The 57,671-nt window shown below is 64.9% G+C and carries 48 protein-coding genes and 1 pseudogene (1 of these 49 only partly in view); 23 read left to right on the plus strand and 26 right to left on the minus strand.

The window, feature by feature from the left end; translation table 11 throughout:
- Positions 1–570 carry the 3' portion of a helix-turn-helix transcriptional regulator gene (locus IVB45_RS01100; RefSeq protein WP_247358146.1) on the plus strand. It extends 54 nt beyond the left edge of the window, so only the last 570 of its 624 coding nucleotides appear in the window; its start codon lies beyond the left edge, outside the window; its stop codon occupies positions 568–570.
- Positions 571–653: 83 nt separating this feature from the next.
- Here the strand turns inward: IVB45_RS01100 and IVB45_RS01105 are convergent, their stop codons facing one another.
- The 3 genes from IVB45_RS01105 to IVB45_RS01115 all read right to left on the minus strand — a co-directional run bounded on the left by IVB45_RS01105 (position 654) and on the right by IVB45_RS01115 (position 2,260).
- Complete coding sequence (locus IVB45_RS01105; RefSeq protein WP_027566442.1) at positions 654–902, minus strand: hypothetical protein; 249 nt, start codon at positions 900–902, stop codon at positions 654–656.
- Positions 903–1,025: 123 nt separating this feature from the next.
- The gene (locus IVB45_RS01110) at positions 1,026–1,403 is read right to left on the minus strand and encodes an Hpt domain-containing protein (RefSeq protein ID WP_247358145.1); all 378 of its coding nucleotides are present in this window, start codon (positions 1,401–1,403) and stop codon (positions 1,026–1,028) included.
- 158 nt (positions 1,404–1,561) lie between these two features.
- Positions 1,562–2,260: a Crp/Fnr family transcriptional regulator gene (locus tag IVB45_RS01115; protein WP_197031102.1), complete on the minus strand. Its 699-nt coding sequence runs from the start codon at positions 2,258–2,260 to the stop codon at positions 1,562–1,564.
- Positions 2,261–2,937: 677 nt separating this feature from the next.
- Between IVB45_RS01115 and IVB45_RS01120 the strand changes: the two genes are divergently transcribed.
- The 7 genes from IVB45_RS01120 (at position 2,938) to IVB45_RS01150 (ending at position 9,483) form a co-directional block, all read left to right on the plus strand.
- Positions 2,938–3,420, plus strand: coding sequence for a response regulator (locus IVB45_RS01120; RefSeq protein ID WP_247358144.1), 483 nt, complete (start codon positions 2,938–2,940; stop codon positions 3,418–3,420).
- Between the two features lie 424 nt (positions 3,421–3,844).
- Entirely contained in the window at positions 3,845–6,658 is a 2,814-nt protein-coding gene (locus tag IVB45_RS01125; protein WP_247363328.1) for a hybrid sensor histidine kinase/response regulator, read from the plus strand.
- A gap of 30 nt (positions 6,659–6,688) precedes the next feature.
- Positions 6,689–7,162, plus strand: coding sequence for a chemotaxis protein CheW (locus IVB45_RS01130; protein WP_247807541.1), 474 nt, complete (start codon positions 6,689–6,691; stop codon positions 7,160–7,162).
- Positions 7,163–7,193: 31 nt separating this feature from the next.
- Positions 7,194–7,580, plus strand: coding sequence for a response regulator (locus IVB45_RS01135; RefSeq protein ID WP_027568377.1), 387 nt, complete (start codon positions 7,194–7,196; stop codon positions 7,578–7,580).
- Between the two features lie 60 nt (positions 7,581–7,640).
- Complete coding sequence (locus tag IVB45_RS01140) at positions 7,641–8,522, plus strand: protein-glutamate O-methyltransferase CheR (protein WP_247363184.1); 882 nt, start codon at positions 7,641–7,643, stop codon at positions 8,520–8,522.
- 2 nt (positions 8,523–8,524) lie between these two features.
- A complete protein-coding gene (locus IVB45_RS01145) occupies positions 8,525–8,839 on the plus strand; it encodes a hypothetical protein (RefSeq protein WP_027568375.1) in 315 nt (104 codons plus the stop codon).
- 140 nt (positions 8,840–8,979) lie between these two features.
- Complete coding sequence (locus IVB45_RS01150; RefSeq protein WP_027568374.1) at positions 8,980–9,483, plus strand: response regulator; 504 nt, start codon at positions 8,980–8,982, stop codon at positions 9,481–9,483.
- Positions 9,484–9,532: 49 nt separating this feature from the next.
- On the opposite strand, the pseudogene IVB45_RS01155 reads toward IVB45_RS01150, so the two are convergent.
- A pseudogene (locus IVB45_RS01155) lies at positions 9,533–9,786 on the minus strand (hypothetical protein).
- Positions 9,787–9,971: 185 nt separating this feature from the next.
- On the opposite strand from IVB45_RS01155, the gene IVB45_RS01160 reads away from it, so the two are divergent.
- Positions 9,972–10,607 (plus strand): response regulator, encoded by a 636-nt coding sequence (locus IVB45_RS01160; RefSeq protein ID WP_007604420.1) that lies wholly within the window; start codon positions 9,972–9,974, stop codon positions 10,605–10,607.
- Positions 10,608–10,729: 122 nt separating this feature from the next.
- Here IVB45_RS01160 and IVB45_RS01165 read toward each other — a convergent pair whose 3' ends face one another.
- The 3 genes from IVB45_RS01165 to IVB45_RS01175 form a co-directional block, all read right to left on the minus strand.
- Complete coding sequence (locus tag IVB45_RS01165) at positions 10,730–14,326, minus strand: PAS domain S-box protein (RefSeq protein WP_247363183.1); 3,597 nt, start codon at positions 14,324–14,326, stop codon at positions 10,730–10,732.
- Positions 14,304–14,732: a response regulator gene (locus tag IVB45_RS01170; protein WP_247363182.1), complete on the minus strand. Its 429-nt coding sequence runs from the start codon at positions 14,730–14,732 to the stop codon at positions 14,304–14,306. The genes IVB45_RS01165 and IVB45_RS01170 overlap by 23 nt, the downstream gene beginning before the upstream one ends.
- Before the next feature lie 191 nt (positions 14,733–14,923).
- Positions 14,924–15,640 carry a GntR family transcriptional regulator gene (locus tag IVB45_RS01175; protein WP_247284743.1) on the minus strand — a complete coding sequence of 239 codons (717 nt, stop codon included), beginning with the start codon at positions 15,638–15,640 and terminating at the stop codon, positions 14,924–14,926.
- 95 nt (positions 15,641–15,735) lie between these two features.
- Between IVB45_RS01175 and IVB45_RS01180 the strand changes: the two genes are divergently transcribed.
- The 6 genes from IVB45_RS01180 to IVB45_RS01205 all read left to right on the plus strand — a co-directional run bounded on the left by IVB45_RS01180 (position 15,736) and on the right by IVB45_RS01205 (position 22,026).
- Positions 15,736–16,755 carry an ABC transporter substrate-binding protein gene (locus IVB45_RS01180; RefSeq protein WP_247363181.1) on the plus strand — a complete coding sequence of 340 codons (1,020 nt, stop codon included), beginning with the start codon at positions 15,736–15,738 and terminating at the stop codon, positions 16,753–16,755.
- Positions 16,755–17,516: an ABC transporter ATP-binding protein gene (locus IVB45_RS01185; RefSeq protein ID WP_027568369.1), complete on the plus strand. Its 762-nt coding sequence runs from the start codon at positions 16,755–16,757 to the stop codon at positions 17,514–17,516. The genes IVB45_RS01180 and IVB45_RS01185 overlap by 1 nt, the downstream gene beginning before the upstream one ends.
- An 11-nt stretch (positions 17,517–17,527) precedes the next feature.
- Entirely contained in the window at positions 17,528–18,385 is an 858-nt protein-coding gene (locus tag IVB45_RS01190; RefSeq protein ID WP_027568368.1) for an ABC transporter permease, read from the plus strand.
- Entirely contained in the window at positions 18,382–20,121 is a 1,740-nt protein-coding gene (gene araD, locus IVB45_RS01195) for an L-arabinonate dehydratase (protein ID WP_247363180.1), read from the plus strand. The genes IVB45_RS01190 and araD overlap by 4 nt, the downstream gene beginning before the upstream one ends.
- 10 nt (positions 20,122–20,131) lie before the next feature.
- Entirely contained in the window at positions 20,132–20,851 is a 720-nt protein-coding gene (locus IVB45_RS01200) for a ribonuclease activity regulator RraA (RefSeq protein ID WP_247363179.1), read from the plus strand.
- 83 nt (positions 20,852–20,934) lie between these two features.
- Positions 20,935–22,026 carry an SMP-30/gluconolactonase/LRE family protein gene (locus tag IVB45_RS01205; RefSeq protein ID WP_247284748.1) on the plus strand — a complete coding sequence of 364 codons (1,092 nt, stop codon included), beginning with the start codon at positions 20,935–20,937 and terminating at the stop codon, positions 22,024–22,026.
- 181 nt (positions 22,027–22,207) lie between these two features.
- Here the strand turns inward: IVB45_RS01205 and IVB45_RS01210 are convergent, their stop codons facing one another.
- Entirely contained in the window at positions 22,208–24,313 is a 2,106-nt protein-coding gene (locus IVB45_RS01210; RefSeq protein ID WP_247363177.1) for a S9 family peptidase, read from the minus strand.
- 151 nt (positions 24,314–24,464) lie between these two features.
- On the opposite strand from IVB45_RS01210, the gene IVB45_RS01215 reads away from it, so the two are divergent.
- Together IVB45_RS01215 and IVB45_RS01220 are read left to right on the plus strand one after the other, a co-directional pair.
- Complete coding sequence (locus tag IVB45_RS01215; protein ID WP_247363176.1) at positions 24,465–25,901, plus strand: MBOAT family O-acyltransferase; 1,437 nt, start codon at positions 24,465–24,467, stop codon at positions 25,899–25,901.
- The gene (locus tag IVB45_RS01220) at positions 25,901–27,007 is read left to right on the plus strand and encodes a hypothetical protein (protein ID WP_247363175.1); all 1,107 of its coding nucleotides are present in this window, start codon (positions 25,901–25,903) and stop codon (positions 27,005–27,007) included. Before IVB45_RS01215 ends, IVB45_RS01220 begins: the two co-directional genes overlap by 1 nt.
- 211 nt (positions 27,008–27,218) lie before the next feature.
- Here IVB45_RS01220 and IVB45_RS01225 read toward each other — a convergent pair whose 3' ends face one another.
- From IVB45_RS01225 to IVB45_RS01235, 3 genes are all read right to left on the minus strand, one after another.
- Complete coding sequence (locus IVB45_RS01225; RefSeq protein ID WP_027568361.1) at positions 27,219–28,406, minus strand: aminotransferase class V-fold PLP-dependent enzyme; 1,188 nt, start codon at positions 28,404–28,406, stop codon at positions 27,219–27,221.
- A 107-nt stretch (positions 28,407–28,513) separates the two neighbouring features.
- Positions 28,514–29,254, minus strand: coding sequence for a thermonuclease family protein (locus IVB45_RS01230; protein WP_247363174.1), 741 nt, complete (start codon positions 29,252–29,254; stop codon positions 28,514–28,516).
- 212 nt (positions 29,255–29,466) lie between these two features.
- Positions 29,467–31,194: a hypothetical protein gene (locus tag IVB45_RS01235; RefSeq protein WP_247363173.1), complete on the minus strand. Its 1,728-nt coding sequence runs from the start codon at positions 31,192–31,194 to the stop codon at positions 29,467–29,469.
- Positions 31,195–31,618: 424 nt separating this feature from the next.
- Here IVB45_RS01235 and IVB45_RS01240 point away from each other — a divergent pair, with 424 nt between their 5' ends.
- Positions 31,619–32,467 (plus strand): caspase family protein, encoded by an 849-nt coding sequence (locus IVB45_RS01240; RefSeq protein WP_247284754.1) that lies wholly within the window; start codon positions 31,619–31,621, stop codon positions 32,465–32,467.
- Between the two features lie 202 nt (positions 32,468–32,669).
- Here IVB45_RS01240 and IVB45_RS01245 read toward each other — a convergent pair whose 3' ends face one another.
- The 3 genes from IVB45_RS01245 to IVB45_RS38830 all read right to left on the minus strand — a co-directional run bounded on the left by IVB45_RS01245 (position 32,670) and on the right by IVB45_RS38830 (position 35,260).
- A complete protein-coding gene (locus IVB45_RS01245; protein ID WP_247363172.1) occupies positions 32,670–33,557 on the minus strand; it encodes an HlyD family efflux transporter periplasmic adaptor subunit in 888 nt (295 codons plus the stop codon).
- Between the two features lie 323 nt (positions 33,558–33,880).
- Entirely contained in the window at positions 33,881–35,005 is a 1,125-nt protein-coding gene (locus IVB45_RS01250; protein WP_247363171.1) for a beta-propeller fold lactonase family protein, read from the minus strand.
- Between the two features lie 123 nt (positions 35,006–35,128).
- The gene (locus tag IVB45_RS38830; protein ID WP_256379024.1) at positions 35,129–35,260 is read right to left on the minus strand and encodes a hypothetical protein; all 132 of its coding nucleotides are present in this window, start codon (positions 35,258–35,260) and stop codon (positions 35,129–35,131) included.
- A gap of 138 nt (positions 35,261–35,398) precedes the next feature.
- Here IVB45_RS38830 and IVB45_RS01255 point away from each other — a divergent pair, with 138 nt between their 5' ends.
- Both IVB45_RS01255 and IVB45_RS38835 read left to right on the plus strand, forming a co-directional pair.
- Entirely contained in the window at positions 35,399–35,575 is a 177-nt protein-coding gene (locus IVB45_RS01255) for a hypothetical protein (RefSeq protein WP_155809827.1), read from the plus strand.
- 96 nt (positions 35,576–35,671) lie between these two features.
- Positions 35,672–35,794, plus strand: a complete 123-nt coding sequence (locus IVB45_RS38835; RefSeq protein ID WP_256379023.1) for a hypothetical protein — start codon at positions 35,672–35,674, stop codon at positions 35,792–35,794.
- A 69-nt stretch (positions 35,795–35,863) separates the two neighbouring features.
- Here IVB45_RS38835 and IVB45_RS01260 read toward each other — a convergent pair whose 3' ends face one another.
- From IVB45_RS01260 to IVB45_RS01290, 7 genes are all read right to left on the minus strand, one after another.
- Positions 35,864–36,202 (minus strand): hypothetical protein, encoded by a 339-nt coding sequence (locus IVB45_RS01260; RefSeq protein ID WP_247363170.1) that lies wholly within the window; start codon positions 36,200–36,202, stop codon positions 35,864–35,866.
- A gap of 223 nt (positions 36,203–36,425) precedes the next feature.
- Entirely contained in the window at positions 36,426–37,343 is a 918-nt protein-coding gene (locus IVB45_RS01265) for an MBL fold metallo-hydrolase (RefSeq protein ID WP_247363169.1), read from the minus strand.
- 92 nt (positions 37,344–37,435) lie between these two features.
- Positions 37,436–38,641: an FAD-dependent oxidoreductase gene (locus IVB45_RS01270; RefSeq protein WP_247363167.1), complete on the minus strand. Its 1,206-nt coding sequence runs from the start codon at positions 38,639–38,641 to the stop codon at positions 37,436–37,438.
- A gap of 101 nt (positions 38,642–38,742) precedes the next feature.
- Entirely contained in the window at positions 38,743–39,033 is a 291-nt protein-coding gene (locus IVB45_RS01275; RefSeq protein ID WP_247363166.1) for a hypothetical protein, read from the minus strand.
- Between the two features lie 98 nt (positions 39,034–39,131).
- Entirely contained in the window at positions 39,132–40,091 is a 960-nt protein-coding gene (locus IVB45_RS01280) for an AraC family transcriptional regulator (RefSeq protein ID WP_247363165.1), read from the minus strand.
- A 342-nt stretch (positions 40,092–40,433) separates the two neighbouring features.
- Positions 40,434–43,097 carry an EAL domain-containing protein gene (locus IVB45_RS01285; RefSeq protein WP_247363164.1) on the minus strand — a complete coding sequence of 888 codons (2,664 nt, stop codon included), beginning with the start codon at positions 43,095–43,097 and terminating at the stop codon, positions 40,434–40,436.
- Between the two features lie 138 nt (positions 43,098–43,235).
- The gene (locus tag IVB45_RS01290) at positions 43,236–43,952 is read right to left on the minus strand and encodes a hypothetical protein (protein WP_247363163.1); all 717 of its coding nucleotides are present in this window, start codon (positions 43,950–43,952) and stop codon (positions 43,236–43,238) included.
- A gap of 185 nt (positions 43,953–44,137) precedes the next feature.
- On the opposite strand from IVB45_RS01290, the gene IVB45_RS01295 reads away from it, so the two are divergent.
- Positions 44,138–45,157, plus strand: coding sequence for a LysM peptidoglycan-binding domain-containing protein (locus IVB45_RS01295; RefSeq protein ID WP_247363162.1), 1,020 nt, complete (start codon positions 44,138–44,140; stop codon positions 45,155–45,157).
- 143 nt (positions 45,158–45,300) lie between these two features.
- The gene (locus IVB45_RS01300) at positions 45,301–46,590 is read left to right on the plus strand and encodes a Spy/CpxP family protein refolding chaperone (protein ID WP_247363161.1); all 1,290 of its coding nucleotides are present in this window, start codon (positions 45,301–45,303) and stop codon (positions 46,588–46,590) included.
- Here the strand turns inward: IVB45_RS01300 and IVB45_RS01305 are convergent, their stop codons facing one another.
- The 3 genes from IVB45_RS01305 to IVB45_RS01315 form a co-directional block, all read right to left on the minus strand.
- Positions 46,591–47,418 carry a hypothetical protein gene (locus tag IVB45_RS01305; protein ID WP_247363160.1) on the minus strand — a complete coding sequence of 276 codons (828 nt, stop codon included), beginning with the start codon at positions 47,416–47,418 and terminating at the stop codon, positions 46,591–46,593.
- 249 nt (positions 47,419–47,667) lie between these two features.
- Positions 47,668–50,115 carry an adenylate/guanylate cyclase domain-containing protein gene (locus IVB45_RS01310; protein ID WP_247363159.1) on the minus strand — a complete coding sequence of 816 codons (2,448 nt, stop codon included), beginning with the start codon at positions 50,113–50,115 and terminating at the stop codon, positions 47,668–47,670.
- Positions 50,116–50,385: 270 nt separating this feature from the next.
- The gene (locus IVB45_RS01315) at positions 50,386–52,464 is read right to left on the minus strand and encodes an AsmA family protein (protein WP_247363158.1); all 2,079 of its coding nucleotides are present in this window, start codon (positions 52,462–52,464) and stop codon (positions 50,386–50,388) included.
- A gap of 235 nt (positions 52,465–52,699) precedes the next feature.
- Between IVB45_RS01315 and IVB45_RS01320 the strand changes: the two genes are divergently transcribed.
- The gene (locus IVB45_RS01320) at positions 52,700–53,374 is read left to right on the plus strand and encodes a Crp/Fnr family transcriptional regulator (protein ID WP_027568341.1); all 675 of its coding nucleotides are present in this window, start codon (positions 52,700–52,702) and stop codon (positions 53,372–53,374) included.
- A 204-nt stretch (positions 53,375–53,578) separates the two neighbouring features.
- Here the strand turns inward: IVB45_RS01320 and IVB45_RS01325 are convergent, their stop codons facing one another.
- Together IVB45_RS01325 and IVB45_RS01330 are read right to left on the minus strand one after the other, a co-directional pair.
- Positions 53,579–56,728 (minus strand): efflux RND transporter permease subunit, encoded by a 3,150-nt coding sequence (locus tag IVB45_RS01325; protein ID WP_027568340.1) that lies wholly within the window; start codon positions 56,726–56,728, stop codon positions 53,579–53,581.
- Complete coding sequence (locus tag IVB45_RS01330; protein WP_027515083.1) at positions 56,728–57,657, minus strand: efflux RND transporter periplasmic adaptor subunit; 930 nt, start codon at positions 57,655–57,657, stop codon at positions 56,728–56,730. Before IVB45_RS01330 ends, IVB45_RS01325 begins: the two co-directional genes overlap by 1 nt.
- Positions 57,658–57,671: the final 14 nt, after the last annotated feature.

Raw genomic sequence — 57,671 nt, forward strand, 5'->3', positions numbered from 1 at the left:
AGCAACGCCGCTCCGACTGAAGAGCTCGATGTCGTCCGCCTGAACGCCGCCCGCGCCAAGGCCGCCGACGAAATGGCCGCCGCCATCGCTCGCGAGCTCAACGGTCCCCTCACGGCGCTCCTGCTCTACATGGGCGAGATCAAGCATCACAGCGATCAGCTCGCGCCGGTGACAGGCGACCGTGCCTATTTGCAGCGGGTCGTGGAGAATGCGCTGGTGCAGACCGAGCGGGTTTGTGGCCTCGTCAAACAGCTTGCCGGTTCTCACACGGGTGGCCTGCCGATCGCGTCCATGGCCGAGGACGCCGAATCGAAGCTCGCGCGCGCACCACAGCCGCAGCGCCTGCCGAGCGCCGAAATGCTCGGCCTGTCAGGCCAGAAGCGGCTGACCAAGCGCGAGCGCGAGGTGCTGAGGCTGATCAGCGAGGGATATTCGAACAAGCAGGGTGCGCTTCGGATGCAGATCAGCCCGCGCACCTTCGAGAGCCATCGCGCCGAGGCGATGCGCAAGCTCGGCGCGCGCAACACGGCGGACCTCGTCCGTGCGGCGCTGCTGCATTCGATCGACTGAAGGCTCTTGCCTCGGCCAGCCCGCCAGCGGCGAGGGCCACGCGTGAGAGATTTCTCGAGAAAAACCCGCGGCTCCGATCGTGCTCAGAAATAATCTTCGGCGAAGGGACGCGTGCGCGACGAGGGCCGCAGCGGCTTGAGCTCTTCCTTCGGCGCGTTGGGAATGATCGTGATGGTCCAGCGGGGCGGCATGCTCGATTCCTGCTCCAGCACCGAGCGCACGAAGCCGGTCACCGTCTCCTCGCCAGCGGCCACCGTTGCCATCCGGCCGTTGAACTGTGCGATGCGGAAGCGACGAACTTCTTTCTGATCCGCGGTCTCGTAGGTGAACATGGAAACCCTCCTGGTTTCCGGCGACTATCGCTGCCTATGATTAGCCATCTGTGAAAATCCCAAGCCGTAGAAGTACGGCGGACATGCACGCGTGAGTGGTTACGGCGTTTTCGAGCGAGCGCGTCAGCCCTCCGGCTCCTGCGCGCGCCCAGCGGCATAGGCCGCGTCCATCAGGTCCAGGAGGTCGCGAAATCCGGCGTCGCCAAGGCTCTCCGCGGTCTTCTCCAGCCGCAGCGCGAGCGCCGCGAGCCGGACATAGCCGAACGTCCCGGCCGCGCTCTTCAGCGAATGCGCTTCGCGCGCGATCCTGCCGTGATGCTGCGCGAGCGCGAGCGTGCGGAACAATTGCAGGCGCGCGCAGGTGTCGCTCCAGAACACGTCGCGCACTTCGCAAGCACCGTCCTCGCCGATCTCGCGCACCAGCGCCTGATATGCGCCCGGCTCGCGCGCGGGCTCGGCATCAAGCGCTGTCTGCGCCGGCGCGGCGGTGACTTCGAACATGGTTTGGCCTGCCTTGATCACGGTTCGTTTGCCGCCGGCCCGGACAGGCGCGCGCGGCACGTTGCTTGTCTACGGCATCCGGATTTCAGTTCCGGTAGCAGGACAATCCGTGTTTGCGGGCCGGAATTAGCGGACGGTTTACCACGCCGCAGCACCAGTCAGCGCGGGCCGAGCAGCCGGTCATACTGCGCCTTCACGGTGGCGTAGCATTCGCACGCCGTCTGGCGCAGGCCGTCCAGGTTGAGGATCTGGATGTGTCCGCGGCTGTAGTGAATGAAATTCGCCTGCTGCAAGGTATTGGCGACCAGCGACACGCTGTTCCGCCGAGCGCCGATCATCTGCGCCATCGCCTCCTGCGTCAGCAGCAGCCGGTAGTCGCCGGAGAGGTCATGGGTGTGCAACAGGCAGCGCGACAGCCGCGCCTCTACTGGATGGGCGGCGTTGCACCCCGCGGTCTGCTGCACCTGCGCGTAGACCGCCAGCCCGTGACGCGTGAGCAGCGTCCGCAGGGTGCCGCTCTGGTCGGCCGCGACGCGCAGCCGATCGAGATCCATCATCGAGGCGGAGCCGGGAACCAGCACGATGGCCGTGTTCAGCGCGCAGGCATCGCCCATGGTCGAGAGCGTTCCGAGCAGGCTGTCGCGGCCGATCATGGCGACTTGCACGTGCTCGCCCCTGGCGAGCTCCACCACCAGCGAGATGACGCCGCGATGGGGAAAGTAGGCGCGCTTGAGCGTTTCGCCGGTCTCGACCAGCACCGCCTCATGCGGCAGGTCGCCCGTACGCAGGTGCGGACGGATCAATTCGTAATCGTCTGCCGACAGCGCGGACAGGAAACCGTTGGAGGAACGCACCATCGTTTCCAAAGTAGCCTCCCGTCTTCCGGACCAGCGGGCCGCAGCACACGAAACTGCTTGCCGCCCGGCCAAGTTCCATCATGTTCCCGTCGGGATATGTTGGCAATTGGGACAAGTTGTCCGATCGGTGATCGCCGCCGCGACGCCGCCCTCCCCCAAGACAGATTCCCTGATCATTCCCCGGTACCGATCCGGGAACCCAGCAGATCCAGATTGTCGGCTGGCGCATCGGGTTTGGAGGATGGTCGCGGTCATGGCTGATCCGACGCATTTCGAAGTGATCCGCGCCGCGTCCGATTCGTCATTCAGTTGCGCGACAACAAAATGTATTATAATGGTTGTGTTGCTCCGCGTATACCTGTTGGGGGGCAGACGGCCGGTTCATTTGCGGCGGAAATGAGAATGGCACGCTGATTCGCTCATAAGCCTGCGCGCCAGCCTGCAAGGGTTGCGCAGGTAAAAGCGGCAAGGGGCCTTCATGAGCCGGAAGCATTGCATCCGCACTGCCATCGGACGCCGGGCGATCCGTGCACCCTCGCTGGTCGGACGAGTGGCTACCGTCCTCAAACATTGCTTCGAATCTTGGTGCCGCGTGGCCGCAGATTTCGCGCCCATCGTCTTCCCCGCTCCGCCAAGCAGGTTCTCAACAGTCCATTTCTCGAGCAAAGGAGCATGGCGTGCGCCACGGTTCAATTATTGAATCGCCAAATCGGGAAGCTCAAACGGGGACAGAAGGTCTGCGCCATATTCTCGTCGTCGACGACGACCCGATGGTCTGCATGGCCATCGAGGTCTATCTCCAGCGCAACGATTTCCGGGTGACGATCGCCGAAGGAGGTGAAGCCGGACTTCGCGCGCTCGAACACGAGCAGTTTGATCTGATGATCATCGATATCTTCATGCCGCACATGCGCGGGTTCGAATCGGTCAGGATCTTTCACGAGCGGGCGCCGGCCGTTCCGCTGATTGCGATGTCCGGCTACGCGTTCGCAAATTTGAATTCGCCAGCTCCCGATTTCCTCCGGATGGCGCTGGAACTCGGTGCGGCGCGGTGTCTGCGCAAGCCGTTCACGCCGCACGCGCTGCTCGCCGCCATCAACGATTGCCTGGCGGAGCACCGTCCCCACGGCGACCTCGCCTCGGCCGCGCGCCTGGGTTAGCGCCGACACCGGCCGCAGTGGACGCCGGTAACGGATCGTTTACCGCAAATGCGGGTCTTGCGTATCCCGGCAGAGCACCAAGCGAACGTGGCGGGACCGCCCCGGATTGCAGGCGGCTCGATACAATTCCGCGAAGACCGCGCATATCGTCCTTCACGAGCTGGGCTTTCCCGCGCGCCTGGTCCCGCTGTTATCGGCACGTTCACCTCACGCGTCTCGCCGTTGCGGCGTGGTGACGGTTTGCCGAAAAACGCTGTCGTATGCGGTCGAACGGCAAACTTGTCTTCAATATCCGTATTAGCACGGAGGATGAAATTAACGGGACCGTGAAAGGGGATGTCTAACGATCCAAGGCGGGGACTTCCGTTCATGCCAAGCGTGGCTCGGGCGTCGAGTCCAGATCCAGGTCAGTAAGGCGTAGCTCATGGATGATCTGTTGCGGGAGTTTTTGACGGAAACCAGCGAGAGCCTGGACACCGTGGACAATCAGCTGGTGAAGTTCGAGCAGGAGCCGAACAACGCCAAGATCCTGGATAACATCTTCCGCCTGGTCCACACCATCAAGGGCACGTGCGGCTTCCTCGGATTGCCGCGACTTGAAGCGCTGGCGCATGCCGGCGAGACGTTGATGGGCAAATTCCGTGACGGCATGCCGGTGACCGGGCAGGCGGTGACGGTGATCCTGTCCTCGATCGACCGCATCAAGGAAATTCTGGCCGGGCTGGAGGCGACCGAGGCCGAGCCCGAGGGTACCGACCGCGACCTCATCGACAAGCTGGAAGCGATGGTTGAGCAGGGCATGGCGGCAATGTCAGGCTCGGCGCAGCCGATGCCGGCCGGTGCTGCTGCTCCCGTGGCCGAGGCGCCGCCGCTGGTGCCGGAAGCACCTGTCGCCGTTGAAGCCGCGCCTGCAAAAGACATGACCTCCGGCGTGCTGGCCGACCAGAGCCTGGAGCGTCCGCTGCGTCCGGGCGAAGTCTCGCTCGACGAGCTTGAGCGCGCCTTCCGCGAGACCGCGATCGAAGTCCCGGCCCCGGTTGCCAAAGCCGAAGTCAAGGCCGAGCCCCAGCCTGCCGCTGAAGCGCCAGTGCCTGTCGCCAAAGAGGCCAAGGCGCCCAAGGACAAGGCCGCGCCGAAGAAGTCGATCGCCGAGGAGGGCGCCGGCGAGGGAGCCAGCATCGCCAACCAGTCGATCCGCGTCAACGTGGATACGCTGGAGCATCTGATGACCATGGTCTCCGAGCTGGTGCTGACCCGCAACCAGCTGTTGGAGATCTCCCGCCGCAACGAGGACACCGAGTTCAAGGTGCCGTTGCAGCGGCTGTCCAACGTCACCGCCGAGCTGCAGGAAGGCGTCATGAAGACGCGCATGCAGCCGATCGGCAATGCCTGGCAGAAGCTGCCCCGCATCGTTCGCGACCTCTCGAGCGAACTCGGCAAGCAGATCGAGCTGGAGATGCACGGCGCCGACACCGAGCTCGATCGCCAGGTGCTCGACCTGATCAAGGACCCGCTCACCCACATGGTGCGCAACTCCGCCGACCATGGCCTGGAGACCCCGGCCGAGCGTCTCGCCGGCGGCAAGGGCGAGCAGGGCACCATCCGCCTGTCCGCCTATCACGAGGGCGGCCACATCATCATCTGCATCGCCGACAACGGCCGCGGCCTGAACACCGACAGGATCAAGGCCAAGGCGATCTCCTCAGGTCTGGTCACCGAGGCCGAGCTCGAGAAGATGAGCGAAGCCCAGATCCACAAGTTCATCTTCGCGCCGGGCTTCTCCACCGCTGCCGCCATCACCTCGGTGTCGGGACGCGGCGTCGGCATGGACGTGGTGCGCACCAATATCGACCAGATCGGCGGCACCATCGACATCAAGTCGGTGGCCGGTGAAGGCTCCTCCGTCACCATCAAGATCCCGCTGACGCTGGCCATCGTCTCCGCGCTGATCGTGGAAGCCGCCGGCGACCGCTTTGCGATCCCGCAGCTCTCCGTGGTCGAGCTGGTGCGGGCCCGCGCCAACTCGGAGCACCGCATCGAGCGCATCAAGGACACCGCGGTGCTCAGGCTGCGCAACAAGCTGCTGCCGCTGATCCATCTCAAGAAGCTGCTCAAGATCGACGACGGCGCCGTCTCCGATCCCGAGAACGGCTTCATCGTGGTGACCCAGGTCGGCAGCCAGACCTTCGGCATCGTCGTCGACGGCGTGTTCCACACCGAAGAAATCGTGGTCAAGCCGATGTCGACGAAACTGCGTCACATCGACATGTTCTCGGGCAATACCATCCTGGGCGACGGCGCGGTCATCATGATCATCGACCCCAACGGCATTGCCAAGGCGCTCGGCGCCGCCGGCTCCTCGGCCCATGACATGAACAACGAGAACGGGACGCACAGCATCGGAAGCGGCGAGCAGACCACCTCGCTGCTGGTGTTCCGCGCCGGCTCGTCCCAGCCCAAGGCGGTCCCGCTCGGGCTCGTCACGCGCCTGGAAGAGCTCCCGGCCGACAAGATCGAGTTCTCGAACGGTCGCTACATGGTGCAGTACCGCGAGCAGCTGATGCCGCTCGTCGCCATGGAGAGCGTCACCATCGCGAGCCAGGGCGCCCAGCCGATCCTGGTGTTCTCCGATGACGGCCGCTCCATGGGCCTCGTCGTCGACGAGATCATCGACATCGTCGAGGAACGGCTCAACATCGAGGTCGGCGGATCCTCCTCCGGCATTCTCGGCTCGGCCGTGATCAAGGGCCAGGCCACCGAAGTGATCGACGTCGGCCACTTCCTGCCGATGGCGTTCTCCGACTGGTTCACCCGCAAGGAGATGAAGCCGTCGCTGCACTCGCAATCGGTGTTGCTGGTCGACGACTCGGCGTTCTTCCGCAACATGCTGGCTCCGGTGCTCAAGGCCGCCGGCTACCGCGTCCGCACCGCGCCGACCGCGCAGGAGGGCCTGGCCGCGTTGCGCGCGCAGACCTTCGACGTGGTCCTGACCGACATCGAGATGCCCGACATGAACGGGTTCGAGTTTGCCGAGACCATCCGCTCCGACAGCAATCTGGGCGCGATGCCGATCATCGGGCTCTCCGCGCTGGTGTCGCCGGCGGCGATCGAGCGCGGCCGTCAGGCCGGCTTCCACGACTATGTCGCCAAGTTCGACCGTCCCGGTCTGATCGCGGCGCTGAAGGAACAGACCGCGGGCGCCGCCGGTGCCTCCGAGCTGAGCCGCGCAGCAGCGTAACCCCAGCGGGATGGATCAGGAGATACGCACATGACCAAGAAGACCCAGTCCGGCGAAGGCGCCATGGTCGAATACGTCACCGCGATGATCGGCGGCCAGCTGTTCGGCCTGCCGATCTCCCGCGTCCAGGACGTGTTCATGCCCGAGCGCGTCACCCGCGTGCCGCTGTCCTCGCGCGAGATCGCGGGCGTGCTGAACCTGCGCGGCCGCATCGTCACCGTGGTCGACATGCGCGCCCGGCTCGGCCTGCCCAAGCCCGAGGACGGCAAGGTCCCGATGGCGGTCGGCGTCGACCTGCGCGGTGAATCCTATGGCCTCCTGATCGACCAGATCGGCGAAGTGCTGCGGCTCGCCGAGGACGGCATGGAAGAAAACCCCGTCAATCTCGACCCCCGCATGGCCAAGCTCGCCGGCGGTGTCCACCGTCTCGACGGCCAGCTCATGGTCGTCCTCGACGTCGACCGCGTCCTCGAGCTCAAGACCGAAGTGCAAATGGCTGCGTGAGCCCCAAAAACATCGAAGCCGGAGAACCAAAATGAAGACGTGTTTGGTGGTCGATGATTCCAGCGTCGTGCGCAAGATCGCACGCCGGATCCTGGAAGGCCTGGAATTCGAAGTCACGGAAGCCGAGGACGGCTCGAAGGCGCTTGAAGTCTGTCAGCGCAAGCTGCCCGACGCTGTGCTGCTGGACTGGAACATGCCGGTGATGGACGGCTTCGAGTTCATGGGCCACATGCGCCGACTGCCCGGCGGCGACCAGCCCAAGGTCGTGTTCTGCACCACCGAAAACAACGTGGCTCATATCGCTCAGGCGCTCAGCGGCGGCGCCAACGAGTACATCATGAAGCCCTTCGACAAAGACATCATCGCCGACAAATTCGCTGAAGTCGGCTTGATCCCGGTCGGACAAGCCATGGTCTGAGTTATCTGGCGGAGTGTTCCGGCCAGAGTGTTCCCAGTACAGCTTCCGAGAGGCCTATCAGTGACCCCGACCGAGTATGAGTATCTGCGTAAGTTCCTGAGGGATCATTCCGGGCTCGATCTGTCCGCAGACAAGCAATATCTGATTGAAAGCCGGCTGTTGCCGCTGGCGCGCAAGGCCGGGATCTCCGGCATCGGCGAGCTCGTGCAGAAGCTGCAAGGCGCTGGCTCGGGCGCGCTCGTCACCAGCGTGGTCGAGGCGATGACCACCAACGAGACCTTCTTCTTTCGCGACAAGGTCCCGTTCGATCATTTCCGCGACACCATCATGCCGGAGATCATCAAGGCGCGCGCCGGCCGCCGCAGCGTGCGCATCTGGTGCGCCGCCGGCTCGACCGGGCAGGAGCCCTATTCGCTGGCGATGAGCCTGAAGGAGATGGGGGCGGCCCTGACCGGCTGGCGCCTCGAGATCATCGCGACCGACCTGTCGCAGGAGGTGCTCGAGAAGGCCAAGGCCGGCATCTACAGCCAGTTCGAAGTGCAGCGTGGCTTGCCGATCCAGATGCTGATGAAATATTTCAAGCAGACCGGCGAGACCTGGCAGATCAATCCCGAGCTGCGGGCGATGATCCAGCACCGGCAGCTCAATCTGCTGCACGATTTCGCTCAGCTCGGCACCTTCGACGTCATCTTCTGCCGCAACGTGCTGATCTATTTCGACCAGGACACCAAGATCAACATCTTCAACCGCCTGGCTCGCCAGATCGAGGGAGACGGCTTCCTGGTGCTGGGCGCGGCCGAAACGGTGGTCGGACTGACCGATACGTTCAAGCCGATTCCGGAGAAGCGCGGTCTCTACAAGCCGAACGACCCGCGTGCCGCGACCGCCAAGCCGGCTCTTGCCGGCGCCGCGCCGCGCGTAGCGGTCATGGCAGGACGATAGGCATGGCCGAGGATGGCAAGGGCGCGGAACGCGTGACGTTCAGTCGGGGCTATGATGTCTGCATCATGGCCATCGACGGCACTTGGCGCCGCGACTGCAAGCTCAACGCGATCTCCGACACCGACGCCGTCCTGACGGTGGAAGGCTCGATTCAGGGCCTGAACCTGAAAGAGTTCTTCCTGCTGCTGTCGTCCACCGGCCTTGCCTACCGCCGCTGCGAACTGGTGCGCGTCAACGGCGTCGAAATGGACATCCAATTCCTGCGTGGCAAGAACCGGAAGAAGCGGGCCGCCGGTGGCCGTGACGAAGCGGCGTGATCTCCACCTGGTCTCGTCGCCGTTTGCCGCGAGGTTGGTTCACATTTGCTGAAACAACCGACTGAATTTGCCGTCGCAGCTTTACGTCGCCTAAGCGCGAACCGTGTATCCATTGCCGGTCTCAATCTCAGGATACCGCAATGCCCAGAAGCTCTTTCTCACCTCTCCCGTCAAACCTGCCCGACGGAGCCGAGCGGCGTGCACTTCAGCTTCTGGTGGTCGATGACGACGCCACGCAGCGCAGCCTGATCACGGTCGCGGCCAAGCAGGCCGGCCACGAAGTCAGCGTGGCGCCGTCCGTGGCCGAAGCGATCGAAAAGCTCCGCACCGCGCGCTTCGACTGCGTGACACTCGATCTCGTGCTGGAGGATGGCGACGGCATCGACGTGCTGGGCGAGATGGCGAAGGCGAAATTTGGCGGCGCCGTGATCGTCATCAGCGGCATGGACGGCAAGCGCCGCAGCGCCGCCCGCAGCTTTGCCCGTTCCGTCGGGATCGAGCTCCAGAGCCTGCCCAAGCCGCTGGATCTCGCCGCGTTGCGCATCAGCCTCGCCAACCTTGGCAAGACCGCGATGGGCCTGCCGGCGATCCACACCTGGGGTGGTGTCGCCACCGACGCGATCGTGGAGCGGCACCGCGCCTGAGCCGCCATGCGATGAAAGAATGCGGTCGCCGCGTCGCAGCGATCGCGATCTACACCGTGCTGCGGGCCTCCGACAGGCATTCCAGGGCGTGGCCAAGGCCGGCCCGGCAGGCGTCGAGAGCGGCGATCGCCGTGGATACCGCGGTCTGACATCGAAGAGCACGAAGACGTCGGCGGAACCTTCCGGATCGCTCCCGTGTTCTTGATCCATGGCTGTGGCGGTCCGGCGCATGGTGGTCTCGATCTGCGAGATCAGCATGCGAAGGTCAGCCGCAATCAGCTCACGGCTCTCGACCTCGGGCATTGCCACGAGAGGCGGCATAGCGGCCAAATTAGCATGGATATTCTCCGTCCCCTGCAATTAGGCGCCTCGCCGCTACTTGTGCGTTAAGTCCATGTCCCGTACAAATACGGTGGGCCGAATCCGCGCCGAACGCCATAACGGTTGGGGCGGACGCGAGTCCTTCATGCCAACCGGATGTGTGGCACATGGCCGAACAAAGCTCTCGCGGTGAAATCTTCGTGGTCGACGACGACGCTGCCGTTCGCGACACCTTGTCGATGGTGTTGAAGGCGGCTGGCTATGAGGTGATCTGTTTTGCGGACGGCGCAGCATTGCTCTCCGTCGCGCGAAGCCGCACACCTGCAGCGGTCCTGCTCGACGTGCACATTCCCGGCAAGTCGGGCCTCGATATTCTCAATGAGCTGCACGGGGAAGACTATCCGGCACCGATCTTCATGATCTCCGGACAGGGCGATATCGCGATGGCGGTGGGAGCCATCAAGAGCGGCGCGCTCGACTTCATCGAGAAGCCGTTCCGCGGCAGCGAGATCGTCGGCCGGCTCGACGAGGCGATCGGTGCTTATGCACGCAGGCAGTCAGAGAACGCGGCGCCGAAGTTCGGCTCGCTGCATTTCCCCGGGCGCGAGCCGTTGACGCGCAGGGAGCGCGAGGTGCTCGAGCAGTTCGCCGCCGGCGCCTCCAACAAGGAGGCCGGCCGCACGCTCGGCATCAGCCCGCGCACCATCGAGGACCATCGCGCCAACATCATGAAGAAGCTCGGTGCGCGCAATGCCGCCGATCTGATCCGCATCGTGATGACCGCGGCCCAGCGCGCGTCGTGAATTCCGTAGGTGACATTTCGTAGCCCGGATGAGCGAAGCGACATCCGGGACTTGGCTCGGAGTGTTTCCGGGTATCGCTTCGCTCAGCCGGGCTACGGGCTCTCACCCCGCCCGACGCGCTATCAACTGCTCAACGCCTTGCGGATGGCCCGCGCCAGATCCGATTTGCGATAGGGCTTCGCCAGCAGCAGAACGCCCGAATCCAGCCGGCCGTGATGGATGATCGCGTTCTCGGTATAGCCGGACGTGTAGAGCACCCGGAGATCGGGACGCGTTCTCTGCAGTTCGTCGGCGAGCTGCCGTCCGTTCATCTTGCCGGGCATGATGACGTCGGTGAACAGGAGGTCGAACGGCTTTCCGGCGGCGACGATTGCGAGCGCCTCCGCAGCGTTCGCAGCCTGCAAGGTGACGTAACCGAGCGAATGCAGCTGCGCCAGCACGTAGTCACGCACCAGCCGGTCGTCCTCGACCACCAGGATCGTCTCGTGTCCGCCTTCGATGGTCGCCGGCGTCACGCTGTCGCCGACCAACGTCGGCGTCTTGCCGGGCGGCAGATACATCTTGATCGTGGTGCCGTGGTCTTCCTCGCTGTAGATCTTGATGTGGCCCGCGGACTGCTTGATGAAGCCGTAGACCATCGAAAGCCCGAGTCCGGTGCCCTTGCCGGGTCCCTTCGAGGTGAAGAAGGGGTCGAACACCCTGGCCAGCATGTTGGCGGGAATTCCGCTGCCGGTGTCGCTCACGGCGATCATCACGTAGTGGCCCGGCGGGACGTCGTTGACGCTGGCATAGACCTCGTCGAGATAGGCCGCCCCCGTCTCCACGATCAGCTTGCCGCCGCCGGGCATGGCATCGCGGGCATTGAGCGCGAGGTTGAGGATCGCGGTGGTGAGCTGGCTGGGATCGACGATCGCGACGCAGTTCTCGTCCTCGAACACCGATTCGATATGGATCTGCTCGCCCAGCGTCGGCCGCAACAGTTTCGCGGTGTCGATGATCAGTGCGTTGACGTCGATCTCGCGCGGCTGGAGCGGCTGCTTGCGCGCAAACGCCAGCAGGTGCTGCGTCAGCTCGGCGCCACGCCCGGCGGCCTCGTCGATCATCTTCGTGATCGCGGCGAGCTCTGGCTCCTTGGCCACCGCGTCGGCCAGGATCTCGATCGTGCCGGTGATGACGGTGAGGATGTTGTTGAAGTCGTGCGCCACGCCGCCGGTGAGCTGGCCGACCGCCTCCATCTTCTCGGCCTGGCGGATGCGCTCGTCAGCCGCGATCTTGTCGGTCAGGTCGCGGTAGAACGAATTGAAAAGAACGCCTTCGCGTCGCCGGAGCGCCGTGACACTGAGTTCGGCCCTGAACTCCTTGCCGTCGCGCCGCCGTACCAAAAGTTCGCGCCGTGGATTGGCCAGCGATTGTTGCTCGGATTCGAGAAAGAGCTTCAGTCTGGCCCTGACGCTTTCGCGCTCACTGGGGGCGACGAAAAGCTCAATCGCATTCTCGCCGATCGCCTCCTCACGCGTCCATCCGAAGAGCTTCTCGGCCTGCGAGTTCCAACTCAGGATGGCGCCGGTGTGGTCTGTCTGGGTGAAAGCATCGAGCGAGGTCTCGACGATGTTGCGCGCAAGCTGTTCGCTGTCCCGCAAGGACTCCTGTGCAAGCCTCGCCTCCGTCATGTCGCGCCCGACAAAGAAGTAGCGCTGGGCATGGTCGGACCAGCTGCCGAGCCAAGACAGCCAGACCTCGCGACCGTCCTTGTGGAAGCAGCGGGTGTCGGCGAGCTTCAGCCGCTCGCCGCGCCTGAGCGCGCGCATCTCGTCGCGCGACTGGTCGAGATGGCCGGGATGAATGAAATCGGCGCCGCTGCGGCCGATCATCTGCTCCGGCCGGTAGCCGATAATGGCCTCGCTGCTCGGACTGATCTGCGCGATGTGCCCGCGCGCGTCCATCACCATGATCAGATCCTGCGAGGTCTCGAAGATCTGACGCCGTTCCTCGAGCTGCTGCTGCAGCGCCCGCTCGGCCCGCCGCGCCTCGGTGAGGCTGCGCGCGGTGCCGGAGGCGCCCACGATCTCGCCTGACGGGCCCCTGATCGGCGACAGGCTGAGTGAGATTTCGACCGGCGTGCCTTCCTTGCGCAGGCGCACGGTCTCGAACCGTTCGATCGGTTCTCCTCCGGCGATCCGCCGCAAATAGTCCTTGCCTTGCTCGCGTCGGTCGGGTGGGACGATGATCGAGGTGGATTGCCCGATCGCCTCATTCGCCGAATAGCCGTAGAGACGCTCGGCGGCGGCATTCCAGCCGGTGATGATGGCGTCGAGCGATTGCATCACGATCGCGTCGTCGGAGGATTCGACGGCGGCGCTGAACAAGCGCTCGCGCGCTTCATGATGGCTTCGCGCGGCCTCGGTGCGGCGATGCTCCTCGATCTCGCGTTCGAGAGCGGCCGTCTTCGCTCTGGTTTCTTCGACCATTTGGGCGAATGCCCTCGCCAGCACGCCTGTCTCTCCGCTCGCATCGACGGGAATATCGGCGCGCCGCCCGCTGCCGATCGCCTCCACCGCCGCGGTCAAACGCCCGATCGGCCGCGTTAATGAGCGCGCCAGCAGCACCGCAAGCAAAGCTGCGGCAAGGACAGCAAGCAGGCCGACCAGCGAGGAGGTTTTTTGAATGGCCGCCGGAACGCGGCTGAACACGGATGCGGGGGCCGTCTCGATGATAGCCAACCACTCCTTGCCAGCCAGCAGCGCCGGTGCGATCGCCGCTCCACTCGGCCGGCCAGACCGGTCGCTCGTGAGCTGCGTGGATCCTTGCGGCTGGCCGGCCCGGGCTGCAAAGAAAGGAAAGTCCCGGCGCCAATCGTTGGCGTTGCCAAGCAATGCACCGAATTCCCGCGCGCGATCGGGGTGGACAAGATAGTCGCCACGCGAATTCACGACATAGATTTCTCCTCCTGCGCTCGCGGTTGAACGAACCCGGTCGAGCGCGGGACGCATGTCGATGTTGGCGATGATGATGCCGAACGGCTTGCTATCAGGCGTGAACAGCGGCGTCGCGACGCGCAACGTCGGAATGTGAGGATCCGTGGTTCCTCCCTGCCGGGTGGCGAGATCGATGGGCGAAACATAGATGTCGCCCGGCGCCAGTCGAATCGTCTCCTGGAAGTAGGTTCGTTCGCTCTTGCGTTCGAGTTCGCCGTTGGGAACAATCCGTGCTGCTCCGTTCTGGCCGGCGCGATCGACGCGGACCAGTTCGCGTTGATCGTCGTCAAGGCCGATGATTCGAAATTGCCCGTAGCTTGGTTTCGCGTCGATCTCGGCTGCGAACCGCGCTGCGATGCGCTCGCGCCAGGTTTGCTCCGAAACTCCGTCGACTGCGTCGATGCCTCCACCGACATGGGCGCGGATCAGGCCATTGATGGCAGCGGCGGAGCGATAACCGAGCAGATCGCCACGGGCGCCGGCAACGTAGGATTCAAGATGGGTGGCCAGCAGGCTCGACTGGGCTTCAATCCGTTCCAGGACCCGCGGAATGACGGCTTGGGTGATGTTGCGATAGCCGAGCCAGCCGACTGCGGCCACGGTGACCGCCACCAGCAGGATCATCGCGATGGCGAGCCGCGTAGCGAGGGTCATGGGGAAATTTACACCGCTTCCTGAATTGCCGTGCCCGGGCTCGGTTGGAATAGAATGAAGGTTCTTGTCATCGGCGGCCGGTGCTGACATCCGGATTCCTCACCGATGCCGTCCGCGCCGCGTCCAGGCAGCCGGCGACCGCGGCGAGCAGCGCGTCGGCCCGGAACGGCTTCTGCAGGCTCGCCACCGCGCCGAGCTTGGTCGCCATCTTGAGGAAGTCCGGCTCCGCATGGGCGTCCGGCGTGAACGAACGGCCGGAAATGACGACGATCGGAATCGCTGGCTGCAGCGCCCGGATGTGGCGCATCGTCTCGAGGCCGTCCATGCCGGGCATGAAGATGTCGAGAAACAGCAGGTCGAACTGGCTGGCCTCGAACAGCGCAAGTCCCTTGCGGCCGTCTCCGGCGACGGTGATGTGATGACCAGCCCTCTCCAGGAGCAGCCGAATCGTCATCTGCACGGCCGGGTCGTCATCCACGATCAGGATGTTGGCCACGTCTGGTATCCTCCGGGCCGATGGGGTCTCCCAGCGACCGCAAATCAAACCATCAACTCTGAAATTGTTGCGCGGATTGCATCCGGCCTGCAAGCACTTCGCCATCGATCGACGATTGCTCGCGAAAGGCGAATCGGTTGCGTCAATTTATGCACGGTGACGTGCACAACTGCTCGCGACGCGCCATAGGCTTAGTCGGTCAAATATTCCGGATAGTGGCTCCGGATCGTATCGAGCTCGCTCAGCGTGCCCGACAGGTGCTTGCGCAGATGCTGTTGCGCAGCATCGGCGTCGCCGGCCTCGACCGCGCGCGTGATCAGCTTGTGGTGGCGGACGATGTTCTGGGCCTTGCCCGGTGAGGGCAGATGCAGCCGGCGCAGCCGGTCGATATGTCCGCTGCGGCTGCGCACCAGCGTCCAGAGTTCCTGCTTGCCGGCCGCGGCGTAAAGCTGCGCGTGAAAATCATTGTCGCCGGCGATGAAGCTCTCGAAGTCTCCGGCCTTGGCGAATTGCTGCTGGAGCGCGATCGTGTGGTCGAGGCGTATGACCAGAGCGTCGTCATGTTGCTCCGCGAGCAGCCGGACGATTTCGAGTTCCAGTGCCTGGCGCAGGAAATGAGCCTGCTCGGCCCGGCCGACGTCGACTCGGCTGACGACGGTGGCGTGCTGCGGAAACACGTCGACCAGACCTTCTTCCTCCAACCGCATCAAGGCGTCGCGGATCGGCGTCGAGCTGACGCCGAATTGTGCGGCGAGATCCGTGCGCGACAGCGGCGAGCCGGGCGGCAGTTCGAGCGCGAGAATGGCGTTGCGCAGGCGCTCGAACACTTGCGGCGCGGCCTGCCGGGCCCGGTCGAGCCGCGCGCCGGGGCGGACGGCCGCGCGGGATGCGGGTTGGGCTGTTTCCATGCGAAGGGCTCCGGCCGGCCTTGCCTTTGAGGCACTAATGCATTAGTGCATTAGCAAGATCGCTCGTCAATGGCGGCCGGAGGAAACGAACAACAATGATCAAGCAATTGCAGTGTGGCCTCACGGCCGTCGCCCTGATCGCCGCCACGGCGCTGACGGTTTCGTCCGCGTCAGCGCAGCAAAAATCCGAGATCTCGCTGTCGCGCCAGCCCGGCATTTTCTACATGCCGAGCCACATCATGGAAAAGCAGAAGCTGATCGAGAAGCACGCAGCTCAGCTCGGGGTGGCCGGTGTCACCACCAAATGGGTCACCTTCTCCGGCGGCGGTGCGCAGACCGATGCGCTGCTCGCGGGCGGCGTCGATATTCTCAACACCGGCACCGGCAATCTCTTGTTGCTGTGGGATCGCACGCGCGGCGGTGTCAAGGGCATCGTCGCGACCTCGGCGCAGCCGATGACGCTGATCAGCCGCGACGCTAACATCAAGTCGATCAGGGATTTCGGCCCCAGCGACAAGATCGCCGTGCCGACGGTGAAAGTCTCGACCCAGGCGATCGTGCTCCAGATCGCCGCCGCCGAGGCTTTTGGTGCCGACCAATGGTCGAAGCTGGACGTCAACACGGTGCAGCTCGGCCACCCCGACGCCTATGCGGCACTGTCCAACGCCAAACACGAGGTGCACACCCATTTCTCGATCCCGCCGTTCACCTTCCTCGAGCTGAAGAACGTGCCGGGCGCGCATGTCGTGCTGTCGTCGCCGGACGTAATGGGCGGCCCGCTCAGCCAGGCGCAGTTCTTCACCACCACGAAGTTCGCCGATGCCAACCCGAAAATCATCCAGGCCGTGCGTGATGCGACCAAGGAAGCGCAGGATCTGATCCGCAGCGACACCAGACAGGCGGTCGAGATCTACAAGGAGATCACCGGTGACAAGACCTCGGTGGAAGAGCTGCTCGACCTCCTGAAGGAGCCCGGCATGATGGAGTGGAATCTCGAGCCGCAGGGCACGATGAAATTCGCCGCGCATCTGTTCAAGACCGGTACGCTAAAGACTCAACCCAAGGCCTGGACCGATTACTATCTCCCCGTCGCCCACGATCTGAAGGGCAACTGATGGCGCTGCTCGACGTCAGCTCCGTGACGCTGCGTTACAAGACCTCCAGCGCCGTCGTCACCGCCACGGAAAGGGTGAGCTTCACCGTCGACAGGTCCGATCGCTTCGTGCTGCTCGGGCCGTCCGGCTGCGGCAAATCGACCCTGCTCAAGGCCGTCGGCGGCTACATGGCGCCGAGCGAAGGCCGCATGACCATCAACGACCGCGAGATTCACGGTCCCGGCGCCGATCGCATGATGATCTTCCAGGAGTTCGACCAGCTGCTGCCCTGGAAGAGCGTGCTGGCCAACGTGATGTTTCCGCTGCTGACCGCGCGAAAATTGTCGCGCAAGGACGCCGATGCGCGGGCGCGGGCCTATATCGAGAAGGTCGGCCTGACCCGCGTCGTCGATGCTTATCCGCACACGCTCTCCGGCGGCATGAAGCAGCGCGTCGCGATCGCGCGCGGCATGGCGATGGAGCCCGACATCCTGCTGATGGACGAGCCGTTCGCCGCGCTCGACGCGCTGACGCGGCGAACCTGCCAGGACGAGCTACTCCAGCTCTGGAGCGAGACCAAATTCACCGTGCTGTTCGTAACCCACTCGATTGCGGAAGCGATCCGCATCGGCAACCGCATCCTGCTGCTGTCGCCGCATCCCGGCCGCGTCAAGGCCGAGGTGGTCGACGTCGACAAGGTCTCCAATGACGATGGCAGTGCCGGCCGGCTCGAGAAGGAGATTCACGATCTCCTGTTCGCCTCCGAAGCCACGGCGCATTGAGGGAGCCTCTCATGGGCGAAGCCAGAATCCTGCTGCGTGAGGCGCCGGTCGCCGGCAGCGCAGCCGAAGTCGAGCGCAAGCTGAGCGTGCCCGAGCTGTTGTGGAACGATGGTTTTGTCCGCAAGACCGTCATCATCCTGTTTCTCGCGGCGGTCTGGGAGGCCTACGGCCTCACGCTCGACAATCCCCTGCTGTTTCCGACGCTGCACGACACCGTCATCACGATGTTCGAGCGTGTGAAGGACGGCACCATCCCGATGCGCGCCTGGGCCTCGCTGAAGGTCCTTTTCATGGGCTATTCGGCCGGCATCGCGCTCGCCGCGATCTTCACCGTGCTCGCGATCTCGACCCGCATCGGCACCGATTTCCTCGAGACTGTCACGGCGATGTTCAATCCGCTGCCGGCGATCGCGCTGTTGCCGCTCGCTTTGATCTGGTTCGGTCTCGGCAATGGCAGTCTGGTGTTTGTGCTGATCCATTCGGTGCTGTGGCCGGTCGCACTCAACACCCATTCCGGCTTCAAGAGCGTGTCCAACACGCTGCGCATGGTCGGTCGCAATTACGGCCTGCGCGGATTGCCTTACGTCGCGAAAATCCTCATCCCCGCGGCGTTCGGCTCGATCCTGACCGGCCTCAAGATCGGTTGGGCCTTTGCCTGGCGCACGCTGATCGCGGCCGAGCTGGTGTTCGGCGTGTCCTCGGGGCAGGGCGGGCTCGGCTGGTTCATCTTCGAAAACCGCAACCTCCTCGACATACCTGCGGTCTTCGCCGGCCTCTTGACGGTGATCATCATCGGGCTTTTTGTCGAGAACCTGATCTTCCGCGCCATCGAGCGGAACACCGTGCAGAAATGGGGCACCCAATCATGACCAAGAAGAAACTAACGCCCGACCAGCTCCGCAGCGCGCGCTGGTTCGCACCCGACGATCTCCGCTCATTCGGTCACCGCTCCCGCACCATGCAGATGGGCTACGCGCCGGAGGAGTGGAAGGACCGCCCGATGATCGCGATCCTCAACACCTGGTCGGACGCGCAGCCCTGCCACATGCACTTCAAGTCGCGCGTCGACGACGTCAAGCGCGGCATCCTGATGGCCGGCGGCCTGCCGCTGGAGCTGCCGGCGCTGTCGCTGTCGGAATCGCTGCTCAAGCCGACCACGATGCTCTATCGCAATCTGCTGGCGATGGACGCCGAGGAGCTGCTGCGCAGCCATCCCGTCGACGGCGTGGTGCTGATGGGCGGCTGCGACAAGACCACGCCGGCGCTGCTGCTGGGCGCCACTTCGATGAACATTCCGGCGATCTATCTGCCGGCAGGTCCGATGCTGCGCGGCAATTGGAAGGGCAAGACGCTCGGCTCGGGCTCGGACGGCTGGAAATACTGGGACGAGCGCCGCGCCGGCAAGATCTCCGACAAGGACTGGCTCGACATCGAAGCCGGCATTGCCCGCAGCTATGGCACCTGCATGACCATGGGCACGGCTTCCACCATGACGGCGATTGCCGAGGCGATCGGCATGACGCTGCCGGGCGCCTCCTCGATTCCTGCCGCCGACGCCAACCATATCCGCATGGCCTCCGAATGCGGTCGCCGCATCGTCGAGATGGTCTGGGAAGATCTGACGCCGAAGACGATCCAGACCCGCAGGGCGTTCGAGAACGCGATCGCAGTGGCGATGGCGATGGGCTGTTCGACCAATGCGATCATCCATCTGATCGCGCAGGCTCGCCGCGCCGGTCTCGACATTGGCCTCGACGATTTCGAGATTGCGAGCCGCAAGGTGCCCGTCATCGCCAATGTGCGGCCGAGCGGCGATGCCTATCTGATGGAGGACTTCTTTTATGCCGGCGGCTTGCCGGCATTGATGGGCCAGATCAAGCCGCATCTGCATCTCGACTGCATCACCGTCACCGGTAAGACTGTCGGCGAGAACATCGATGGCGCCGAGGTTCACAACGACGATGTGATCCGCTCGATCGACAATCCCATCTACAAGGAAGGTGCACTCGCCGTGCTCAAGGGCAATCTCGCGCCCGACGGCTGCGTCATCAAGCCGAGCGCCTGCGCGCCGCGCTTCCTCAAGCACACCGGGCCTGCGCTGGTGTTCGACGATTATCCGTCGATGAAAAAGGCGGTCGATGATCCCGATCTCGATGTCACCGAAGACCACATTCTCATCTTGCGCAATGCGGGGCCGCAGGGCGGACCGGGCATGCCGGAATGGGGCATGCTGCCGATCCCGACCAAGCTCGTGAAGCAGGGAGTCCGCGACATGGTGCGGATCTCCGATGCGCGCATGAGCGGCACCAGCTACGGCGCCTGCATTCTGCACGTAGCCCCGGAATCCTATGTCGGCGGACCGCTGGCGCTGGTGCGGAACGGCGACCGCATCACGCTCGATGTCGCTGCCCGCACCATCAATCTCGATGTGTCGGAGGCCGAGCTCGACAAGCGCCGCGCCGCCTGGAAGCAGCCCGAACGCCGCTTCGAGCGCGGCTATGGCTGGATGTTCACCAAGCACATCAAGCAGGCCAATGACGGCTGCGACTTCGACTTCCTCGAGACCGATTTCGGCGCGCCGATCGGCGAGCCCTCGATTTACTAGAGAGCGTGACATGACCAAACTTACCGAAGCCACCCGCAACAAGCTCAAATCCGTCTCCACCGCCACCGTCGCCACCGCGTTGTTCAAGCGCGGCCTGCGCATCCAGATGATCCAGGATGTGCACCCGCTCAGTGCCGACCAGCCGACCATGGTCGGTGAAGCCTTCACGCTGCGCTATATGCCGGCCCGCGAGGATCTCAACACCATCGAGGTCTTCAAGGACCGCTCCCATCCGCAACGCAAGGCGGTCGAGGATTGCCCGCCAGGCAGCGTGCTGGTGATGGACAGCCGCAAGGATGCACGGGCCGCTTCCGCCGGTGCGATCCTGGTCACGCGCTTGATGAAGCGCGGCGTCGCCGGCGTCGTCACCGACGGCGGTTTTCGCGACTCGGCCGAGATCGCCAAGCTGGGTATCCCCGCCTACCACCACCGTCCGAGCGCGCCGACCAATTTGACGCTGCATCACGCCATCGAGATCAACGTTCCCATTGGCTGCGGTGATGCGCCGGTGTTTCCCGGCGACGTCATTCTCGGCGACAGCGACGGCGTGATCGTGATCCCCGCGCATCTCGCTGAAGAGATCGCCAACGAGACCTTCGAGATGACCGCGTTCGAGGACTTCGTCACCGAGGAAGTCAACAAGGGCCGCGGCATTTTCGGTCTCTATCCGGCGACGGACCCGCAGACGCTGACCGACTTCGGCGCATGGCGGAAGGCGAACGGAAGGTAAGGGCCACGCGCCGGCACCAGATCTTTTCAAGAAACAGGCCGGCCGCAGCAAGCGCCGGCCTTAAATCAGCCGGGGAGGATTCCATGAATTTCACACGACGCAATCTCTTGGCTGGCGCTGGCGCGGCGGCGGCTTCCACGCTTTTCGCCCGCGCCGCCGGTGCCCAGTCGTTTCCGTTCACGCCGAACCAGCGCTATCCCGATCCCGCCATCCAGATCCTCGATCCCGGCTTTGGAAAATACCGACTCTATTCCTCGACGGTCGAGCAGGTCGCAACGGGCATGCGCTGGGCCGAAGGCCCCGCCTATTTTCCCGAGGGCGGCTATCTGCTGTTCTCGGACATTCCCAACAACCGGATCATGAAGTTCGACGAGAAGACCGGGCAGACCAGCGTGTTCCGCGCCAATGCGAACTACGCCAACGGCAATGCGCGCGACCGCCAGGGCCGCCTCGTCAGCTGCGAGCACTCCGTGACCCGCCGCATCACCCGCACCGAGAAGGACGGCAAGATCACCGTGCTGGCCGACAAGTTCGAGGGCAAGCGGCTGAATTCGCCGAACGACATCGTGGTGAAATCCGACGACAGCATCTGGTTCACCGATCCCCTGTTCGGCATCAACGGCGAGTGGGAGGGCAAGAAGGAGAAGGCCGAGCAGGCCACCACCAACGTCTACCGCATCGCCAAGGACGGCAAGATCAGCGCTGTGCTCACCGACCTCGTCAATCCAAACGGCCTCGCCTTCTCGCCGGACGAGAAGAAGCTCTACGTCGTCGAGTGGAAGGGGACCCCGAACCGCAGCATCTGGAGCTACAATGTCGGCGACGACGGTTCGCTCAGCGGCAAGACCAAGCTGATTGACGCCACCGACCAGGCCTCGCTGGACGGTTTTCGCGTCGACCGCGACGGCAATCTCTGGTGCGGCTGGGGCTCCAACGGTGCGCTGCAATCCGAGCCGGCCGACATCGCCGGGCGCAAGGTGTTTCAGCTCAAGGGCAAGTCGGAGGATCTCGATGGCGTGATGGTGTTCAACGCGGACGCCAAGCCGCTAGCCTTTATCAAGCTGCCCGAACGCTGCGCCAATCTCTGCTTCGGCGGACCGAAGAACAATCGCTTGTATATGGCCAGCAGCCACTCGGTGTATGCGCTGTATGTGGAAGCGCACGGGGCGGTATAGGTTTTGTGGGGCGATAGTTGGCGCCTCAATTTCGATGTCGTCCCGGCGAAGGCCGGGACCCATAACCACAGGGCGGAGTTTCGCGAAGATTCGTAATTAAGAGATTCCACGGTACGAATGCCGTGCTTCATCGATCAATCACGCGGTATGGGTCCCGGCCTTCGCCGGGACGACGCTGGGCCTACACCCCGGCCTCCGCCATCCCCGCCGCCCACAGCGCGAACGCATAGACGATCGCGACTTCATCGAGCCGATTGAAGCGTCCCGAGGCGCCGCCATGGCCGGCGCCCATGTTGGTGCGGAGCAGGACCGGGCCGCCGCCGTTCATGGTCGCGCGCAGGCGCGCGATCCATTTGGCGGGCTCCCAATAGGTGACACGCGGATCGGTCAACCCGCCCATCGCCAGGATCGCCGGATAGTCTTTCGCCGCGACATTGTCGTAGGGCGAATAGGACAGGATGGTGCGGAAATCCTTCTCGCTCTCGATCGGGTTGCCCCATTCCGGCCATTCCGGCGGCGTCAGCGGCAGCGTGTCGTCGAGCATGGTGTTGAGCACGTCGACGAACGGCACTTCGGCGACGATGCCGGCGAACAATTCGCCGGCGCGGTTCGCCACCGCGCCCATCAGCATGCCGCCGGCCGAGCCGCCATGGCCGACGATGCGCTTTGCGCTGGTGTATTTCGTATCGATCAGTGCGCGGGCGCTGGCAGAGAAGTCGTCGAACGAATTCGTCTTCTTCTCGCGCTTGCCGTCGAGGTACCAGCCCCAGCCCTTGTCGGCGCCGCCGCGGATATGGGCGATGGCATAGACGAAGCCACGGTCGACCAGCGACAGCCGGTTGGCGCTGAACGAGGCCGGCATCGCCATGCCGTAGGAGCCGTAGCCGTAGAGCAGCAGCGGCGCCGCGCCGTCGAGCGTGAGCCCGCGGCGATGGAGGATCGAGACCGGCACCTCGGCGCCGTCCTGCGCCTTCGCCATGATCCGCGTCGTGACGTAGTCGCTCGCATTGTGGCCCGACGGGATCTCCTGCCGCTTGCGCAGGGTGCGCGTGCGCTTGACCATGTCGTAATCGTAGACTTCCGACGGCGTCGTCATCGACGAATAGGCAAAGCGCAAATTCGTCGTCTCGAATTCGTAGGAGCCCATCGTATCCAGCGAATAGGCCGCCTCGTCGAACGCGATGGCGTGCTCGTCCTTGGTCGCGAGGTCGCGGATCACGATCGACGGCAACGCAGTGGCGCGCTCCAGCCGCACCATGTGGCCGGCATAGAGATCGAGGTCGATGATGTAGATGCCGGGACGATACGGGATCAGATCGCGCCAGTTCTTGCGCTCGGGTGATGCGAGCGGCGCGGTGACGATCTTGAAGTCGATGGCGTCGTCGGCGTTGGTGAGGATGAAGAGTTCGTCGCCACGGTCGACGAGCGAATATTGCACGCCTTCCTCGCGTGCCGCGACGAGGCGCGGCGGTGCGTCGGGATGGGCGAGGTCGATCAGCCGCTGCTCGGAGGTCTCGTGGTCGCCGCCCGCGATGACGCAGAAGCGGCCGCTGGTGCTCTCTTGCAGATGGGTGAACCAGCCTGAATCTTGCTCTTCGTAGACCAGCGTGTCGTCGGCCTGCCCAGTGCCGAGCTTATGCCGCCACACCTGCATCGGGCGGTGATTGTCGTCGAGCTTCACGTAGAAGAACTCCGTGGCGTCCTTGCTCCAGACCACGCCGCCGTCGGTCTCCTCGACGACGTCGTCGAAGTCCTTGCCGGTCGCCCAGTCGCGCACGCGGATGGAGAAATATTCCGAGCCCTTGGTGTCGGCGCTCCAGGCCTGCAGCCTGTGGTCGTTCGAGTGCCGGCTGCCGCCGAATTTGAAGTAGGTGTGGTCCTTGGCGAGCGCATCGCCGTCGAGCACGATGTGGCCCTCGCCGCCATCGCGCGGCATGCGGCCGAACAGCTCGTGCTGGCCGCCTTCGCGGAACTTGCGGAAATAGGCGAAGGGACCATCCGGCGACGGCACGCTGGAATCGTCCTCCTTGATCCGCCCCCGCATCTCGCGCACCAGCGTCTTCTGGAGGGCTGCGGTATGGCCGAGCAGGCTCTCGGTGTAGCTATTTTCTGCGTCGAGATATTTGCGGATGTCGGGATCGAGCACCGCGGGGTCACGCAGCACCTCTTGCCATTTCTCGTCCTTCAGCCAGGCATAGTCGTCGGTCACGGTAATCCCGTGCCGCGTGAAGGAATGCGGCCGGCGCGGGGCGACGGGGGGCTGGGAAGGTGTTTTGGCCTGTGTCACTCGATCCTCACTCAGATGCGTGTTTCACCTTATATCGCCCCGATTCCTCGAATTGCCAGCGCCACTGCGGCAAGGACTGCGCCAGTCGCCGGGTTGTTGATCGGTCCCTTCTATGCTTAGGCTTCCTAATCCCCGCCGCCGGTCCAGCCTGATGCTGTTCAATTCCTACCCGTTCATCCTGCTGTTCCTGCCGGCCGCGCTCGCGGGCTATTTCTGGCTCGGGCGGCGCAGCAATCTGGCCCCGGTGATCTGGCTGGCGGCGGCCTCGCTCACCTTCTATGCCATCGGCAACTGGCAGTTCGTGGCCCTGTTGCTGATATCGATCGCCTTCAACTACGGCATTGGCCACCTCCTCATCGTGGCGAAGCTTGCTCCGTCGCAACGAAAGGCGGCACTTGCTCTCGGCGTCGCCGGCGATCTCCTGGTGCTCGGCATCTTCAAATACGCCGGCTTCGTCGCCGAGAACATCAATGTACTGACCGGCACGCACTTCGCGGCCCACATCCTGCTGCCGGTCGGCATCTCCTTCTACACGTTCACCCAGATCGCGTTCCTGGTCGATGCCTGGCGCGGACAGGTCGCGGCCTATGCGCTGCCGCATTACGCGCTGTTCGTGACCTACTTTCCGCATCTGATCGCGGGACCGATCCTTCACCACAAGGACATGATCCCGCAATTCGAACGGGAGGAAACCAAGCAGCCGCACGCGCATCTGATCCTGTGCGGAATCATCATCTTCGCAATCGGGCTGTTCAAGAAAACGTGCCTCGCCGACGGCATCCAACCGCTGGTCGCACTCGCCTTCGATGCGCGCGCGCCGAGTTTCGACCAGGCATGGCTTGGCGCGCTCGCCTACACGTTCCAGCTCTATTTCGACTTCTCGGGCTATTCCGACATGGCGATCGGAATATCGCTGATGTTCGGCATCTTCCTGCCGGTTAATTTCAACTCGCCCTACAAGGCCACCAGCATCGTCGAGTTCTGGCGGCGCTGGCACATGACGCTGTCGCACTTCCTGCGCGACTATCTCTACATCCCGCTCGGGGGTAACAGGCGCGGCCGCGTGCTGCGCTACGTCAACTTGCTGCTGACGATGCTGCTCGGCGGGCTCTGGCACGGCGCGGCCTGGACGTTTGTCATTTGGGGTGCGCTGCATGGCGCCTATCTCTGCGTCAATCACGCTTTCAATGCGCTGGTGCCGAATGTTCCAAAACTGCTCGCGCGCCCAGCTCGCGCCGCCGGAGCCGTGCTGACATTTCTCGCCGTCGTTGTCGCCTGGGTATTCTTCCGCGCCGAACGGGTCGAATGGGCCATGCGGATTCTGAATGCGATGGCCGATCCCTCGAATATCGCCTTTGGGCGCGAGGAGATTGCGGCGTCGGTGATGGTTGCAATTTATGCCGCGCTGGTGTGGCTGGCGCCGAACACGCAAGGAATCATGGGGTACGACCACGCCAATCGCAGGGTCGGCGAGGGCCTGATGGCCGGACGGATGCGGCCGCTGGTCCTGTATGGTGCGTCGCTGGTGCTTGCGTTCGGGATTTTGGGCATCCAGAGCAACAGCGAATTCATCTATTTCCGGTTCTGATGCGAGGCGCGTTCACACATCCAGGGCGTCTTCTCCTCGCGAGCATCGCGTGCGTGCTAGGCGCGGCTGCGCTCACCTATGTCATCGATCCCCTGCAACTGTTTCGCCCCTCGCGCCTCGTCGCGCCGTTCTATTCCGATGACACGCGCGTGCAGAATGCCGGGCTGATCCGCAGCCAGCCGTTCGACACCGCCTTCATGGGCACCTCGCTCGCGATCCATTTCCGCCAGAGCGATATCGACCATGCGCTGGGCGTGCACTCGCTCAAGCTGGCGATGACCGGCTCCAATTCGCGCCAGCAGGGGTTTGTGCTGGAGCAGGCAATCGACCGCGGCGCAAAGCGCGTGATCTGGGCGATGGACGATTTCATCTTTGTCGATGCGGCCGACATCGAGACCGATCCTTATCTCTCCGCCGATCTCTATCGCGGGACGGCAAAAGGCATCGCGTCCTATCTGTTCAGCGCGGCGATGGCGAAGGAATCCCTGTTCGCATTGCTGCGGTCGTTTCCCCCGCTGCGAGAGCCGCTGACCCGGGCCGCGCCTTATCTGCCGATCAAGTTCGCGCTGCCTGATGTCGATGACATCTATGCGTTGCCGCGCGATATCGACGTGGCGCGCGCCTACAATGCGAAAAGGACGCTCGCGGCCTTCACCTATATCACCGATCCCGTACGCAGCCGTTTTCTCGGCGAAGGCTATCGTTACGACGCGATGGTGCGGCATTTCGAGCGTGACGCCGTCGGCCTGATCGCGCGCCATCCGGACGTGACCTTCGACATCTACTTCCCGCCCTATTCGATCCTGCAATTCGTCGCGATGCGTGATGCTTCGCCTGCGACGCTGAAGATCGTCACCGACCTCACCGCCGTCATGGCGCAGCGCCTGACGCAGCTTCCCAATGTGCGCCTATACGATTTCCGGGCGATCAAGGACGTGACGCACGACCTCGACAATTACGGCGACGTTATCCACCATTCGCCGGTCGTCGATGCGAAGGTGCTGTCGTGGCTGGCGCGTAGGGAATATCGGGTCGATCCGGAGGCACCGCTTGCGTCGCTGGAGGCGTTGAAGGCGCAGGTCGAGGCGTATCGCTTGCCGCGGTGAAGCGTTGGCCTCTGCCAATATGAGGCCACAGCGTAGCCAAACAGTCCGCCGTCGTCCCGGCGAAGGCCGGGACCCATAACCCCAGGGAGGAGTTTGGCGAAGATTCGCAGTTAAAGCTCTTTCCGCGGTACGGACACCGTGCGTCACGGATGGATCACGCGGTATGGGTCCCGGCCTTCGCCGGGACGACAGCGGAGTTTCCGGCTTGCGCCTACACCGCCACCTCTTCGCCGAGATACGCAACCGCTGCCTCAAGCCCGCCTTTGCCGTGCGGGATCTTCAGCGCGTTCAGCCCGACCTCGATCACCCCCAACGTGCCGAGCAGCATTGGGGCGTTGACGTGGCCCATATGGGCGATGCGGAAGGCTTGCCCCGAGAGATCGCCGATGCCGGTGCCGAGCACCACACCGCACTTCTCCTTGCAATAGCGTTGCAGGATTGCCGGATCGTGGCCGTTGCTCATGGTCACCGTGGTCACGGTGTTGGAGCGTTCGCTGGCTTCCGCGACGTTGAAGCCGAGCACCTGGCCTTCGGACCACGCGCCGACGGCGCGGCGTGCGGCTTCGCCGAGCAGGCTGTGGCGGCGGAAGGCGTTCTCCAGTCCCTCCTCGTGCAGCAGGTCGATCGCCTGGCGCAGCGCGAACAGCAGATGGACCGGCGCGGTGCCGGCATATTTGCGATAATGCTCGCTGCCCTCGCGCTCGCTCCAGCTCCAATAGGGCGTGCTCATGTTGGCGGTCTTCTGGACCTCGAGCGCACGCGCGTTGGCCGCGACGAAGCCGAGGCCGGGCGGCGTCATCAGGCCCTTTTGCGAGCCCGACATCGCAACGTCGATGCCCCATTTGTCCATCTCGAACGGCATGCAGCCGAGCGAGGCCACAGTGTCGACCATGTACAGCGCCGGATGGCCGCTCGCCTTGATCGCCTTGCCGATCGCCTCGATGTCGTTCTGCACGCCGGACGCCGTGTCGACCTGGACGACGACGACGGCCTTGATGGTGTGATCCTTGTCGCGGCGCAGGCGCTCCTCGACTTCGTGCGGCCGCACCGCGCGGCGCCAGTCGCCCTTGAGCACCTCGACCTCGGCACCCATCAGCGCTGCGGCATGGCCCCAGCCGATTGCAAACCGTCCGCTTTCGAGCACCAGCACCTTGTCGCCGCGCGACAGCACGTTGCTCAATGCTGCTTCCCAGGCGCCGTGACCGTTGGCGATGTAGATGTAGGACTTGCCCTTGGTCGCAAACAGTTTCGAGATGTCGCTGAGCAGGCTCTCGGTCAGATCGGTCATCTGTTTGGAGTAGATGTCGATCGCCGGACGATGCATCGCCCGCAGCACCTCGTCGGGCATATTGGTGGGCCCGGGGATGGCCAGAAATTCCCGGCCCGCGCGAACGGTCATTGCTGTTGGTCCTTGTTGCCTGAGAACAGGATGGTGGGTCGCTGATTCACACTTTTACGCGGCGCTGCGGTGCAAGAAAAGGCCGGAAAACGCAGGTCTGACGTGGGTTATCTCTTAGTCTCGCGGCAGCCCGCATCTTCGGCTTCCTCCACCGAGCAGAACCAGCGCGTGCCCTTGCTGATCTTCATCTTGATCTGCGCATACCAGCGACTGGTCGGCCGGTGATAGATGCATTCGCCGGCGGAGTTGACATTGCCCTTGATGGTGCAGTCCGGCGAGGGCGCGACCGGGCCCGAGGCCGAAGCGAGCAGGATCGCATGCGCGCCGTCGGGCGGCTTGGTGGCGCCGAGGATGGTGGTCTTCTTGTTGCGCTCGCGCCAGTCCCAGGGCGCGATGAAGGCGCCCTGCCACATACCGGCCTTGGCCTCCCGCGCGGCCTTCTCGTCCGCCTCATAGTCGTGCGACATGCGGGTGTAGGCCAGCGCCCAGCCTGCGCGCACCAGCCATTTCTGGATATCCTCGCCGCCGACGTCGCAGCGCGCCACGGTGCGGCCGCGCCGGTCGATCGACCTCGCATGGCAGACCCAGTTCTTGCCGTCGGCGTATTTGGCGAGCTCGTCGCGGGCCGCGATGCCGCATGTCCAGCGCTCGCCCTTGTTGTTGAGGCAGAGCTGGTCGACCGCGGGCGCGTCGATGCCGCCGAGCCTGATCCGCGTGTTGCCGATCGTCACGGCGTCGCCGGCGCGAACCTTAGCGGTGCCGGTGATGTCGGCGGCCTCAGCCGGCGACGGCAAGCCGGGCAAGGAGAAGCCAAGCAATGACAGCGCAATCAGGAATTTTCGCAACATGCCGGTCCGCGTGTGATGAAAATTGCGATAGACCTCGCAATTGTGGTCGGCTTTTGTCCGCCCGGCCAGCATATGCCTGGCAGTTGGGCTTTCAACTTACTGTCATCGGGCGAAGTTTTGTAGGGCGGGTTAGCCGAAGGCGTAACCCACCTCTTTCGTCTCCACGGCGGCAGAAGTGGTGGATTACGCTTCGCTAACCCACCCGATGAAACCTATCCGCGCGCCATCGCCCGCTTGGCCACCGCCAGCCCCATCAGCACGAACGCCGACGTGACCTCAGGCCCGCCGACCAAAATCCGCGTCGGCGTCTTCATCTTGTTCCATTCATAAGCGCGGAACGGGCCGCGGCGACCGCCTTCGCCGAGGCTCGCGACGATCACGTTCAGCGCCGGCGCAAAGGCGCGCGGGTCGGCGCCGAGATGGCCGAGCGCGATCAGGGCGAGCGCTGCGTCGAACACGTTCATCTCGGCGGCCATCAGCTCGCCCTTGACGTAGGAGAGCACGCGGTGGCGGATGAAATCGAAATCGCCGTCGGGATCGATGATCGCCTGCGCCGCCAGCGGCAGCGCCAGGAAGGCGGCGTAGCAGCGGCCGAAATAGGCGCTGTAGAGCTCCGGTAAATAATAGATGTGCGAGCGCGGATTGGCGAAGGCGCCGCTCGCCGCCAGCCGCTTCTGGAAGCCGATGATGCGATGAACGGTGGCAAGCCGCGCCGGCGTTTCCAATACTTTCCAGCGCGCGAGATTGCGGAAGCTGACCTCGAGAATGTCGAGATTGAGCGTCGGATCGAGATCATTGCCATAGGGCCGCTCGCCCTTGAGATTGTCGATCCAGGTCGCAACCCCGCCCTCATAGTCGATATTGTCGTTGATCGGCACGGTCACGCGCGGCTCGTTGACGCCCGCCTGTGCCTGATAGCCCGCGTAGAAATCCAGCAGCGGCTGGTCGAGGATCGGATCAGTGCAGCCGGCTTGCGTCGCCGCGGAGATCGAGCACGCCGTGGTGTCGCAATCCGGCACGTAGACGCCGAAACCGAGGTCCTGCTTGATCTGGGCGAAGTAGCGCGAGAAGCGCGGATGCGGCGCGGGCGCGAGCGCGGTGATGACGTTGAACCGCGCGCCGTCGATGCCCTCGACCTCTTCGCGGCTGATGTTGACGCAGAAATCGACCATGTCGGCGACCGCGCGCTCCGCCGACATCTTGTCGGCGGACGAGGCCAGACCGGTCTCGACGTAGCTCAACAGCGCCTCGATGAAGAACGCGTCGTAATAGGCCGAGCGGTGGCGGATCTGCACCGGCTCCCACATCGGTTCGGCAACCCCTCGCCAGGGCGGATTGACGACAGCGCGCGCCGGTGACCGCGCGATGAAGACCCGGGCGAGGTTGAACAGCAGCGAGGAGTTCTTGTAGCCGCGCGCGTTGAGGCCCGTGAGCGCCATGGTCAGCTCGCGCCCGCGGAAATCGGGATCGCCGATCAGGTTGAACGCGGCGTAGGTCGGCAGAAAGCCATTTTTGCGGTACGAGCCCAGCAGATGCTGCGCGCAATCGCGGATCACGCCGTCGATCTGCGATGGTTGCGGCATGGCGCCGGTGAACATGGCCGGCGGCGGCTTGGGATGATCCAGCGCGATGCTGTCGACGAGATCGGCAACGGGCTGGCCGACCGCCGCCCAATCAGGCTCGGCCTCGTCGCGGGCGCGCACCAGCGCGTGGCGCAGCCGGGCCAGTTTGCCTTCGTCGCGCAGCTCGGGCAGTCCGGCCCGGCGGAGCAGCACCCGCAGTGCGGGATTGCCAAGCGCCGTCTTGTAGAACTTGGCCAGATGCGGATCGCCGCTGGCCGCAACAGACAGTACGGGATCGCAGACGTCGTAAAGCGAGGGGCCGTCCTTCCGCGCCGTCAGCGCCCGGCAGGCGGCGCCGGCAAAATATTGAAAGCTCATGAAATAACCTGGTCGCGGGAATTGGCCGGGGGGCCGGCCGGCACGCTCCCAGCCGCGTGCCACCCCTGCAAGTCGTTGAAAAAGCTACCCGGATTCGCAGGAAATACAAATGTGATGACAGTCACAGAAAAAGCCGGCACGGAGCCTGCATAATCGGGCTCCGGAAGGCTACGGGAACGCAAAAAAATCACATATTGGGCGATGAAAATTAATCCACGTTTCCAGAGACTTAGGTCAAATTTTCGGCGATCTATTGCGGGGGAGGCGATATCCGGTTAAGGCTTTGTTTGGTGCGGCGCCGCAAATTGCGCGCAATTCGGGGGCACACCCCCGGCCAATCCCTCAAACCCAAAGACGCTATCGCGCTACTCAAACGGTGTGCGCGTGCTTGGCTGGTCTTTGGCACTGACAGGAATGACGCGAGATGAATGTAACGCAGCTCGACATTTCCCGACGCACGATCGCGGTGGCCGCAGCCCTCATCGGCACGGTCTCGCTCGTGATCGGCGCCCACGCTGCCCTCAACATGCGGGCGCTCGATGCCGCCAAGGCCGTTTCGACCGACCAGGTCACCGGCTCGATCGGCCAGGCCTCGCGTCTCGCCCTCGTCATCGGCAATGGGCACTACCCCGACGCCAACGCGCCGCTGACGCAATCGATCAACGACGCCCGCGCGCTGTCCTCGTCGCTGCGCAAGAACGGTTTTGACGTCGACATGGTGGAAGACGCGACCAAGGACGACATGGTCCGCGCCGTCAATCGCCTGAAGTCCCGGATCAAGCGCGACACCGTCGTCATGCTGTTCTTCGGCGGCTACGGCGTGCAGGCCGGCCGCGAGAGCTACATGCTGCCGGTCGATGCCGTGATCTGGAAGGAAAGCGATGTCCGCCGTCACGGCGTCTCCATCGAGGGCGTGCTCGACATGATGAAGGAGCAGGGCGCCAAGGCCAAGCTCGTCGTGGTCGACGCCTCCCGCCGCAATCCCTATGAGCGCCGCTTCCGCTCCTACAGCCACGGCCTCGCGCCGATCAGCGCGACCGACAATGCGCTGATCCTCTCCTCGGCTTCGCCCGGCAAGGTCGTCGACGACGGCAAAGGCGAGCACAGCGTGCTGGTCAGCGAGTTCCTCAACAACCTCAATGCGCAGGGCAGCGCCGAAAGCGTCTTCAACAAGACCCGCCTTGCCATCTCCCGCGCCAGCGAAGGCGACCAGGTCCCGACCGTCTCCTCCTCGCTGCTCGAGGACGTCCATTTCGGCGAAGCCGGCGGCTAGTTTTTCTTAGGTCTTGTAGGGTGGGCAAAGGCGCAACGCGCCGTGCCCACCATCTTTCCAACATTTCGATAGAAGACGCGGTCGATAGAAGACGTGGGCACGCTTCGCTTTGCCCACCCTACGATCCGCGTGTTTAACGTACATCTGCCTCTCCACCGTCATTGCTTCGTCGCTTTGCTCCTCGCAATGACGATCGTGGCGATTACTTCGCCGCTTCCGCGGCCATCACCGTGCGCACCGGATCGCCTTCGCGCAGCAGCGCGCCGGCGCGGGCGACAACGATATCGCCTTCGTTGAGGCCGTCGCGGATCTCGATATTGCCGCCCGACATCAGTCCGACCTCGACGCGCTTGGTCTCGACGCGGTTGCGGCGGATCACCTGCACGACGGTGCCGGCGGAGGAATACTGCACCGAGGTCAGCGGCACCGCGACGTTGCAGCTCTGGCCCGACTTGATCAGCGCACGGCCGCTCGCATTCAGCAACAGCCGCTTCTGCGCGGAAATGCCGATATAGACCATGCCCTGCTGGATGTTCGGCTCGACCGTCGGGCCGATGCGGCGCACCTTGCCGTCGATATCGCCGGCGCCGGCGATGCGCACGGTCGCCGCCTGGTTGACCGCGAGCTTGCGCATATCGCTGGTCGCGACGAGGGCGACGAGATCGTATTCGCTGCGCGCCACGATCGTGAACAGCGCCTCGCCCTTGGCGGAGGCGAGGTTGCCGATCTGCGCGGTCGACGTTGCGATCACGCCAGCGACGGGGGCGGTGACCTGAAGCGTGCCGCCCTCGGGCAGTGCGAGCCGCGCCAGCACCTGGCCGGCGGTGGTGGTGTCGCCGGCTTCCGCCAGCACCTCCGTCACCTTCAGGCCGGGCCGCTCCGGCCGCACCGAGCTTGCCTCGCGCGCGATGATCGTGCCGGTGCCCTCGACGATGTCGGAGAAACAGGATTTTGCGACCTTCAGCACCGTGACCGCCGGCCCCTTGGGCGCGTCGTCATCGGCGGCGGCAGCGGGCTGGGCCGACAGCAACAGCAGTCCGGCGAGCGCAACGAGATGTCTGGAAACAGAACGCGCAGGCAATGAACGCATGGGTCATTCCGGTTGGGGCCTTGACGGCCTCATCGTTAGCAGAAGCGATCGCTGCGAGCCAATGGCACATCAGGGCCGGCCGGATGAGAATGCCGCCGCAGCACGGGCGGCGCGATGCCGCCCGTTGATTTAGTCTTCGGGACCGGCGCCAAGGTTCGCTGTCTTCCACCGTCCCGGCGGCCATCCTTCGAGACGCCCGCCTGCGGCGGCCCTCAGGATGAGGTCGTGCTTCGCGGCGGGATGTCAGACCCTCATGGTGAGGAGCCCGCCAAAGCGGGCGTCTCGAACCATGCAGGCCGAACTCATCCCGCAGCGGAGCCCCCTCACGGCAGGCTCAAGAACTCCACCCAGTTCGGCTTCTTGCCGGTGGCGTAGGATTTCAGCTTGGCGAGTGCCCCGCTGCTCTGGTCGATGGCATAGACCGTCATGCTGTCGGAGAGCTCGCCCACTGCGGCAAGGTAGCGCCCGCCGGGATCGATGTGGAAGCCGCGCGGCTGCTTCTCGGTCGGCACGCTGCCGATGGTGGTCAGCTTGCCATTTGTCGCATCGACCTTGTAGGCGGTGAGCGTGCTGGTGGTACGCTCGGAGGCGTAGAGGAAACGGCCGTCGGGGGTGACGTGGATGTCGGCGGCCCAGGGCTTTCCGGTAAATCCTTCTGGCAACGCGCTGGTGCGCTGGATCTCGTCCCATGCGCCCCCCTTGGCCTCATAGGCGAACGCCGCGACGTCGCCGTTCAGCTCGTGGAGGAGATAGACGAACTTGCCGTTGGGGTGGAACACGAAATGCCGCGGCCCCGATTTCTCCGGCACCTTGTGAGCCGGCGGATCGCTCGGCGTGAGCGTGCCGGTCGTGGCGTCGAACGTGAAGGCCAGGATCTGGTCGGAGCCGAGATTGGTCGCGAACGCGAAGCGGTTGTCGGGCGAGGGCAGGAAAGCGTGCGCGTTCAGCCCGGTCGGGATCACCTGCTTCGGCTCGCCTGCGACGCCGTTGGCGAGCAGCGGATTCAGCGCGACCTTGTTGCCGCCATAGGAGGCGCTGAACAGGAATTTGCCGCCGCGGTCGATGGCGATATTGGCCATGCTGTCGGCGAGTGGGCCGTTGCCGATATGGCTGAGCTGGCCCGTCTTGGGATCGATCGCAAAGCTCACCGCAACGAACGGTTGCGAGCGGACACCGGCGATCAGCACGCGATGATCGGGCGTGATCGCGAGCGGCGTCGAGGAGCCGGGCTTTTCGACGCCGGTGAAAACGGCCGTCTGCACGGGCGTCATCTCGCCGCTCTCGGCCATCTTGAACACACTGATGTCGTTACTGTCGGCATTGCCGACATAGGCGAAGGTCTCGGCCATGCCCGGGCGGACTCCAGAAATGAGAGTGAGGAAAGCGAGCGTGGTGGCGATCGCGGCACGGGGTACGCCGGATCTGATGCGTCGGGTCGATCTCACCATGGGGGTCCTCCTGGGATGCCGGTGCGGCATTTGTCGTTTTGCCGGCGAGGATAGCGGCAGCCGCCCCGCCGCACCAAACTCCAATTGGGATCGATCGATGCCGAAATGGTATCGGTGGGAGATCTACCGTATCGCCGCTGTGCGGGAGGGCAGATGGGGCCCGGGCGGGACGTGGGGCGGCCCGAGCACGGTCCACACGGTGACCGCGAGCAGCGCGCAGGTCAGGATCGTCCAGGCGACGAGTGGCTTCCGCATCAGGCCGTATCCGTCAGTCATATGAATGAGAATGCTCCCGGGGGCGGGCCTGGCTATCGTGCACTGCAAATCGCGGCGATCCTATGAACTCGTTCACAGCCGAACCGAACCAATGCCGCGCGAGCGCATTGAACCGGCATGCCCCGTGAAAACGATCTCGAAGGTAAGCCCGACATGGGCGGCAAGCATGGCGGTCAGGCCGGCCAGCCCAAGCTGCCGCCGCGCCCGCGTCAGGGCGAGCGCGACGAGGACGTCGTGGCAAAGCGCCACACCGGCCAAACCGATCCCAACTCCGCGCCGACCAAACCAAAATAGCACCTCGCCCGCGCCGCCCGCGCACTGGGAACGGCAGCCTCGCCTTGCCGTTACCCTGATCCCGCGGGCGGAGCAGATCGAAACGGAGGCTGGCACGTGTTTTGGATTTATTGGGACACCGCCTGGTCGCTCATCATCAGCGGCATCATGTTCGCGACCATCGTCGCGCATCCCGATGCCGAGTTCGTCGAGATCCACGCGGCCAAGCAGGTCAAGTGAGCCCGCGCCGGCCGGTTCAGCGGCGCATCATCGTATGCTGGGCCGAGCCGGGACATCAGAACCAAAATCTCAAGTCATGCTGCCCGGCATGAAGCAGCGGATCTTGGCGCGGCCGTTGACGTAATACGGCCAGACCATGGTGCGGCCGGCGCGGTTCGGCTCGGTGATCACGGTGTCGTCGGGCACCTCGATCCAGTCGCCCAGGAGTCGCACGCGATAATGTCCGTTGCTCGTGTCCCAGTCGACATCGTCCAGCGCGGTGCCGTCGGCGTCGGCGCAGCAGGGACCGCCGCCCTTGCTGTGCAGGCTCTCGAACCAGCCCTTGAGGGGAGAGTTCGCGTAGCGACCGTCGTCGCGGGCCTGCACGGATGGGCCGACCATGGCAGCAACCGCTACGAGAGTGACCATCCTGAATGCCGCGATCGCCATATCGCCTCGCTCGATCTCGCGCGCGCACGAGCGCAGACGAAGAGCCGCCTGCGCGGCACGTGACGCAATGCTGGCTGGCGCCGCCGACCGGTTCCAGCCGTCTCAGCGGGGCGATAACCGCGAGGGTCGATGTTTGATCCTATTTTCAAGGGCGCGGACCTATCGAGTCCGCGCCCTGCTTCGGCTCTAACCCGGCAAGCGGTCAGTAGTCCCAGAACACCGGCACCCAACGGAAGGCGTCGCCGTCGGCAGCCACCCGACCCACGGACGGGAACGGCAGGTGCGTGGCCACCAGCATTTCGCCGGTCTCGGCAAGCTGTCGCAACAGACGAACGCGAACGCGGGCGGCCTCCTCGGGGTCGTGCTCGAAACCGTTGTGCCAGTCGGGTTGCTCGAACCCGACGGCAAACACGGCGTCGCCGGCGAATGTCAGCGCGTCGTCGCCGGCCGCCATGCGAACCACGCTGTGTCCGGGGGTGTGACCGCCGGTGCGACGGGCGACGACGCCAGGCGCAATCTCTTGCTCGTTATCGAACAGCCGCAGCTGAGGGCCGTACTCCTTCAGGAACCGCTTGGCGGTCGATCGCAGCGCGTCCGGGAACCCTTCCGGCATGGCAGTGCGGGAGAAATCAGGCGCTTCCCAGAACTTGACCTCTGCGGCCGCGACGTGAATCCGCAGGTCCTTGCGCAGCTGCTGCTTCACGCCGTCGACCAGCAGCCCACCAATGTGGTCCATGTGCAGATGGGTGAGCACCAGATCGGTTACCGCCGAAAGATCGATGCCCGCGGCCGCCAGTCGCCTGATCAACTGCCCGGCGCGCGGCAAGTTCAAGTTCGGGTCCGAGCCCAGCCCGGCGTCGATGAGGATGGTCTTGCCGCCGCTGCGGACCATGACGGCGTTCAGCGCCCAGTCGAAAGCATCCTGCGGCAGGAACATGTCGTGCAGCCAGGTCGCCCGCACCGTCGGGTCGGCGTTGTGCGCGAGCATCGTGGTCGGCAGCGGCAGCACGCCGTCGCTCACCACCAGCACGTCGATCTCGCCGATCTTCAGCGCGTAGCGCGACGGAACGAGCTCTTCGGGTCCCGATGACACGGGATATGAGGTGTTGTGCAGATTCATGTTGGTCTCCTGTTTCAAAGATAGGGGCTTCCGGCTGGTGGTTGAGCAGGCAGCGCCGCCGGGGGAGTGCGCAGCCGTGATCGCTTGGTGCGCTAGAGGCTGGTCACTCGTTCCGGATCGGCCGACGCGAGCGCCAGGGCGCGCTCCGCCTTCGGCGGATAGATCCAGACGGTGTTGATCTCACGCTTGGTCTTCTTGGCGACGTCGCCGACCAGCTCGACCTTGCGCTCCCATCCGCGTGTGAACAGCGCGCCGGCTTCGCCGAGGTCCAGGCAGGTGACGTAGGCCTTCTGGTGGTAGGGTCTGGTCGGAACGCCAAGCAATTCGGCCGCGGCATTGTTGCCGGCAAAGGCGCCCATTCGCGTGGCGTGCTGGCACGACATCAGTGCGTAATTGCCCTCGTCGTCGCAGGCGGCGCGTGCTGCGTCGCCGGCCGCGAAGACACCCTGAACGCCTGGCAGCTGCAAGCAGCGATCGACTAGCAACCGTCCGAAATTGTCGCGCTCGGCGGGAATCTGCCCGGTCAGCGGCGCTGCACGCATGCCCGCCGCCCAGATCACCGTCTCGGTTTCGATGTGCTCACCGCTGGACAAGGTGACGCCGGTCTCGTCGAGCGCGGCGACGCCAGCACCGAGCCGTGTCTCGACGCCAACCTTGCGCAAGGCTTCCTCGATGACGGGGCGGGCGCTTGCACCCATGTCGGGTGCGATCGCAGTGTTGCGATCGACGATGACGACGCGCGTCCTGGCATTGGGGCCCAGGATTTCGCGCAGCCGCACCGGTATTTCGGTGGCCGCCTCGATCCCGGTGAAGCCGCCGCCGGCGACGACGACCGTGTCGCGTCCGTTCACGGCAGGCCGCTCCGCGAGGCCATGCAGATGCTTGTCGAGCGCAACGGCATCGTTGAGCGAATCGACGCTGAAGCCGTGCTCGGCGAGGCCCGGAATGTTCGGACGGAATAGCCGGCTGCCGGTGGTCACAACCAGGCGATCGTAGGACAGCGTCTTTCGCGGGCCCTTCGCGGGCGTGATCTGCACCGTTCGGGCCTCGGTGTTGATCGTCTCGGCGCTGCCCTGAATGTAGTCGACGTCGATCGCCTCGAGGACCTCGAGCAGCGGGGCCGTCAGGGTTTCCGGCTTCGGCTCGTAGAGCCGCGGACGGACCACCAGCGTCGGCTCCGGGGAGACGATCGCGATCTGCAGATCTTGCGGCGAGACGCCCCGGATGTCGCGCAGTCGCGCTGCGGAAAGGGCGGCGTACATGCCGGCGAAGCCGGCGCCGATGATGACGAGTCGCATGGATTTTCTCCTTGGTTGCTGTTCGAAAGACCGCGCGCGACCGCGCTGCTGCGTTCAGGGCAGCGGCCGGCGTCGGCGCGTGGGTGGGTTGGGTCGCGGGCTTAGGGCCCGATGCAGCGTGCCATCACCGATCTCGGCGGCTGGCCGTAGCCCAAGACGACGGGCTGAAGCTCATTTCGACTCCAGTCCTGATAGGGAAGCCCAGAGCCATTTCGGATCATGATGGAAACGGGCGGCTGTGCCGGGTGCATGTTGTAAGCCGGAATTTCCACTTCCTCGCCCGTCGCCGACGTGAAGCGAACGGCCAGCGAGAGTCCGTACAAGGTCGCGGTTGCGAGGCTCCGGCGGCGTGATGAGATCAACCGTCGGCTGACGAAGTTTTTCCAGGTCATCTTTGGTCTCCCTCGATTGGTCTGGACATGGAGATGATGTAGCCGACCCGATTTGCCGTTGCCCCAGCGCGATTGCCGTCGCTGTCGAGAGATTGCTGCTAACGCACGCGCCTGCGCCAATCGCTCGGCGTCTCGCCCGTCAGCTTCTTGAATGCCGCGGCGAAGGCGGTCTGCGAGGAATAACCAAGCGCCGCGGCGACCGAGACGATCGATTCGTCGCTCTCCCGCAGCATGTTCATGGCCTGCTCGAGCCGGTGCTGGCGAAGCCAGGCATGCGGCGACAGCCCGGTGCTCTCCTTGAAGGACCGGCAGAAATGAAAGCGCGACAAACCTGCATCGGACGCCAGCGCATCGAGCGAGACGTCCGCTTCGCTGTCGGAGCGCAATCGTTCGATCGCACGGAGCAGGACCTTCGGCGCCAGTCCGCCCATGGTCGGCTGGAACGTGGTTGGCGACCCTGCATGCGCAGCCAAAAGGCGCGTGGCCAGAAGATCCGTGAGCTGATGCCGGAATAGCGTATCAAGGACGCCATGGCTCTCTAGCGAATCCGCCGCGCTCAGGAGCAGTCGGGACGTGATCGTGTCGGGATGCGCCGTTCGCTCAATCAATTCGGCGGGCCCGGCGGTCCCGGCCTCGCCGGCGATGCGCTGCAGCGTTGCGTCGGGAAGGTAAAGCTGCACGACGTCGACGGGCTTCGGAATGTCCCATCGGGAGCTCGACCCTTCCGGAACGATGTTCACGACCCCCGGACGAAACGTGCCGATCGCGATCGATCTTCCCGAGCGCCGCTCCATGCGCTGCATCACGCCTTTATGCGCCATGATCACGTGGTGGCGCATGGGCTCGACGACGTCGTGCAGCGGATCATGCTTCCAGTGCGCGATACCGGCACCGGAGGAGTCCAGCGCCATGCGAAACGGCTGCGTCCTGAGCACGCGCGCCATCTCCCCGTCGGCGGCGCGCCGCTCGGACGTCGAGCGGTCGTCAGGCTGTGCGTCGGGTGCGGGCGGCAAGCCCTTGTGCGAGGGATTGCGCATGAGTGCAGTGTTCCCGGTCATGGTGTGGCTCCTGCTGATCAGCTCGGGCTTTCGATCAGTCGTCCGTATTTGTACGGAACGGCGCGTGTTCTATGCGCCGCGGTTGCGGTGCGTATTTCCTGAACCCGCCATGCTTTGTCCGATCCTGCTCCAAGCCGGCCCGCGCTTTCGCGAACGCACGGTGAGCGGCCGGGGAGGAGAAGTACTTGTGAGAAAAGGGCGCAGGCCGCCACACGGCCGCCACATCGATGTCGCGATCGGGCACGCTCGTGGCGTGGAACGGTTGGATTTCAAGACGGACAAGCCTTGCCCGGCTCGGCGACAAATCCTCCAAACGGAGGCGACGGCGATGACCGGGGCGCGCTAGGCCGCGGCCGCCTGTGCCGACAACAGCTGCTTCAGTTTCGCCGCCGGCACGGCCGGGCTGAACAGCCAGCCCTGCATCTGGCTGCATCCGAGCTGGAGCAGCACCGCGCGCTGCGCTTCGGTCTCGACGCCTTCGGCGGTCGTCGCCATGTGGCGGGCGGCGGCCATGTGCACCACCGCCTGCACGATCGGCGAGGAATCTTCAGACTGGCCGATGTCGCAGATGAAGCTGCGGTCGATCTTGATCTTGTCGAACGGGAAGCGATGCAAATAGCTCAGCGACGAATAGCCGGTGCCGAAATCGTCGAGCGCGATGCGCACGCCGAGCTCGCGCAGCTGCTGCAGGATCGTCAGCGCCTCCTGGTCGTCGCGGATCAGGACAGTCTCGGTGATCTCGAGCTCGAGCCGTCCGGGTGCCAGACCGGACTCGGCGAGCGCGGCTGCGACCTTCAGCGCCAGCGTCCGCGAGCGGAACTGCACCGGTGAAACATTGACCGCGATGTGGATGTCGCCGGGCCAGGAGGCGGCCTCGGTGCAGGCCTGCCTCAGCACCCATTCGCCGATTTCGCCGATCAATCCGGTTTCTTCCGCAACCGGGATGAAGTCGGCGGGCGAGACCATGCCTCGCTCCGGATGGTGCCAGCGCAGCAGCGCTTCGCAGCCGGTGACCACGTTGGCCGCGAGATCGACCAGCGGCTGATAGTGCACCTCGAATTCGCCGCGGGCCAGCGCTAGGCGCAGATCGAACTCGAGCTGGCGGCGCAGCCGCGCCTTGGCGTCGTATGCGGGCGCGAAGACGCGGAAGGTGCGGCGGCCCTCGGACTTCGCCGCATACATCGCGAGATCCGCGCGCTTGAGCAGATCGTCGAGATTGTCGCCGTGGTCGGGCGCGATCGCGATGCCGATGCTGGCATCGGTCGGGATTTCCTGGCCATTGTAGTTTACGGGCGCGCGCAGCGCCTTCAGGATCTGCTCGGCCAGCGCCGTCAGCTCGGCCACGTCGCGGGTGCCGGCCTTGACGATTGCGAATTCGTCGCCACCCAACCGTGCCACCATGTCGTTGCCGCTGATGCAGGCGCGCAGGCGGTTCGCGACCTGGCGCAGCAGCTCGTCGCCGACCTCGTGTCCCAGCGAATCGTTGACGCCCTTGAACTCGTCGACGTCGATATAGAGGATCGCGAACGGCTTGCCCTGGGCAAGCTCCGCGACACGCCGCTCCAGATGGCCGCGCATCAGCACGCGGTTGGGCAGGTCGGTCAGCGCGTCGTAATGCGCCATATGCGCGATGCGCTCGTCGGCGCGAATGCGCTCGGTGACGTCGTCATGGGTCGCGAGCCAGCCGCCGGCGGCGCCGGGCTGGTTCTTGATCTCGATCAGGCGGCCATCGGAGGTCTCGACGATCGTGCTCTGCGTCTGCCCGGCATTGCCCAAAATGCCGTCGCAATAGGAATCGACGTCGCCGTGGAACGAACCCGTGTCGTGGCGGTGCTGGATCACCTGGCGGAAATACGCGCCGGGCTTCACCACCTCGGCCGATAGGCCATACATCTCGATGTAGCGCCGGTTGCAGACGATCAGCCGCTCGTCCTGGTCAAACATCAGGAGACCCTGCGTCATCGTGTTCATCGCGGTGTCGAGCTGGTGCTTCTCCACGGCGAGCCGGCGGGTCATCTGGCGGAAGATGAAATAGAGCGTGAGCACGAGCAGGCCGATCGACAGCACGGCTACGGCCACGAAGAATTTGGTTTGCGTGTGCCATGTCGCCAGCGTCGCATCCAGCGACCTGGTCGCAACCACGACCAGCGGCTCGCCGGTCAGGAGGCGTGCGGCGACGATGCGATCCTTGCCGTCGATCGGACTTGCGAGCTGGGTCGTGACGAAGGTGCGCTCGAACACCGCCATCTGCTCGGACGTTCCATTGCGGAAATTCTGCCCGATCATCGCGTCCACATGCGGAACGCGCGCGAGCAACTGGCCGTTCTGGTGGTGCATCGCGATCGAGGATTCCTCGCCGAGCCCGCTCGAGGCGAAGAAGGATTCGAGTTGGTCCGGCGCGATCGCGCGCGACACCAGCCCAAGGAATTCGCCGTGAGGACCGGAGACGCGGCGCGCGAACACGATCGCCGGTCCGCTGCCCAACCGTCCGGGCACGACCTCGACCTCCTCCTGCGAAGCTGGGTCGTTCTTGAGGCGATTGAAATAGCCGCGGTCGGCGACCGAGACATCGGCGACCGGCCAGCGCCGCGACGAGTTGATCAGCACGCCCTTGGCGTCGAACAAATTGGCGCCGGCAACGTCCGACCAGCCGCTGGCTCTGGCGCGCAGCACTTCGTGCACGGCGAGCGTGCCCATCTCGCTGCGGAAGACATCAGCGGACTCGATGCCGTGGCTTTCGAGCTCGGCGATGATGCTCTTCTGCAGCACCGCGAAGTCCTCGAACTCGCGGTCGAAATGGCGGGCAAGCAACCGGACCGCGCTCTCAAGGCTGTCGCGGCCGCTTTCGATTGCATTCTGCCGGAAGCGGTCGACGGTAAGCGCGGTGCCGATCGCCATTGCGGCCATCAGCACGAAGCCGCCTGCGATCAGCCATGTCAGCGGCGCGCCGCGCCAACGGCGCAGCAACGCGCGCATGCGCGCGCTCCATCGGATCGATGTGCCCATGCAGCCCTCCCGTGGGATGCAAGATGCGGCAAAACCGACAAGACCGCGTTACCAGTAAGGGTTAGGAAAACATGAATCGGAGCGTAATCAGAGGGTTGGTTCCATCGCTGTCTGAAGGCGCGGTGGGCCATGGTTCCCTCAGCGTCGGATTTCCCATCTCAACGCTTCCGCATTGGTCTTGGCGAACATCGCCGGCACGTCGAAGGTCCCGGTCTTGAGATCATAGCGGCAGCGCCAGTCGGCCAACCCCTTCACGGCGACGTTCTTCGGGTGCTTGTCCATTTCACCCGACAGCGAGATGACGAGGTAACGGTTGTCCGGCCAGTGCACGCCGAGGCCGCGATAAGCCTCTTCGGTGCCTTTCACGAGATTGGCCGAAATGTGGTAGTCGAGCTTCATCTTCCCGGTGTTCGGGCGGCTGTGGAAATAGGCCCAGGCCAAGTCGCTGAACGGCGTCTTCGTCGCGCTGACGAAGGCGCCTTTCTCGACATGGTAGAGATAGAGGTCCTGCTCGCCGGAGCCGGTCTTCTGCATCCGCACCAGCCATTGCGAGTCGGGCGTGAAGCGGAAGCCGGCGCCGTAACCCTGCTCGGGCTTCAGCTCCGTCATCTGTTCGCCACGCCTCGCCCAGGCCTGCCATTTGACGTCGAAATCCCCGCTGTCCTTCATGTACTGCTCGATCCCGGTGGCGCCGTCGGGCGAGGTGAAGGCGAGATCGGCATTGCCGGTGAGGATGTAATCCGGCGGCGGGCCGGAAGCGGCGAGCCCCGGAGTTGCGGCCAGCGTCGGGACAAGCGCGAGCCCTACCACCAGCCCAAGTACCGGCAATTGTGCGGGACGGCAAAATGCGTTCACGGTGAAAATTCCTCGAGAAAAATACCGCGATGCGGCCTCGATCATTTGACGCCGGCGAGGGTGCGCCGGTTCATCCCCGGCGCCGGCTCATCATCCTATCGACCGTCTTGCTGCCGTGGCCAAAACGGCGCAACTTGCCGGCTCGATTGATTTGCAAGGTTCTTCCTGATCAAGGTTCGTTTCCGATGGTGACCGCATCCAAGGCCTTCATTGCATTCTGTCTGCTCGCGGTGGGCGGCACCGTGCTGGTGATCGGCCCCACCGAGCTGCGTCGCCTGCTGCCGATAGGGGCGAAGACCGACATCGCCGCCAGGCCGGAACCCAAGGTCGAGCCCAAGGTCGAATCCAAGCCGGAACTCAAACCGGAAGAGCCCAAGCTCGCCGCGGTCGCGCCGCCGGCACCAGCTGCATCTCCGGCGCCGGCCCCCGAGCCGAAGGCGGGTGCGCTGGCCGAGACGCAAAAGCAGGTCACGGCCGCGCTTGCCGATCTTGCACCGGTCAAGCCGCCTCCGGCGGTTGCCGATAGCGGCCCCCGTTTCGACGTCGCGCGCGTCGATGATCACGGCGAGGCGGCGGTGATCGCGGGCCAGGCGACGCCGGGCGCCAAGGTCGAGCTGCTGCGCGACGGCAAGCCGCTCGACACGGTGGTGGCGGATGCGTCGGGCCAATTCGTGATGACGCCGCCGCAGCTTCCCGCCGGTTCCTATGAGCTCACCCTGCGGGCGAAATCGCCTGACGGCACCGTCACGCAATCCGGCCGCAGCATGCCGGTGGTGATCGCCGAAGCCGCGCCGCCGCCCGCGCGCCCTGCACCGGCCGCGAGGCAAGAGACGAAGCAGGAAGCGAAGGCCGAGAAGTCCGACGACAAGTCGGATGTGGTGGCATCTTTATCGGACAGGCCTGCGGCCCGGCCGAGATTGATGGGCGCACCGAAACCAAAGGGCGGGTCGGGGGTCATGGCGCGGGCGCCCGCGGCCACGACCGTCGCATCGGCCTCGCCGGCGGAAATCGTCAGCGGTGCACCGGCGGAAACAGGCGGCAGCCGGGTGATCTCCCGCGGCGACAGCCTGTGGGCGCTCAGCCGGCTCGCTTACGGCGACGGCGCCCGCTTTGCCGTGATCTACAACGCCAACCGCGCCAAGATCCACAATCCCAATCTGATCTATCCCGGCCAGACCCTCGTGCTGCCGCAGAAGGCGGAGTGACGGCGCATCGGCTCTGCACGGTGCGCGTTGCGACGCTTTGCCCTGTGCGCTTCCGGAACATTTGGTTCCCTCGCGCGTCGTTGTGATGCGACGCGATGCGCGCTTGGCGCCGGAGGAGGGCCAAGGTGGACAGGTCAGTGGTCATGTCGAGATCACGCTTGGCGCTCAGGCCAAGGCTGGGGCTGGCGCTATCAGGCGCAACCCTCGTGATTCTGGCGGTGCTGTTGCCAAGTCGCGCCGAGGCGCAGTTCGGCTTCCGCGGCGGCCCGCTCGGTGTTGCGCGCTTTGCCGTCGGCCACATGATCGGCATGTCTCGCTTGCGCCATGCCCGCATGGCGGTGCGGGGCAGCCGATACCGCTCCGCAGCGTTGAGGTCGCAAGATCCTCGCGGCGCAGAGCGCGGCCAGCCTGCGAATCCTTACGTCCTCCGTGCCGCAATGACGGCGCAAGCCGCGCTGTCGGGCTGGCACGGCGGCCGCCGTTCGCAGGGATGGTGGCGCCACCCCGACGGCAGCTACGGCTGGGTGGGCCCCGTGTTCTGGCCGTTCGCGCATGACGACCTCACCACCGCGATCGTCCTCGGCGATGCGACCAGCCTCTCGCTCTATGGCTATGGCGACATCTATGCCGCGATCTTCGCGCCCTATGCGGCCACCGAGCTTGCCGCCTACACCGCGCCGCACGGCCGGCGCGGACGGCGAGTCCCGACCGCGGAGACGGTCTGCGATGCCAGCGACACCGGCGGCCTGCCGGTCGATCGCATCGCCGCTATCGTGCAGCCGAATGAATTGCAGCGCACAGCGCTCGACGAGCTCGCGACCGCGTGGGCATCCGCGCGCGACACCATCCGCGCCGCCTGTCCAACGCAGGTTCCCGCGACGGCCATCGAGCGCCTCGGCCTGATGCGCGAGCGCATCGAGGCCATGATCAAGGCGACGGACGCCTTCGCACCTTCGCTGGCAAAATTCGTCGATCTCCTCGACGACGACCAGAGAGCCAAGCTCGACGGCCTGGCCAAGGACCGCCGCGCCGCGCTTGCAGCGATCCAGCAAAAGAATCCCCAGGCGGCATCGGCCTGCCAGGCGGACAGCGATCCCCGCTACGACGAGAAGCTGCAGCGCCAATACGAGCAGCTCGTGCAGCAGCAATGGCCCGCCGCCGAGATCGCCTCCACGCTCAAGCTCGACGACACCGCCCGCGCCCGCCTCGACGTGCTCCAGGACACCACGCTGCGCACCATGGAAACGCTGAGCGCCTGTCCGTCACAGGCCGCACCGACACCACAGGCCCGCCTCACCGCCGCGAAGGCGCGGCTGGAGACGATGCTGCAGGCGGTGAACGGCGTCAGTGACGCGCTCGACGATTTCGAGGCCGACTTAAGCGACGAGCAGAAGGCGGGGTTCGAGGCGATCGGGCCGAAGCGCGGCGTGTGATCACCCGCAGGCCCACTCGAACTTCATGTCCTTGAAGTCGAGCTGCGCGTTGCCGCTGCCGAAACTGTAGCCGCCGAAATATTCCTCGAACTCGATGTAGAACGGGCTCATCTCAGGCACCGCCTGGCAGGGCCGCATGGTGCCGCCGAGATGGTTGTGGGCGTGGTCCTTGCCCCAGTCGTGCGAGCGGAAATTCTCGGTGGTCGGGACGCCGTCGATAAAGTAGTAGTAGGACTGATAGTCGCTCGGCGGATTGCGCGGGAGGTGCGGGTCCTGCGGGGCCTTGCCGGCATTGGGATCGGTCGCGCGCGGCATCAAGGCGATCGCGAGGTTCTCCGCCAGGTCACCCCGCGGAGGGCCGGCGAACATCTTCTGCGCGAAGGGCGGGGCGGATTCGAAGAAAGCGCTGGCGCCGCCGACATCGAGCCAGCGCGGCCGCTCCGCCGTCGCAAGCGGAAGCGGCGCGGGCGGCGTCGCGAACGGGCCCTCGTACTCATGCTTCGTCAGCAGCAGCGCGGCATATTCGTAATCAAGGATGTCGGTCATGCGCGAAAGCCGCGGATGCGCTGGTCGCGCCAGCACGGCCTCGCGAATCTCGGGATCGTCGGGTGCCCCGCCGTCATTGTGATCTGGTGCGGTAGCGAAGAACGACACCGCGACGATATCCTCGCCGTGTACGCGATAATCCTTCGGCAGCAGAAGTGTAAAACCATGCATCAGCGGAAACCCGGTGACTGGGTCGAGCGGCCATTGCTCGCTCGTGATGCCCGGCGGCAGGCCGTAGACCCAGCCATGATCACGCGCGCGATCGGCGGGCCGGTCCAGCATCTGCAAATCATACGCACGCGACGGCAAGGCAAGCGCCACAGGTCGGCTCCATCCGAACTTTCGCCTCGACGCGGAGGCGATCGTTAGTCGCGAGGACGAGAGATGTGGTTCGTGGGGATGATGCTATCCTGCCGGTGTTTTGCCCGACGAGTCAAACGGCTTCCGGCCAATTCCGTGCCCGCGTAACCCATTGATCTTGCAGGCCCCGGCTACTGTGCATGGGGTTGTTTTCGCAGTTTTTTGTTTGGGCTACCCGCGCCGCCTTGCCGCGGCGGCATCCACCACGTTCTCGACCTCCTCGCGCCACGACAGGATCTCCATCGCAAGCACCGGGTGGTTGAAGCCCTTGAGCACGAGATCGTCGAGTGCGCGGGCTTCGACCCAGGGCTCGACCATGCCGTAGACGCGGCGGCTGACGACGACCTGACCGGCCTTGGCTTCGTCGCAGAGGCGCGATGAGAGATTGGTGACGCTGCCGATCGCGGCATATTCGAGCCGCTGCTCGAAGCCGATCTGGCCGAGCGTGGCGTAGCCCATGGCGACGCCGACGCCGAAGCCGAGCGAGTGGCCGCGGTTCTTCCACTTCTCGGTCAAATGGCCAATCACATCACGCATCTCGACCGCCATCTTCACCGCGCGCTTGGTATGGTCGGCGAACTGAATGGGCGCGTTGAACAGGATCATCACGCCGTCGCCGGCAAAGCGGTCGAGCGTGCCTTCATAGCGGTGGATCAGCTCGCCGAGCGCGGCGTGATATTCGCGCAGCACGTTCATCGCCTCTTCCGGCTCGGTCGCCTCCGTGAACGAGGTGAAGCCGCGCAAATCGCAGAACACGACGGTGACCTCGCGGCGGTGGCTGTCGAGCAGTGCGTCGTGGCCGTCGGACGAGGCGATCAGCTGCGCGACTTGCGGGGCGAGGAAACGTTCGAGCCGCTTGATGCGGCCGATCTCGCCGAGTTGTTTCTCGACCCGCTCTTCCAGCGAGCGATTCCAGTTGCGCAGCTGCTCGGTCTGCTCCTGGAGCTTGGCGGCCTGCTGCTGCACGGTTTCGTGCGCCGCCGCGAGCTCGCGGCCCTTGTGGTCGACCTCGGTGAACAGCCGCGCATTGCGCATCGCCAGCACGGCCTGGTTGGCGAAGGTGCGCATCAGGCCGATGATGCTTGGAGCGAACTCGCCGCCGGCGCGGCGCAGCACCACCAGCGAGCCGAGCGTGCCCTGCTGATCCACCAGCGGCACCACCAGCACCGAATGGAAGCCGGCCGCGATCGCGACGTCGCGCAGCGGCTGCTCGGAGGCCTGGTCGAGATCTGAAATCGCGATCGGTTCGCCGCTCCCGGCCGCATCGCTCAGGATATCCTGGCCTTCGTCGATGGTGACATGGGCGCCGTCGGCGGATTTGTCGATGCCGTTGGCCTCGACCAGATTGAAGCGGCGCGCCTCGGCGTCATAGCCGTAGATCAGCACGGCGTCGGCATGGGTGATCTCGATCGCGCGCGCGGCGATAGTCGGCAGCACGGCGTTGAGATCGAGAGAGGCTGCGACCGCGCGGCCGACCTCTTCCAGCACCTTGAGCTCGTTGATCGACTGCGCGAGATCGCGGGTGCGCTCCTCGACCTTGGTCTCCAGGTCCGAATAGGTTTCCTGGATTTGGCTGGCCATGCGGTTGAACTGGCCGGCGAGATCTTCCAGCTCGTCCGCGGTGTGCACCTCGATGCGATGGCTGAAATCACCCTCGCCGAGCTTGTGCGCGCCGTCGCGTAGCGCCGTGATCGGGATGATCATGCGGCGCGCCAGAAGCGTGCCGGCGAGGATCGCGACCAGCAGGCCCATGCCGATCAGCAGCCCAATGCGCACCAGCTGGTCGCGGATCGGCATCAAGGCCTGCGTGGTCGGCTGCTCGAACATCACGCTCCAGCCGAGCTTCGGCACGGTGCTCGCCGCGCTCATCACCGCATGGCCGTTGAAGTCGGTGCCCGAGCTGTCGGGCTCGTGGCCCGGTGCGACCGCAGCCGCGACCTGCGGCAGCTTCGACAGGTCCTTGCCGACTTCGGGGCCCTTCGACGACGTCGCCAGCACGCGGCCGCGCGGATCGACCACATAGGCGAAGGCCGCCTTGCCGACCTGGGCGTCGGACAGGTACTCGGAGAGAAAGCTGAGGTCGAGCTCGGCCACGGTGACGCCGGCGTTAAAACCGGAATGCGCCACCGAGATCGACATGAACGGCGTTCGGTCGGAGAACCAGGCCGGCGCGTAGCTGACGCCGCGGGCGACGGTGTCGGTGAAGCGCATGTCGCGGGAGAGGTCGGCATTGCTGCCGGTCGTGGTCGACTGGCGCGAGACGCGCAGCACCTCGCGGCCGTCGCCGTTGAGCTGGAACAGCTGGTTGACGACCGAGACCTGGTGCAGCAGCTGGGCGTAGTCGGCGCGGCGCTTCTCGAGCGTGTCCTGGCTCGCCCGCGTCACCCAGCTGATCTGGCGCTCGAGCTCGGAGATCGACTGCTCGATCCGCCGCGCGGCAGCCTGCGCCTTGTCCTCGAGACCGTCGGTCAGCTGTGTCTTGGTGGCGCGGTAGGAGATCCAGCTCTCCATCGCGCCGTTGACGGCGAGCACGAACACGACGAGGCCGACGAGAGAGACGACGTATTTGGCGAACAGACCCTCGCGCAGAAACCGTGTCTTGTCGCTCGCTCCTGCCATCCCGATCCTCTCGCGCCGCCATCGGCGCCGGCGCTACGGGCCTGACGGACCCTGCGAGCCTTCTAGCACAATTTGGTCCAACGGACTGTGAAGGGACTGGTCGGGGCCGCCTGACCGGCCGGTGTGGTTACCCGCCTGGACGCTGGGCAGGCGGAAGCATGATGAATTGTCGCAGTCTCATCCGTTTGGAGGAAGCCGCCGCCGGGCCAGCCGATGTAAGGGGATGGCTTGGCAAGGGAGGGCTGGGAGTCCAGCGCTTTGGTCCTGCAATCATCGGTTAAAGAGCTGCCGCAGCACGTCGTTCATCGGCTGGCTGTCCTGCTGCGCCGCCGGCGGGTCCTCCAGGCCGGGGGACGTTGGCGAAGCTTGCGGCATCAATGTGGATGGCGCTGCAGGCAGGCTGCGGCTGCGGCCGGCGGCAGTGCCGGTGCCGGTGGCAGTCCCAGTGCCGTTTCCCGCGCCACCGGAAAGTCCCTGCTGGATCAGATTGCCTATCGCCTCGCCCAAGGGGCCGCCGAGCGGGTTGTTCTGTCCGGGCTGCTGGGTTTGCGGATTGGCATTGCCGGTCGCATTGCCGCCACCCGGCGCGGTGGCTCCCCCGAGGCCAAGGCTTCCCAGAATATTGCCGAGCCCAGCCCCATCAGCGCCGAACAGGCCCTTGCCCATCTCGCGCAGCTTGGCATAGGCGGCGTCCGGATTGTCGAGCATGCCGGCCATGTCAGGATAGATCCGCGGCTGCGACCAGGTACCCTGGATCATCACGGGAATGCCGAAGCCGACCGGCTCGGCGGCGCGGCCCTGGCCTTCGGTCGTCATCACCAGCTTCGGCTCGACGCGAAAGCCCATCATCTTGGTGTCGAGTGCGATCGTGCCGGCACCGGTCACGCGGACCAGCGGTCCGGTCAGGCTGAGATCGGTGGTCACCGCCTGGCCCTTGTCGATCCGGAACGACGCCGAGAGCTGCGACAAATCCGTGCTCTGCTCCCGACCGTTGTCCTGGTTTGCCTGCCAGCCGGACAACGTGCCCGAGGTCAGCGAGCGGATCATCTGCGCGACGTTGATGCCGCGAATGGCGCCATCCTGGAAATTGACGAAGGCCGTGCCCTGCATGTTCGCCATCAGCGCGCGCTGGCTGGTGCCGGCGCTGCGCAGCGCGAGCTTGGCCTGCAGCTTGCCGTCGATCCGGTCGAATTCGGCGAGGCCCTGGAGCAGCGGCAGCGCGCGCACGCCGGCGAGGTCGGAATGCATCGCAAAGCTCGGCGCGCCGCTGGTCGCATCCAGGATCAATTCGCCCGAGACCTGGCCGCCATAGGCGCCGAGATTGGCGGTGCCGGCCTTCAGCACGCCGCCGGCGAGTTTTGCATCAACCGCCAGCGGCGCGAGACGCGCATCGCCGATCACTGCCTCGTGCGCGGAGATCCTGATTTGCGCATCGACATAGTTGAGCCCGGACACGTTGATCGGCGCATCGCTCCAGGGTTGCCCGGACGCGCCTTCCGGCGATTTTGCCAGCGGAATCGCAAGCCGCTGGAAGTCGAGATCGACCTTGACCAGAGGCTTGCTCGCGATATCGACCGAGGCCCAGCCGTTGAACGCGCCATAGCCGAGCGTGCCATTCAGGCCGTTGATCATCACGACATCGCCGCTCAGCCGCATCTCGGCATGGCCCGCGAGCCGGGACTTCAGCACATCCGGCATGTCGATCGCGAAATCCACCGGAATGGTCGGGCGGTCGGCCGGCGGCGCCGGCGTGGTCGCCTTGATGTCGAACTTGGTCGGATGCTCGCCGACCCGTGCGGTGCCGGTGATGCTGATCTTGCGGTCGCGACCGACGATCGCATCGGCATTGACCGCGCCGATGCGGCTCTCGACGCGATCGCGCACCCGCGCGAATGCGATCTCGCCATCGGTGACCTTGATGCGGTCGATGGCGGCGCCGTCGGTATCGAGCGCGACCGGCTTCGATGTGCCGCCGGCATTCGGCAGGCGCTCGCGCAGCAGCGGCTGGTAGAGCACGGGATGGGTGACGACGAGCTCACTGATCTTCGGGCGGCCCGACCAGACGCTCGAGAGCGACATGTCGGCCTGCACGCTGTCGATGGTCAGGCGGGTGATGCCGCTGCGGTCCTTGGGGTCGGCAAGCGCGAGGTCGTTCAGCGTCACGTTCAGCGTCGGCCACAGGCTGATTCTGATGGTGCCGTCGATCGACAAGCGATAGCCGGTCGCGCTCTCGACCCGCGAGGCAATCGTCGACGTCAGGAAGCCCGAGGGGATCCCGACCACCAGCAGGAGTGCGATCACGATGACGATTGCGGCCACCGCCGCGCCGGCGAATTTCACGGCTCTCATGTCGACTTTCCAGCGGCGGACAACCGGCGTCGAATCCGGCAGATGACCGTCATTTGCACGCGTCCTTTACGCCTGAGTTTATCCCGGGACGGGAAGCGGCTCCAAGCACGTAAAAATAGTCTGGGGGTGCTGCAAAGTTATGTGACTTATGGCACACTTCCCCGGCGTGGTTTTACGCGATCCTGATGTTGATGGTTCCAAGCGATTTGCCAACGAAATTCACAAGGACATTGAAATGAGCAAGCAGGCCGAATTTGCGGTCATCCTCAAGATGAATGCGATGTTCGCCGATCTCGGCGTAGACGAGCTCCAGCGGCTGGCAAATCTCTGCCACACCCAGCATCTGGGGAACGGCGAGGTGCTATTCCAGAAGGGCGACGCGGGCGATGCGCTGTTCGGCGTGCGCCGTGGCCAGGTCCGCATCGAGACCGGTGCCTCCGACGGCAGCCGCCTGACGCTGAACTTCATGGGGCCGGGCGACCTGTTCGGCGAAGTTGCGGTGCTGGACGGCCAGAGCCGCACTGCGGACGCGACCGCTGGCGAAGCCAGCGAGCTGTTCGTGCTGCGGCGCGAAGACTTTCTCGCTTTCCTCGAACGCGAGCCGAAGGTCGGGATCAAGATCATCGCGCTGCTGTGCCAGCGCATCCGCTGGCAGAGCGAGCGCATGGAAGAGTCCATGCTCCAGCCGCTGCCGGTTCGTCTCGCGCGGCGCCTCTGCGCGCTCGCCGCCGATTTCGGCTCGGAGGTGCACATCTCGCAGGAGCAACTCGGCGTCTTCGTCGGCGCCGCCCGCGAGAGCGTCAACCGCCAGCTTCAGGCCTGGCGCAAGGAAGCGATCCTCGATCTCCAGCGCGGCCGCATCCTGCTGCGGAACATGACCAAGCTGACGGCGATCGCGCGGAACGAGTAGGGGGCCGTTAGGCTGGGTCGCTACAATCGGGGCGAAGGAGTTCGTCAGAAGAGTCCCAACTCGCAACCCACGCTTTAACGGCCTCGATCGGCACAGCACGACCGGTACGTCTGAATGCTTGGTAGCGAAGACGATCCTCCGCTATGTCGGGTTCGCGGATGGCGCTCGCTGAACTGCCTTGTGTACTTGACGCTTGTGCCATAGCTACTCCGCCGCGGGGTGCACGATGCTCTTCGGCGCTGGTGCCGCTCCCGCCGGCGCAGCTCCGTGGTGACCGGCGCCCTCCGCATCTTCGCTGTGCACGACCAGCCGCTTGGCGAAGCGCCAGATCAGCGCGCCGAGATCGTCCATCACCATGAACATCGCGGGCACGAACACCAGCGACAGGATGGTCGAGAAGATCAGGCCGCCGATCACCGCGAGCGCCATCGGCGAGCGGAACTCGCCGCCGGCGCCGACCGCGAGCGCGCTTGGCATCATGCCCGCGGCCATCGCGATCGTGGTCATCACGATCGGACGAGCGCGTTTCATGCCCGCGTCGATCATGGCTTCTTCGCGCGGTGTGCCGGCGTGAATGGACTCGATGGCGAATTCCACCAGCATGATCGCATTCTTGGTGACGATGCCCATCAGCATCAGGATGCCGATCCACACCGGCGTCGTGAGCTGCTTGCCGGTGATCAGCAGCGCCGCGATCGCGCCGCCGATCGAGAGCGGCAGCGAGAACAGGATGGTGATCGGCTGCAGGAAGGTGCCGAACAGCAGCACTAGCACGGCGTAGACCATCATCAGGCCCGCCGTGATCGCGGTGGCAAAGCCTTCGGACAGTTCGTTCAGGCTTTCGGCATCGCCGGAGGGCGAGACCTTCACGCCCTTCGGCCGGCTCTTCATGACCGGCAGGTCGTAGATCTTCTTGGTGGCGTCGCCGAGCGCGGCGGAGCCGACGAGATCGGCCGCGACGGTCGCCTGTCGCTCGCGATCGTAGCGGTTGATGCTGGTCGGACCCTGGTCGAGCTTGACGTCGGCGATGACGGAGAGCGGCACGCCGCCCTTCTCGCCGTGCTCGCCGAGCGGCACGCGCAACTGTTCGAGCGTCTTCAGATTGCCGCGCGCGGCATCCTCGAGCTGCACGCGGATCGGCACCAGACGGTCGCCGACGTCGAACTTGGCGAGCGCGGGGCCGACGTCGCCGATGGTGGCCACGCGGATGGTCTGCGACAGGCTTTCGGTCGACACGCCGAGCCGTGCGGCAAGATCGGCGCGCGGTTCGACGCGCAGCTCGGGCCGCTCCAGCGTGGTTTCCGAGATCACGTTGGAGATGGTGGGAATCCGCTTCATCTGCGTCGCGAGTTCGCTGGCGACGTTGTTGACGATGTTGGCGTCTGCGCCGGTCACGACCAGCGAGATGGCGCGCAGGCCGTTCTCGTCGAGGAACCAGAAGCGGATGTCTGGAATGTTCTCCAGCTCCTGGCTGATCGAGAATTCGAGCTCGCGCTGGGTGATGTCGCGGCTGTCCTTGGGCGTGTAGTTGATGATCAAAGCGGCGCGCCGGACTTCCTGGGTCCCGGGTGGAACGCGGCCGCCGTCGACGAAGATGCTTTTCACCTCGGGCCGCTTGCGCAGGCGCGCCACGATGTCCTCGGTGACTTTTTCGGTGTAGGCGAGCTGCGTGCCCGGCGGCAGCTCGAGCGCAACCAGCGAGCGCGAGCTGTCCTGCGCCGGGAGGAAACCCTGCGGCAGCAGCGTGATGCTCCAGATCGAGGCGGCGAAGACGCCGAAGCCGGCTAGCACCGTGATGAAATAGTGCTTCACCGACCAGGCCACGAGCCTGTGATAGGACCGCAGCACGCGGCCGGGCGGCGGCTCTTGGTGATTGCCATGTTTGAGGAAGTAGGCGGCGAGCACCGGCGTGACGAAGCGCGCCGCGAGCAGCGAAAAGAACACCTGCACCGAGACGGTGATGCCGAATTGCTTGAAGAACTGTCCGGCGATGCCCGACATGAAGCTCGCGGGTGCGAAGATCGCGATGATCGTCAGCGAGATCGCGATCACCGCGAGGCCAATCTCGTCGGCGGCTTCCAGGGCGGCACGATAGGGCGACTTGCCCATGTTCATGTGCCTGACGATGTTCTCGATCTCGACGATGGCGTCGTCGACCAGAATACCCGTCGACAGCGTGATGGCGAGGAAGCTGACGAGGTTGAGCGAGAAGCCGAGCAGGTCCATCGCCCAGAATGCCGGGAAGATCGACAACGGCAGCGAGATCGCGGCGATGATGGTGGCGCGCAGGTCGCGCAGGAACAATAACACGATCACGACGGCGAGGATGGCGCCTTCGAACAGGGTCGAGATCGCCGCGTGGTAATTGCCATTGGTATATTCGACCGAGGTGTCGATCACCTTCAGGTCGACGTCGGGATAAGTAGCCTTGAGCGTGTCGATGCGCTTCTGTACCGCCTCGGCGACCTTCACGTCGCTGGCACCCTTTGAGCGCTTGATGCCGAGCGCGACGATCGGCTCGCCGTTGAAGCGGGCGAAGGTACGGCGGTCGGCGATGGTGTCGGTCACGGTGCCGAGATCGTCGAGCCGGACCTCGCCGCCGCCGAACAGCGGAATCATGGTGCCGGCAAGGTCGCTCAACGTCTTGGCGCCGGCGAGGGTGCGGATCGCCTGGTCGTTCTTGCCAATCTCGGCCCGGCCGCCGGCAACGTCGACATTGGTGCCGCGCAGGCTCTGGCTGACATTGACGGCCGTCAGCCCCATCGACTGCAGCCGGTCGGGATCGAGGGAGACCAGGATCTCGCGCTCGACACCGCCGATGCGCTCGACCTGGGCGACGCCGCGCACGCCCTGCAGCGCGCGTTTGACCACGTCGTCGACGAAATAGGAGAGCTGCTCCGGCGTCTTGCCGGGCGAGATCGCGGCGTAGGTGACGATCGGCAGGCCGATGACGTCGACGCGCTGGATCAGGGGCTCGGTGACGTTCTGCGGCAGATTGGAGCGCACGCGCGTCACCGCGTCCTTGACATCGTTGAGCGCGCGGTCGGTGTTGGTTTCCAGCGCGAACTGGATCGTCGTCACCGACAGGCCGTCGGTGATCTGCGAGGTGATGTGCCTCACGCCTTCGACACCGGAGACGGCGTCTTCAACCGTCTTGGTGACCTGGGATTCGAGCTCGGCGGGTGCTGCGCCGAACTGCGATACCGCGACCGAGATCACGGGAATGTCGGCCGAGGGTAGCCGCGTCACCGCGAGCTTGGTGAACGACACCCAGCCGAGGATCAGGAGGATGATGGAAAAAACGACCGACGGCAGCGGATTGCGAATCGACCATGCCGAGATATTGAGAGCCATCAGCGTACCCGCGTGCGATCGAGTTCATCAGCGAACATGGTCTTGATCTGGTCGCCGTCATGCAGCGAAGAGCCGGCGTCGGCGACGACGATCTCGCCGACGTTGAGGCCCTCCAGGATTTCCGTCGCGCTGTCCGACGACAGCCCGACCCGTACCTTGCGCGTCTCGACAATGTTGCCTTTGACGACCTGCACGGTGAGATGGTCGATCGCGGTCTTGGGAACCGCGACGCCGCAGCTTCGCTTGGCGTCGATCGAGGCGCGGGCGAACACGCCGACTTTCAGCGAGGGATTGTTGGTGACGCTGATGCGCACGCGGCCGAGCTGGGTGGCGCGATCGATTTCGGGCGCCACCAGCCTGACCCGCCCGATCAGATCGGGCGCGTCGTCGCGGCTGATGCGAACGGTCGCGCCGGAGCTGAGCTTGGCCATGTGCACCGCCGGGACCTGCGCGTCCAGCTCGATTTCGTTGTTGACGGCGATTCGGAACATCGGGCCAGCCTGCGGCGAGGCCGGCGCGCCGACGATGGTGCGGACCTCGGTGACGAGACCCGGCGCAGAGGCCTTCAGGGAGACCGGACCTTGCGGGCCGGGCCGCTGCGGCTGGCCCGGGATCTGGGGCGGTGCGGTCAGGCGCGCCAGCTCCTGATTGTCGGTGACGAGGGTGCCCTCGGTGACGAAGAGGTCGGTGACCCTGGATCCCTCCTGGTCGGCGACGACCACGGCTTCGCGGCGCGGCACGAAGAAGCCGGTCACCCGAACCAAGTCCGAGAAGCAGGCATTGGTCGACTTGGTTACGATGACCAGGGCCTCGCTCGGCGTTTCCTTGGGCTCGGCGCGATGCCGGTGCTCGAACAGATAATAGCCGACGCCGAGCGCGACGACGAAGACCACCGTTCCCGCCGGCTTGAGATATTGGGAGAGGTTCATTGCCGGATCGTCCT

It is taken from the genome of Bradyrhizobium sp. 4 (assembly GCF_023100905.1).
GTDB lineage: Bacteria > Pseudomonadota > Alphaproteobacteria > Rhizobiales > Xanthobacteraceae > Bradyrhizobium.

Excerpts from the sequence above, each read along its gene's own strand:
- IVB45_RS01105 (WP_027566442.1), bottom strand. The coding sequence starts at position 902 with ATGTTCACCTACGAGACCGCGGATCAGAAAGAAGTTCGTCGCTTCCGC.
- IVB45_RS01110 (WP_247358145.1), bottom strand. The coding sequence starts at position 1,403 with ATGTTCGAAGTCACCGCCGCGCCGGCGCAGACAGCGCTTGATGCCGAG.
- IVB45_RS01115 (WP_197031102.1), bottom strand. The coding sequence starts at position 2,260 with ATGGTGCGTTCCTCCAACGGTTTCCTGTCCGCGCTGTCGGCAGACGAT.
- IVB45_RS01125 (WP_247363328.1), top strand. The coding sequence starts at position 3,845 with ATGGATGATCTGTTGCGGGAGTTTTTGACGGAAACCAGCGAGAGCCTG.
- IVB45_RS01130 (WP_247807541.1), top strand. The coding sequence starts at position 6,689 with ATGACCAAGAAGACCCAGTCCGGCGAAGGCGCCATGGTCGAATACGTC.
- IVB45_RS01135 (WP_027568377.1), top strand. The coding sequence starts at position 7,194 with ATGAAGACGTGTTTGGTGGTCGATGATTCCAGCGTCGTGCGCAAGATC.
- IVB45_RS01145 (WP_027568375.1), top strand. The coding sequence starts at position 8,525 with ATGGCCGAGGATGGCAAGGGCGCGGAACGCGTGACGTTCAGTCGGGGC.
- IVB45_RS01150 (WP_027568374.1), top strand. The coding sequence starts at position 8,980 with ATGCCCAGAAGCTCTTTCTCACCTCTCCCGTCAAACCTGCCCGACGGA.
- IVB45_RS01160 (WP_007604420.1), top strand. The coding sequence starts at position 9,972 with ATGGCCGAACAAAGCTCTCGCGGTGAAATCTTCGTGGTCGACGACGAC.
- IVB45_RS01165 (WP_247363183.1), bottom strand. The coding sequence starts at position 14,326 with ATGTCAGCACCGGCCGCCGATGACAAGAACCTTCATTCTATTCCAACC.
- IVB45_RS01175 (WP_247284743.1), bottom strand. The coding sequence starts at position 15,640 with ATGGAAACAGCCCAACCCGCATCCCGCGCGGCCGTCCGCCCCGGCGCG.
- IVB45_RS01180 (WP_247363181.1), top strand. The coding sequence starts at position 15,736 with ATGATCAAGCAATTGCAGTGTGGCCTCACGGCCGTCGCCCTGATCGCC.
- IVB45_RS01185 (WP_027568369.1), top strand. The coding sequence starts at position 16,755 with ATGGCGCTGCTCGACGTCAGCTCCGTGACGCTGCGTTACAAGACCTCC.
- IVB45_RS01190 (WP_027568368.1), top strand. The coding sequence starts at position 17,528 with ATGGGCGAAGCCAGAATCCTGCTGCGTGAGGCGCCGGTCGCCGGCAGC.
- araD (WP_247363180.1), top strand. The coding sequence starts at position 18,382 with ATGACCAAGAAGAAACTAACGCCCGACCAGCTCCGCAGCGCGCGCTGG.
- IVB45_RS01200 (WP_247363179.1), top strand. The coding sequence starts at position 20,132 with ATGACCAAACTTACCGAAGCCACCCGCAACAAGCTCAAATCCGTCTCC.
- IVB45_RS01205 (WP_247284748.1), top strand. The coding sequence starts at position 20,935 with ATGAATTTCACACGACGCAATCTCTTGGCTGGCGCTGGCGCGGCGGCG.
- IVB45_RS01215 (WP_247363176.1), top strand. The coding sequence starts at position 24,465 with ATGCTGTTCAATTCCTACCCGTTCATCCTGCTGTTCCTGCCGGCCGCG.
- IVB45_RS01220 (WP_247363175.1), top strand. The coding sequence starts at position 25,901 with ATGCGAGGCGCGTTCACACATCCAGGGCGTCTTCTCCTCGCGAGCATC.
- IVB45_RS01225 (WP_027568361.1), bottom strand. The coding sequence starts at position 28,406 with ATGACCGTTCGCGCGGGCCGGGAATTTCTGGCCATCCCCGGGCCCACC.
- IVB45_RS01230 (WP_247363174.1), bottom strand. The coding sequence starts at position 29,254 with ATGTTGCGAAAATTCCTGATTGCGCTGTCATTGCTTGGCTTCTCCTTG.
- IVB45_RS01235 (WP_247363173.1), bottom strand. The coding sequence starts at position 31,194 with ATGAGCTTTCAATATTTTGCCGGCGCCGCCTGCCGGGCGCTGACGGCG.
- IVB45_RS01240 (WP_247284754.1), top strand. The coding sequence starts at position 31,619 with ATGAATGTAACGCAGCTCGACATTTCCCGACGCACGATCGCGGTGGCC.
- IVB45_RS01245 (WP_247363172.1), bottom strand. The coding sequence starts at position 33,557 with ATGCGTTCATTGCCTGCGCGTTCTGTTTCCAGACATCTCGTTGCGCTC.
- IVB45_RS01250 (WP_247363171.1), bottom strand. The coding sequence starts at position 35,005 with ATGGTGAGATCGACCCGACGCATCAGATCCGGCGTACCCCGTGCCGCG.
- IVB45_RS38830 (WP_256379024.1), bottom strand. The coding sequence starts at position 35,260 with ATGCGGAAGCCACTCGTCGCCTGGACGATCCTGACCTGCGCGCTGCTC.
- IVB45_RS01255 (WP_155809827.1), top strand. The coding sequence starts at position 35,399 with ATGCCCCGTGAAAACGATCTCGAAGGTAAGCCCGACATGGGCGGCAAG.
- IVB45_RS01260 (WP_247363170.1), bottom strand. The coding sequence starts at position 36,202 with ATGGTCACTCTCGTAGCGGTTGCTGCCATGGTCGGCCCATCCGTGCAG.
- IVB45_RS01265 (WP_247363169.1), bottom strand. The coding sequence starts at position 37,343 with ATGAATCTGCACAACACCTCATATCCCGTGTCATCGGGACCCGAAGAG.
- IVB45_RS01270 (WP_247363167.1), bottom strand. The coding sequence starts at position 38,641 with ATGCGACTCGTCATCATCGGCGCCGGCTTCGCCGGCATGTACGCCGCC.
- IVB45_RS01275 (WP_247363166.1), bottom strand. The coding sequence starts at position 39,033 with ATGACCTGGAAAAACTTCGTCAGCCGACGGTTGATCTCATCACGCCGC.
- IVB45_RS01280 (WP_247363165.1), bottom strand. The coding sequence starts at position 40,091 with ATGACCGGGAACACTGCACTCATGCGCAATCCCTCGCACAAGGGCTTG.
- IVB45_RS01285 (WP_247363164.1), bottom strand. The coding sequence starts at position 43,097 with ATGGGCACATCGATCCGATGGAGCGCGCGCATGCGCGCGTTGCTGCGC.
- IVB45_RS01295 (WP_247363162.1), top strand. The coding sequence starts at position 44,138 with ATGGTGACCGCATCCAAGGCCTTCATTGCATTCTGTCTGCTCGCGGTG.
- IVB45_RS01300 (WP_247363161.1), top strand. The coding sequence starts at position 45,301 with ATGTCGAGATCACGCTTGGCGCTCAGGCCAAGGCTGGGGCTGGCGCTA.
- IVB45_RS01305 (WP_247363160.1), bottom strand. The coding sequence starts at position 47,418 with ATGCTGGACCGGCCCGCCGATCGCGCGCGTGATCATGGCTGGGTCTAC.
- IVB45_RS01310 (WP_247363159.1), bottom strand. The coding sequence starts at position 50,115 with ATGGCAGGAGCGAGCGACAAGACACGGTTTCTGCGCGAGGGTCTGTTC.
- IVB45_RS01315 (WP_247363158.1), bottom strand. The coding sequence starts at position 52,464 with ATGAGAGCCGTGAAATTCGCCGGCGCGGCGGTGGCCGCAATCGTCATC.
- IVB45_RS01320 (WP_027568341.1), top strand. The coding sequence starts at position 52,700 with ATGAGCAAGCAGGCCGAATTTGCGGTCATCCTCAAGATGAATGCGATG.
- IVB45_RS01325 (WP_027568340.1), bottom strand. The coding sequence starts at position 56,728 with ATGGCTCTCAATATCTCGGCATGGTCGATTCGCAATCCGCTGCCGTCG.
- IVB45_RS01330 (WP_027515083.1), bottom strand. The coding sequence starts at position 57,657 with ATGAACCTCTCCCAATATCTCAAGCCGGCGGGAACGGTGGTCTTCGTC.